Consider the following 55276-nt stretch of genomic DNA (forward strand, 5'->3'; position numbering starts at 1 on the left):
CCGTCGTCCTCGTCCACGGCACCTTCGGCAACTCCGTCGACAACTGGCTCGGCCTCGCGCCGTACCTCGTCAACCGCGGGTACTGCGTCTTCTCGCTCGACTACGGCCAGCTGCCGGGCGTCCCCCTCTTCCACGGGCTCGGCCCCGTCGAGGCCTCCGCCAAGCAGCTCGCCACCTACGTCGACCGGGTCCTCGCCGCCACCGGCGCCCCCGAGGCCGACCTCGTCGGCCACTCGCAGGGCGGCATGATGCCCCGCTGGTACCTGAAGTTCCTCGGCGGGGCCGACAAGGTGAACGCGCTCGTCGGCATCGCCCCGAACAGCCACGGCACCACCCTGCTCGGCCTCACCAGGCTCCTGCCGTACTTCCCCGGGGTCGAGGACCTCATCACCTCCAGCACCCCGGGCCTCGCCGACCAGGTCGCCGGCTCGCCCTTCGTCACCAGGCTCAACCAGGGCGGCGACACCGTGCCGGGGGTCCGCTACCACGTCATCGCGACCCAGTACGACGAGGTCGTCACGCCGTACCGCTCGCAGTTCCTGAGCGGCCCGAACGTCACCAACGTCCTCATCCAGGACAAGTGCGCGCTCGACCTGTCCGAGCACGTGGCGATCGCCACGGTGGACCGGGTCACCTTCCACGAGGTCGCCAACGCCCTCGACCCCGCCCGCGCGACCCCGACCACCTGTCTCTCCGTGGTCGGCTAGTGCGGCGGCCGGGGCCCTCCGGGGCCCCGGCCGTGCTCTTCCTCGCTCCGTCGGCCCAACGGAAACGCCCCCTGATGGCGCAATGCCATGCAATGGGCACTAAATGTCATCAGGTGTGCGTTTCTGGCGCATCGCGAGACAGCCATGGTGGACGCCCGAGGGGCGTCCACGGACGGAGCCCTGTGACACATGACCACCGAACTGCCCCAGCCCCAGACCCAGATCGCGGAAGACGGCACGGAAGCGGAGGCGGAAGCCGAGATACGGCCCCACGCGGGACCCGTGCCGGAGCCGCCGGCGCCGCCGGTGGCCGAGGAGACCGAGGTGGCCGAGGCGCCCGCGGCCGTCCGGGAGACTCCGGAGCAGGACGCGACCGGCGACGGGGCCGATGACGCGACCGGCGCCGGGACCGAGGACGGGACCGGTGACGCGGCCGGTGACGAGACCGGTGACGAGGCGGTCCGCACGCTCCTGACGACGGCGGCGACCGAGCGCCCGGTGGAGGAGGTCGCCGCGCTCGTGGCCCGGCTCCAGGAGACCGGCGAACTCTCCAGCCCCGCGGACGTGGCGCTCCGCGCGGCCGCCGTCACCCGCCCCCTGGAGGAGGTGCGGGAGCTGGTCGCCCTGCTGAACGCCTCCGGGTACGACCTCCACGAGGCCGAGACCACGCTGCGCGCCGCGGCGGTGGGCCGGCCGATCGAGGACGTGGTGCGGCTCGTCGGCATCCTCGGCACCGAGGACACGGCCTCGCCGGCCTCGCCGGCCGCCCGGACCGCCGCTCCGGCCGCCGCCGTCCCGAAGCGCCCCCGGGGCGCCGCCGAGCGGACGAGGTCGCCCCTGGACGGCGCGCTGGCCGTGGGCCCCGGCAGCCACAGCACCTCCCCGGCGCTGCGGTCGGCGCTGCGCTGGCCGGCGGCGCTCGCCCTGGCCGCCTGCGGTCTCGTCCACCTGCCGACGGACCTCACGGGCCTGCGCTCGGGCGGCGACACGGAGACGCTGTCCGCGGTCGTCACCGTGCTCTGCCTGGTGGGCGGCGCATGGCTCGCGGCACGGGACACCCTGGTGACCTGGGCCGCCGCCGCGGGCCTCGGCGTCGCCGTCATCGCGCTCCACGGGGTCGCGAGCGCCCGCACCACCGATCTGCTGAGCGGCAGCCTCGGTGCCACGTCCGCCTGGGCGAAGGCGCTGGCCCTGCTGGCCGCCGTGGCCGTCGTCGCCCTGGCCGCCTCGGTCGTGGTGCGGCACACGAGAACGGCCGGCGCGGCGGACAACGCCTGACGCACCGGCCGTCACGGGCCCCCCGTCCCGGCGGCTTCCGGCTGCCGGGACGGGGGGCCTGCGGTCAGGCCCGGCGGCGCCGGGCGGTCCCGAAGAGCACGGCCGCACCGGCCGCGAGCACGGCGGCGCCGCCGATCGCGAGGTACGGGGTGGTGGAGTCGCCCCCCGTCTCGGCCAGCTCCACACCGGACCCGGACGTACCGGCGGGCGCGGGCGCGTTGGGCGTGGACGGGGCGGCGGGGGCCGAGGAGGACGACGCGGGGGCCGCCGTCTCCGCGGTACCCGTTCCTCCGGTGCCGGTCCCCCCGGTGCCGGTCCCCCCGGTACCCGTGCTCCCGGCGCCCTTGTCCCCGGCGCCGGTCGCCGGGTCGTCGTCCCCGTGCCCGCCGTGCTCGACCGAGGACTGGCCCGCGCCGTCCTCGATCTGCTCGTCGGTGGGCGCGGAGGCGCTCGGCGCCGGAGAGCCGCCGTCCTGCCCGAACACCACGTCGGAGCAGGTGTAGAAGGCCTCGGGGGAGTCGGAGCGCTGCCAGATCGAGTAGATCAGGTGGCGGCCGGACTTCTCGGGCACGGTCCCCTGGAAGACGTAGTCGCCGTTCTGCATCCCCGGGTCGGTCACCGTCAGGAACGGCTTCGCCTCCAGGTCCGACCACTTCAGCGGCTTCGACGGGTCGTAGCCGTCCTTCGTCACGTACAGCTCGAACGACCCCTTGTGCGGCGCGGTCCCCTTGTAGTGGAAGGTGTGCGCCCCCGGGCTCAGCCTGCTCGCCGGCCAGTCGGCCCGGGCCAGGTCGAGCCCGCGGTACTTGTCGTTGCCCGCGCTGCACAGCTTGCCGTCCGGGATCAGCTGCCGGTGCTGCCCGGCGGCGTTCGCGATGTTCACCGCGTTCCAGTCGTAGAACGCCTGCGCCCCGCTCGCCGCCACCGCCGCCTTGCAGGCCGCCGACCGCGGGGACTCCGGCCCCTCCGCGTAACAGGCCGAGACCCGGCTCACCGGGTCCGTCATCGACCCGTGCGCGAACGCGGGCGCGGCGGAGAGCCCGGACAGGGCCAGCACGGTACCGGCGGTGACGACTGCGGCCGAACGGCGAGAGGTCATGGGGGAACAGCTCCTTCACGGGGGCGAGCACGGGGGGTTGACCAGCAAGCTAGCCGCCCGAAACCGCGAAAAAGCCCGTGAGGAGGGGGAGGAGGCCATCCTTAGGGCCCCTTTAAGGAGCCACTAAGCGATGGCTGAGGAACCGTCCCGGACGACCGCCCTCAGCCCAGCCGCCGGTACCGCCGTTCCGGGCGCCCCGTGCCGCCGTAGCGGAGGGTGACCTCCGCGCGGCCCGTCTCCGCGAAGTACTCCAGGTAGCGGCGGGCGCTCACCCGGGACAGGGAGCCCGCCTCGGCGCACTCCGTCGCCGAGAGGCCCTCCGGGTGGGCGCGCAGGACCGAGTCGACCAGGTCGGCGGTGGGGGCGGCGAGGCCCTTGGGGAGGTCGCGGGAGCCGCGCGGGCGGGTGCCGAAGATCTGGTCGACGTCCTCCTGCCGGGCCTCGTCCAGTGCGTCGAGGCGGTGGCGCAGCGAGGCCACGTGGCGGAGCTGCTCGTGCAGCGCGGCCTGGCTGAACGGCTTGATCAGATAGTGCAGCGCCCCGGCCCGCAGCGCCGAGCGGATCGTCCCCGCGTCCCGCGCCGCCGTGATGAAGAGCGCGTCCGTGCCGTGACCCGCCGCACGCAGCTCCCGCAGCACCCGGACGCCGTCCATGTCGGGCAGGAACACGTCGAGCAGCACCAGGTCGGGCCGCAGCCGCCCGGCCGCGCGCAGGGCCTCGGCGCCGCTGTGCGCGACCCCGGCCACCGTGAAGCCCGCCACCGCCGACACATAGCGGCAGTGCAGCTTGGCGACCATGAAGTCGTCGTCGACCACCAGCACCCTCGTCACGCCGACCCACGATAGGGCCTGTCCGACCCTGATCCGCCGGACAGGCCCGGGCCCCGACCACAACGACCACAACGTCCGTTGGTTGCGGAAGGGAGACAGCTTCTTCACGCGCGGGCAGCATGTGGGCCACCTCACACCCCCTTCCCTCCTGCCTGAGAGGCGGCACACGTGCGGCTGCGCACCCCCCTCGCCCTCTTCGGAGCGGCGCTGCTCGTGCTGGTGGGTCCACCGCTGCTCAGTACCGGCAGCGACTCCGACACCGGCACGCGGATCCCCGGCCTGCGCCTCATGGTCCCCAACACCCCCGGCGGCGGCTACGACATCACCGCCCGCACCGTCGCCAAGAACGCCGGGGAAGCCGGACTCACCGGCGACATCGAGGTCTTCAACCTGCCCGGCGCGGGCGGCACCGTCGGCCTCACCCGGCTCGTCGGCGAACGCGGCAACGGCCGCCTCGCGATGTCCATGGGTCTCGGCGTCGTCGGCGCCGTCCACACCAACAAGACCCCGATCACCCTCGCCGACACCACCCCGATCGCCCGGCTCACCGAGGAGCAGGACATCGTCGTGGTCGCCGAGGACTCCCCGTACAAGACGATCCGGGACCTGCTCGCGGCCTGGAGGAAGGACCCCGGCAAGCTGCCCGTCGGCGGCGGCTCCTCGCCCGGCGGACCCGACCACCTCGCCCCCATGCTGATGGCCCGCGCCGCCGGGATCTCCCCGAAGGACGTCAACTACGTCCCCTTCGACGGCGGCGGCGAACTCCTCGCCTCCATCCTCGGGAACAAGGTCGCCTTCGGCGTCTCCGGCGTCGGCGAGTACCTCGACCAGATCGAGGCCGGCGAGCTGCGCCTCCTCGCCGTCACCGGCCCCCGGCGCGTCCCCGGCCTCGACGCCCCCACCCTCCGCGAGGCCGGACTCGACACCGAGTTCACCAACTGGCGCGGCATCGTCGCCCCGCCCGGCCTCTCCGACGCCGAGCGCGACAAGCTCGTCGCCCTCGTCACCGAGCTGCACGGCTCCCCGCAGTGGCGCGAGTCGATGAAGACCCACGGCTGGGACGACGCCTTCCTCCCCGGTGAGCGCTTCGGCGCCTTCCTCACCGAGCAGGACCGGCGCGTCGCCTCCGTCCTGAAGGAGCTGGGACTGTGAGACCGACCGTTCCCGCCCGGCTGCGCGGACGCTCCGAACTCGGCGTCGGAGCCCTCCTCTTCCTCCTCGGCGTCCTCGTCCTCACCGACGCCCTCACCCTCGACGACGCCGTCACCGGCCGCGGCCCGGTCGGCCCCGCCACCGTGCCCCTCGTCGTCGGCTGCGGCCTGCTCGTCGTCTCCGTCCTCCTCACCGTCGACGTCCTGCGCGGCGGCCGCGGCGAGGCCGAGGGCGGCGAGGACGTCGACCTGACCGAACCCGCCGACCGGCGCACCGTCCTGCTCCTGGCCGGCGTCTTCCTCGGCTTCGCCGTCCTCATCGGACCCGTCGGCTTCCCCGTCGCCGGCGCCCTCCTCTTCTGGGGCGCCGCCCACGCCCTCGGCAGCCGCCACCTCCACCGCGACCCGCTGATCGCGGCCGGCCTGTCGCTCCTCACCTACGCCGTCTTCGACAAGCTGCTCGGCGTCCCGCTGCCCGGCGGCCCGCTGATGGGAGTGATCTGACCCGTGGACTCCCTGAACTCCCTCATCGACGGCTTCGGGACCGCCCTCACCCCGATGAACCTGCTCTGGGCCGCCCTCGGCGTGCTCCTCGGCACCGCCATCGGCGTCCTGCCCGGCATCGGCCCCGCCATGGCCGTCGCCCTGCTGCTCCCGGTCACCTACGGACTCGACCCGACCGGCGCCTTCATCATGTTCGCCGGCATCTACTACGGCGCCATGTTCGGCGGCTCCACCACCTCCATCCTCCTCAACACCCCCGGCGAGAGCGCGGCCGTCGTCGCCGCCATCGAGGGCAACCCGATGGCCAAGGCCGGCCGGGGCGCCCAGGCACTCGCCGCGGCGGCCGTCGGCCACTTCGCCGGCGGCATGATCGGCACGATCCTGCTCGTCGTCCTCGCCCCGACCGTCGCCGCGCTCGCCGTCGACATCGGCGCCCCCGACTACCTCGCCCTCATGGTCCTCGCCTTCATCGCGGTGACCTCCGTCCTCGGCTCCTCCCGCGTCCGCGGCCTCGCCTCCCTGCTGATCGGCCTCACCATCGGCCTGGTCGGCCTGGACCCGATGACCGGGCAGCAGCGCCTCACCTTCGGCTCGCTCCAGCTCGCCGACGGCGTGGACGTCGTCATCGTCGCGGTCGGCCTCTTCGCCATCGGCGAGGCCCTGTGGGTCGCCGCGCACCTGCGCCGCACGGCGGGCGAGGCCATCCCGGTCGGCCGCCCCTGGCTGGGCCGGGAGGACGTGAGGCGCACCTGGAAGCCCTGGCTGCGCGGCCCGTTCATCGGCTTCCCCTTCGGCGCCGTCCCGGCCGGCGGCGCCGAGATCCCGACCTTCCTGTCGTACGTCACCGAGAAACGGCTCTCGAAGCACAAGGACCAGTTCGGCAAGGGCGCCGTCGAGGGCGTCGCCGGACCCGAGGCGGCGGCCTCCGCCTCCGCCGCCGGCACGCTCGTCTCCATGCTGACCCTCGGCCTGCCCACGACCGCCGTCGCCGCCGTGATGCTGGCCGCGTTCCAGCAGTACGGCATCCAGCCCGGCCCGCTGCTCTTCGAGCGGGAGCCAGAGCTGGTGTGGGGTCTGATCGCCTCGCTCTTCGTCGGCATGGTGCTGCTGCTCGCGCTCAACCTGCCGCTCGCCCCCGTCTGGGCCAAGCTGCTGCGCATCCCCCGTCCGTACCTCTACGCCGGCATCCTCTTCTTCGCCGCCGTCGGCGCGTACGCGGTGGGCGGCGAGGCGCTCGACCTGGTCGTCCTGCTCGTCATCGGCCTGATCGGCCTCGGGATGCGGCGCTACGGCCTGCCGGTGCTGCCCGCCGTCATCGGCGTCATCCTCGGCCCGGCCGCCGAACAGCAGCTGCGCCGCGCCCTCCAGATCAGCGACGGCTCCCCGACCGGGCTGGTGAACACCCCGTTCTCGATCACCGTGTACGCGGTCGTCGCGGTCCTGCTCACCTGGCCGCTCCTGCGGCGGGCGGTCACCCGGCGCCCGGCCCCCTCCCCACCGAAGGGATGAATCTCGGCCATCTGACGGCCGGATCCGGGTATCCCTGGCGGGCAGTACCATCCCCCACCCCGAAGGGACCCCCCTCATGCGCGTCAGGCTCGTTCTTGCCGCAGCCGCCCTGCTCACCGCCGCCGTCGCCCCCCTCGCCCACGCGGGAGGGGCCGACGGCCACCACACCACCGACCGGCTCACCGGGGCCTCCGCCCGCGACGCCCACTTCACTAACGGCCTCTTCGTCGACGCGTACGGAACCGTCGCCGACGACAGCACCGTCACCCTCTCCGGCACCTACCGGTGCCTCGACGACAGCGCGGGCCCCGTCTTCGTCGGCTCCACCCTCGTCCAGGGCGACCGCTCCGCCGGCATCGGCGGCACCCGGGCCGTCTGCGACGGGCACCTCCACACCTGGATCAACCGCTCCGTGGTGAAGGACCCCGCCTACGTCGCCGGCGCCGCCCGCGTGGAGGCCACCCTCCTGCAGCTCAGCGGGACGGGCCTGCCGCTGCCCCGCTTCCTCGCCACCGAGAAGACGGACGTCGAGCTGCGCTGACCCGCTTCCCCCTAGGGGGTGCCCAGCAGGTCCACCAGACCGTCGCGGCCGAGTGCCTCCAGCTCGTCGAGGGCGGCCACGGCCCGGGCCGCCGCCTCCGGATCGGAGGCGGCGAGGCCGCTCGCCGCGAACTCGTCCTCGTCGAGCCGCAGCACCTCGCTGCCGTCCGCCGACACCCACAGGTCCAGGTCCAGGTCCTCGACCACCACCCCGGGGCCGCCGATCACGGGCGGCCGGGTGACGTCGCAGTACCAGCCCTTGAGGGAGCCGTCGGCGGACCGCACCTCCTTGACCGTGAACCAGCGGTCCTGCCAGTAGTGCTCCACGAAGACGTCGCCCGGCTCGAACCGCACGAAGCCGAAGTCCCGCACCCCCTCGGCCGCCCACGGCGCGCGCACCGAGAGCCGGCCGGCCTCCTCCGCGAGCACCTCGGCCGGATAGCGGATCTTCGTCCGGCCCGCCTTCGTCAGGGTGACCTCAACCGAGCGTCCGGACATGCCGCACCTCCGTCGCCGCGACCTCGTAGCCGAACCACTCGTTGATCGCCAGCATCGGCCCGTTGCCCGCGTCGTTCCCGGTGAACGCCTCCGTACAGCCCGCCTCCCGGGCCCGGTGCAGGGACGCGTTCTTCACCAGCTTGGCGAGCCCCCGGCCCCGGAAGGCCGGGGCCGTGCCCGTCATCCCCGTGTTGTACCGGCCAAGCCCGTCCGTCTGCGCCACGCTGAACGCGGCCGGCACCCCGTCCACCACCGCCACCGTCGTCAGCGTCCGGTCCAGGAGGGGATGGTCCCAGGTGGTCTCCTGCCAGTGCGCGTAGTCGTCCATCTCGACCGACACGTCGCCCGGCTCGTCCGCGGACGTCACCGCGTCCAGCTCGAACAGCGGCCGGGGGTCGGCCGCGAAGTCCTCGGCCGTCAGCAGCTCGACGCCGGGGGGCGGCGCCTGGAGCGGCGGCAGCCCGGCCCCCGCCAGGTCGAGCCGGAGGAAGTGGGCGGAGCGGCGGGGGGAGTACCCCCGCCGCTCCGCCCAGGCACGGTGCTCCGGCGCGTCCAGGACCCAGCTGTAGAGGGTGTGCGCGCCGTGTCCGGCCAGGTGCTCCTCGGCGGCGCGCAGCAGCAGCGTCCCCGCGCCGAGCCCCTGGTGGGCGGGGTCCACGTACACGTTGAGGGAGCCGATGCCCGGCTCCGGCGAGTCGTGGGCGATCCGCAGCTGGACGGTCCCGACGATCCCGCCGTCCTCGGTCACGGCCACGAGCGGGCGCGCGTGGCTGTCGGGGTGGGCGTGCGCCCAGTCGAACGCGAGCTGTTCGGCGGTCGCGAGCATGAAGGGGAGCGCGGCGCGGCGGACCCGGGCGAAGCCCTCGGCGTCCCCGTCCCGTACGTAACGGACGTTCACAGTCATGTGGGCGCACGCTACGGGCAGAGGGCGCACCGCCGCCTCCCCTTTTCCGGCGGGGTGGGGGCAGAATCGGCGGGTGACACTCACCATCGTCGTGGACCACGAATCCACCACCGCTCCCTACGAACAACTGCGTGCCCAGATCTCGGAGCGGGCCCGGTCGGGCGGACTGCCGGTCGGCTACAAGCTGCCGACGGTACGGGGGCTCGCGGAGCAGTTGGGACTCGCAGCGAACACGGTCGCCAAGGCGTACAAGGCGCTGGAGGCGGACGGGGTCATCGAGACGCGCGGGCGCCACGGGACCTTCGTCGCCGCCGCCGGGGACGCGGCCAGCCGCCGGGCCGCCACCGCCGCCGCCCAGTACGCCGAGGAGACCCGCCGCCTCGGCCTCAGCCGCGAGGCCGCCGAGGCGGCGATGAGCGAGGCCCTGCGGGCGGCGTACGACGGCTAGGGGATCTCCGGAAGGTCCCGCACGGCGCCCACGGCGCCCGGCACGCACTCTCGCCCCACCGGGCGAAAGCCCGAGTACGTCCCGTACGAGCGCTTCCGCCCGGCGTGCCGACAGCACGCACCGGACACCGCGGACACCGCACAGGACCTTCCGGACGCCCCCGCCGTGCGGGGCTCGGGAAGGTCCGCCGGGGGCGTGCCGCGACGGAGCGCGAACAGCTCCGCCAGCGTCGCGCCCTCGCGCGGCACGTCCTCCTCCCGCCCGAGCCACGCCACCGACTCGGCCCGGCTCAGCGGCCCCACCTCGATGCGGGCCAGGCAGCGGCCCGGCCGGACCACGGCCGGGTGCAGCCGCTCCAGGTCCTCGTTGGTGGTGACCCCGACCAGGACGTTCCGCCCCTGCCCGAGCAGGCCGTCCGTCAGGTTGAGCAGCCGCGACAGGGCCTGGCCCGCCGTGTGCTTCGCCTCGCCCCGGATCAGCTCGTCGCAGTCCTCCAGGAGCAGCAGCCGCCAGCGGCCCTTCGCCGTGCCCTCGTCCTCCCCGATGGCGATGTCCATCAGATAGCCGACGTCGTTGAAGAGCCGCTCCGGGTCGAGGACGCAGTCCACCTGGCACCAGTCCCGCCAGGACCGCGCCAGGGTCCGCAGCGCGGACGTCTTGCCGGTCCCCGGCGGCCCGTGCAGCAGCAGGAGGCGGCCGGAGATGGAGTCCGGCGTCACCTTCATCAGCCGGTCCATGGAATCGGCCACCGGCGCCGAGTAGTGGGGCCTGACCTCCTCCCACGTCCCGGCGCTGATCTGCCGCGTCGTGCGGTGCGGGCCGCGCCGGGGCGACACGTACCAGAAGCCCATCGTCACGTTCTCGGGCTGCGGCTCCGGCTCGTCCTTCGCCCCCTCCGTGGCCTCGCCGAGGATCCGCGTCGCCAGCTCCGCGTCCGTGGCCGTCACGGTGACGTCCGCGCCCCGGTTCCAGCGGGAGACCAGGAGCGTCCAGCCCTCGCCCTCGGCGAGCAGGGCGCTGCGGTCGTCGTCCTTCGAGGCCCGCAGCACGCGCGCGCCCGCCGGGAGCAGCGTCGCCTCCGGCTTGACCCGGTCCAGGGTGGTGCTGTGGGCGTGCGGCTGCTCGCCGGTCGCGAAGCGGCCGAGGAACAGCGCGTCGACGACGTCCGACGGCGAGTCGCTGTCGTCGAGGTTCAGCCGGATCGGCAGCGACCGCTGCGGTGCGGACGGTACCGGTGGGGTGTCAGCCATGGCGCCCATGATCCGGCAACCGGGTGCGCGGCGCACCGTCTTTTGGGCGGGGCGCGCCTCCGGTCGCCGGAGTGGCGGTACGTCAGATCCAGTGGCCCCGCAGGGCGCCCCGGGCGCGCCGGGCGAGCGCGTACCCCTTCGTCATGGCCCGGTCGGCCGCGAAGTTCCGTGCGATCGCGCGGCCCTCGATCAGCCGGGTGAACTCCTCGATGCCCGTGGACCGGCGCACGGTCATCCGCTCCAGGGCGTACGGCCCCTGGCGGCGGCGGGCGAGCGCGTTGCCGACGGCGAGCGCCTGGGCGAACCCGGCCTCCCGGACCGCCCGGCGGACCCGCCGGCTGGAGTACCCGTACGGGTAGGCGAAGGAGACGGGGGCGGCGGCGAGCTCCTCGCCGACGATCTCCCGGCAGCGCAGCGTCTCGAACCGGAGCCGTTCCGCGTCGAGTCGGTCGAGCTGCGGGTGGCTGTGGCTGTGGCCGCCGATCTCCGTTCCCGCGTCGGCCAGTTCGCGCACCTGCGCCCAGTCGAGCATGGTGTCGAGCGCGCCGCCCCCGTCGTGCGCGCCGCGCAGCCAGCCGGTGGAGACGAAGACGGTGCTCGCGAAGGAGTGCTTCGCCAGGACCGGCAGGGCGTGCCGGTGCACGCCCTCGTAGCCGTCGTCGAAGGTGACGAGCAGCGGCCGCGCGGGCAGCGGCTTCCCGTCCCGCCAGGCGGCGGCGAGCCCGGCCGTGGTCAGCGGGGTGAACCCCCGGTCGGCGACCACCGCCATCTGCGCGGCGAACGCGTCGGGCGTGACGGAGAGGCCGAGGACGGCGGGAGCCGGGTCCCGGTCGACGGCGTGGTACATGAGGACGGGCACGGGCGTGTCCCCGGGGGCACCCGGCGTCGCCCCCGTCACGCGACCGCTCCCTCGGCGGCCCCGTCCCCGGTGCGTGCGGAGGTCGGCCCGCCGGAGCGTTCGATCGGGCCCCAGGAGAAGGTGGTGCCGGAGCGGCGGGCCCGCAACTGCCCGAGGGCGTAGCCGCCGGCCGCGAGGGCCACCCCGGTGACGATGGCCCCGGCGCGGCCCGCGCCGCCGGGGCGGCCGCGCAGGGCGTCGCGCACTCCGCGCAGGACGCCGGCGGGCAGCACCCGGGTGGTGTAGCGCCGCTCGGACTCCAGGCCCTTCTGCGCGCCGACGCTGCGGGCGACGAGCGCCTTGGAGAGCCCCTCGGCGTACACGCGGGTGCGGAAGTAGCCGAAGCGCTCGCGGGCGGCGGGCACCTTGTGGTGGATGACCGCCCGGTCGTCCATGAGCAGGACCGCCTCGGGCAGCGCCTTGGAGAGCCGGATGCACAGCTCGGTCTCCTCGCCGCCCAGGGGCCGCCGGTCGCCGTCCCGGCCGATGCCGGTGGCGAAGCCGCCCGCCGCGTCGAAGGCCGTACGGCGGAAGGAGGCGTTGCCGCCGAGCACGTTCCGCACGGGGACGCGGCCCGGGGCCAGGCCCCGGTACGTACAGCCGACGACCCAGTCGAACTCCTCCGGGAACCAGGCCGGGCGGTGGCCGGACGCCCAGGCGGGCAGGGTCCGGCCGCCGACGGCCATGACGCGCGGGTCGTCGTAGGCGGCGGCGAAGTGGTGGAGCCAGTCCCGCTCGGCGACGGCGTCGTCGTCGAGGAAGGCCACGAACGCGCCGTGGGCGGCGGCGATTCCGGTGTTGCGGCCGGCGGAGAGGCCGCGGGGGCCCGCGTTGGCGAGCACCCGCACCTCCTCCCCGGGCCGGGCGTCCGCGTACTCCTCGGCGAGCCGTGCGCGCAGGGGCTCGTTGTGGTCGACCACGAGGAGCGTCTCCAGCGGCGGCAGCGACTGCTTCCGCACGGAGTCGACGGCGGCGAGGATGTCCTCCCAGCGGTCCTCCGTGTAGACGCAGACGACCACCGAGAAGCCGTGCGGGGACGTGCCGTCGCTCAAGACACCTCTCCCCGGGGGACGTTCACCGAGAAGGGGGCGGGCCGGCGCCGGTCCGCCCGGCCGGGGGACTTCTCCTTGAGGATCACCTTCAGGACCCGGATGCCGTCGCGCACGGCGTTGAGGTTGCTGACGCCGTGTATGCGGTTGTACTCGTGGCTCGGCACCTCCTGCACCTTGAGGCCGGCCTTGACGACCCGGATGTTGATCAGGGTCTCGATCTCGAATCCGGTGCAGTCGAGGGTGATCTTGTCGAGGCAGTGGCGCCAGAAGGCGTTGTACCCGTAGCAGAGGTCGGTGTAGCGGGCGCCGAACTTGCGGTTGACGAGCGTGCAGAGGGCCCAGTTCCCGAGTCTGCGAACGGTCGTCATGTCGTCCGTGCCGCCGCCGTTGGCGAAACGGGATCCCTTGGCGAAGTCCGCGCCGCCGACGAGGGCGGAGACGTAGGAGACGATCTCCTGGCCGTCGGCCGAGCCGTCCGCGTCGACCATGACGATGATGTCACCGGTGCAGGCGGCGAAACCGCTGATCAGTGCGTCGCCCTTGCCCTTTCCGACCTGCTTGACGACCTTGACGTCCGGCCGGATCTCACGGGCTACGTCGACCGTGTTGTCGGTGGAGTTTCCGTCGACGAGGACGACTTCGTGAATCCAGTCCGGCAGCGTCTTGAAGACGTACGGAAGGTTTTCGGCCTCGTTCATCGCGGGAATGACCACGCTCACCGGCGGAGTGATCGCCAGATGCGAGGTGATGGCCCGGTACTGGGCCGCTATTCGACTCGGCTCAGTCAATTCTTGGCCCGTGGCGGCCGGGCGCAGGAACGAGCTCATGGGTCTTTTTCCCTCTCGTCCGGTGGGCCGCCCACCCCTTGGGCGGCCCGATGGCGTGTCCGGTTCGAAAGGGGGGTTCTCGCCATGTCGCGCGGAAACGATCTCCTTGCGGGATCGGCGAGTTGGCATGGCTGGCCGCGCGGTGTCCGCGACTCGGCGCACGTTCGAAGCGCGTTCGAACACCGAGCACGGCACCCCCCTACCGCGCCCCGCACCTGAGCCACCGCGACGCTAGAGCCCTCCCCTGAGCCGCTGTGCATGATGGACCGGTGCGGGTGAGATGTACGACGGTATTGATGAATGGGACTGTATGGCAAGCCCCGGATCCATGGCCTGCTTTTCCGTAGTTTGACGGAACTTCAGCGGTCGGATACGTAACCGTCCCGGTCGGATTCGATCAATCCGGCGATGCGTCGGGGAGTGAGGGGATGGGGGCGCACTCCTGTGGATCGATGTGCGAATGTGTCGCGGTTCCGCGATCTCGCGGGGCGTCAATCGGGAGTGGAGCGTCCGCTTCCTCTCCTGGCCGGATTTCGATGGTCCCTGACGGAGGGTCGGAGAAAGTTCACCCCCAGTTTTGACATGGACACTTCCGATGCGCCGGATCCACTGCTACTACCTGGTAACGCAGAGATCCTGCTACAGGGAGGTTCCATGAGACTGTCCCGATTCACCGCCCTCTCCTCCTCGCTCCTCCTCGGCGCCGTCCTCGCCCTCACCGGGGCGGGCGCCGCCCAGGCCGCGGAGAGCGCCGCCCTCGACTACGTGGCGCTGGGCGACTCGTACTCCTCCGGCGTGGGAGCCGGCAGCTACGACGGCGCCAGCGGCGACTGCAAGCGCTCCACGAAGGCGTACCCCGTCCTCTGGAAGAACGCGAACGCCCCCTCCTCGTTCGCCTTCACCGCTTGCTCGGGCGCCCGAACGGGTGATGTGACCGCGAATCAGCTCGGACCGCTCTCGGCCGCCACCGACCTGGTCTCCCTCACGATCGGGGGAAATGACGCCGGTTTCGCCGACGTCATGACGACCTGTGTGCTCCAGTCCGAGTCCACCTGCGTCAATCGTGTGAATCAGGCCAAGGCCTACGTCGACTCCACCCTGCCGGGCAAGCTCGACTCCGTGTACGGCGCCATCAGGGGCAAGGCGCCCAACGCCCGGGTGGTCGTCCTCGGCTATCCGCGCTTCTACCAGCTGAACGGCGGCTGCGTCGCCGGCCTGAGCGAGGGCGAGCGCAGGGCCATCAACGGGGCCTCCGACTACCTCAACGCCGCCGTGGCCAAGCGCGCCGCCGACCACGGCTACACCTTCGCCAGTGTCGTCTCCGCCTTCACCGGGCACGAGATCTGCTCCGGATCGGCCTGGCTGCACAGCGTCAACTGGCTCAACATCGGCGAGTCGTACCACCCGACCGCCGCCGGACAGTCCGGCGGCTACCTGCCGCCGTTCAGGAACGCGGTGTAGCCGGCGCGCCGTCCGCCCCCGCGGCGCCGGAACCGGCCGGAACGGTGCTCGGGACACCGCCCGGCGCACCCGGACCGGCGCCCGGTCCGTCGTCCCGCACCGCGTGGTAGACCAGCGCCCCCGCGATGAGCAGCGCCCCGACGACCCCGGCCACCAGGACGGGGACCCGGCGGGGCGCCTTCTGTCTCCGGGACGGCGAAGTGCCGTGCGCGGCGTGCGTGTCGTCGCCGTGGGCACCCCGGTACGGGGCGGGCGCGCCGGCCGGCACGGGCCCCGTCCTCGATGCGCCGCCACCCGTCCGCGAGCCGCCGCCCGTCCGCGAGCCGCCCCCGTCCGCCCCCGCGCCGCCCGCGGGCGTCCGTGCGCCGCCGCCCGCCACCCGCCGCAGCTCCCGCTCGGCCCCGTCCGCCGTCACGGCGCCCTCCGGGCCCTCGTCCAGGAGTGCGTCGATCACGGCGCCCAGCGGCCCGGACCGGTCGTCCGCGGCCGCCTCCAGGAGTGCTCCCAGGGAGCGCAGCTCGGCCGCCGGACCCGCGTCGTCCTGCGGCGCGCCGCCGAAGCCGGTGACGACCACCCGGCCGTCGTTCCCCAGGAGTACGTGCTCCGCCCCCACGCCCGGATGGGGGGCGCCGGCCTCCCGGGCGGCCCGCAGCCCGGCCAGGACCTCGGCGCCGACGCGCGCCGCCTCGCGCGACGGCAGGGGCCCGCCCGCCTCCAGGGTCTCGGCGAGGGTGAGGCCCCGGACCAGCTCCGTCACCGTCCAGGGCCGGCCGTCCTCGGTGACCACGCCGAGGACCCGTACGACGGAGGGGTGGGAGATGCGTGCGGCGGCCCGCGCCCCGCGCTCCCGCCGCGCGTGCAGCAGGGGCGCCTCGTCCGGCGGGAGTCCGGGCGGGACCCGGGAGTCCTTCAGGGCCACCTCGTGGCCGTTCGTCTCGTCCAGGGCGCGCCAGACGGTGCCCGTCGCCCCCTCGGCCAGGACGTCCAGAAGCCGGTAACGACCCGCGATCACCGTCATGGATCCACGGTAGCCGAGGAGCGCCCTCCCGGCTCCGGTCCGGCGCCGGACCGCGCTTCCGGCCCCCGCCGTTGGATCTTGGTGGTGGAGATCACAGGGGCCTGCGCACCCCCGGTGGTCACCCCGGAGTGCAGGATGGTTCGTGACGGTTCGACAGGTGTTCGAGCCCTGTCCAACTCGCCCTGGAATCGGATGTATTCGGAGGGTGACCGTCAACCCCCGTACGGGTGCGTTGAATCCCGTCGCCGGGATACACGGGTGTCATGACGGGGCGATAGGGTTAACCTGCCCGGGTCGGGTGCCCTTGTACGGGTGGGGAGTGACATGGAACAGATAGCAATGCGCAGCAGGCCCCGAGTGCCTGCCATCACCTGCGGGAGCGGCGCGACCAGTTCGCGGCTCGACCGTCATCTCGCGGTGCTCGGCGGACCCGCCGTGCCCCAGCGCGAGGCGGCCGAGGCGACCCTGCTGATGCGGGAGCTGACGACGCGTACGCGCGAGACGCCGGTGCACGGCCACCGCAGCCGCAGCGCCCGGGTCTCGCTCTTCGCCCCGCTCCGCCGACTCCGCCGCTCCCTCTTCGGCACCCGCCGCTAGCCCGGTCCCGGCCGCCCGTACGGCCCCGACCACGACTCCGCCGGACGTGTCCCCGCCCGTCCGGCGTTCGTCGTGTCCGCACCACCCGTCCGCCCGTACCGCACCGTTCGCACCGCCCGCCCGTACTGCTCCCTTCTCCCGGCCGCCCCCCGGGCCGCCCGCGCGCTCGACCGCCCGCGCCCGGCCGTCCAACGGGTCCGGGCCCGGGTCCGGGCCCGTCAGGCGACCACGCCCGCGCTCCTGAGCTCCTTCACCTCCGCCTCCCGCAGCCCGAGCCCGGCGAGCACCTCGTCCGTGTCCTGTCCCAGGGCCGGGATCCGGTCCATCCGCGGCTCCGGCGCGTCCGGGAAGACGATCGGCGGGAGCAGCGTCCGCAGCGGTCCCACCGGCGACTCCACCTCCCGCCACCGGTCGCGGGCCGTCAGCTGCGGATGGTCCGCCAGCTCCGCCACCGAGTTGAGCCGGGCGCAGGCGATGCCCGCCGCGTCGAGCCGGGCCAGGGCCCCCTCCGTCGTCAGCGGGGCCAGCGCCTCCGCGACCACCGCGTCCGTCGCCGCGCGCCCCGCCACCCGCGCCGCGTTCGTCGCGAACGCCGGATCGTCGGCGAGGCCGGGCCGGCCGAGCACCTGCCCGGCGAGCCGCCGCCACTCCCGGTCGTTCTGCACGGAGAGCAGCACCAGGCCCCCGTCCGCCGTCGGATAGGCGTCGTACGGGGCGATCACCGCGTGCGCGAGCCCCGTGCGCGCCGGGGCCTCGCCCCCGTGCGCCCCGTGGTGGAGCGGATGCCCCATCCACTCGGCGAGCGAGTCGAGCAGGGAGACCTCCACCGGCCCGCCCCGGCCGGTCGTGCCGCGCCGCACGAGCGCGGCGAGGACGCCGGAGAAGGCGTACATCCCGGCGGCGATGTCGGCCGCCGGGATGCCCGACTTGACGGGCTGCTCCGGGGTCCCGGTCACCGACACCAGACCCGCCTCGCACTGGACGAGCATGTCGTACGCCCGCCGGTGCGCGTACGGTCCCTCCGCCCCGTACCCCGAGAGGTCCACCGCGACCAGCCGGGGGTGCGCGGCGCACAGGGTGGCGGCGTCGAGGCCGAGGCGGGCCGCGGCGCCCTGCGCGAGGTTCTGCACGAAGACGTCGGCGCCGGCCGTCATCCGCCGGACGAGGGCCAGGCCCCGGGGGTCCTTGAGGTCGATCGCCACCGACTCCTTGCCGCGGTTGCACCACACGAAGTGCGAGGCCAGGCCCCGGGCGGCGGTGTCGTACCCGCGGGCGAAGTCGCCGCCGTCGGGGCGCTCGACCTTGACGACGCGGGCGCCGAGGTCGGCGAGCTGGCGGGTGGCGAAGGGCGCGGCGACGGCCTGCTCGACGGCGACGACCGTGATCCCTTCGAGGGGGAGTGGCTGAGTGCTCATGACCGCCCTGCCTACCCTGCCGCACCGGCCCTTGTCACCAGGGGATGCGTCACCCCCGCCCCGGCCGGTCCGCCCGCCGCGGTCACAGGAGCATGAACTGCCCCTCCGGGCCCTCCTCCGGATGGTCCAGTACGGACGCGGGGCGGCGGGCCCGGGCGGGCGGCGGCAGCACTCCGGCGGCGCGCAGGGCCGCCGCGCCCTCCGCCCCGTCCTCCGCCGCCCGTGCCGCGAAGGCGGCCCGCTCCGGCTCCCGCGCTCCGAGCAGCGCGAGCACGGTGATCAGGTCGAGCAGCTCCGAGGTCCACTCCTGCGGCCAGGCGACCGGCCCGATCGCCTCCAGGGAGCCGGGCTCCGCCGGAGCGGTCCGGTGCGCGAACCACTGCTCCAGGACCCGCACCCCACCGACCCGGAACTCCCAGGCCTCCGCCGGTACGGGGGAGATCCGGCCCCCGTCGAGGACCAGCGCCTCGTCCTCGGAGTCGTACGCCATCGTCGTCGGGCGGGCGGGGACCGCCGCCCGCACGTAGGGGCGGCGGCCGCCCGGAAGGCGGGGTTTCGTTCCGCTCAGGGCGCCCCGCAGCCGCACGTCGAGGAGGTCCCGGCCGAGCGCCACGCCCGCCGCCCAGACCTCCGGGCCGACGGGGAGGGGGACGCGGCACCCGGCGGGGGAGGGGCGGGCCGCCGCCACCGTCCACGCCAGCCAGTCACGGGCGTCGGCCCCGCGCCCGTACCGCCGCCCGAGGAAGTCCAGGAGTCTGGGCGCGAGGTTGGGCTCGCGGCCGCCGGGGCGCCGGAACAGCGGCCGGATCCGGCCCGGCCGGCCCGCGGGGGAGCGGCCCTCCGGCAGCGCGGCCGTCACCAGGAGCGCGGGCCCGGCCGCCCCCGGCACGTACCCCTGCTCGACGGCGAACAGCTGCGGCTCCCCGGCGACCCGCCACAGCTCCGGCCGCGCGGTGTCGATCAGCCGGTGGTCGGGGAGCAGCCACTGCTCGTCGAACGGTCCGCGCGCCACCCGCACCGGCGCCGGGCACGGGCCCGCCTCGCGCGCGAACCGCACGGTCCCGGTGCGCTGTCCGGGCAGCGCGGCCACCGCGCTCGCCGGGGTCCGCGCCCGGCTGGGCCGGAACAGCGCCTCCCGCTCGGCCCCCTCGGCGGCCACGAGCCGGTCCCAGCGGGTCCGCAGCGTCCGTGCGTCGGGGGCGACGATCCAGGAACGGCCGAACCGCAGCGGGGCCACGGACCACGGCATCAACTCGTCGAGGAGGGGCGCGTCCTGCGGCCGGGCGTCATCGGTCACGCCCCGCATGCTAACGACCGCCGTCGGTGCGCCTCCAGCGCGTCAGTGCGCCTCGACGGTGACCGTGAAGGAGAAGCGGTCGCCGCGGTAGCGGATGCGGGCCACGTCGACGACCCTGCCGTCCTCGTCGTAGGTCACGCCCGTGTAGTGGAGGATCGGGGAGAGCAGCGGGACCTGGAGCAGGCCCGCCGTCTCCGGGTCGGCGAGGCGGGCCTCGACCGTGTCCGTGATGCGGCTGATCCGCACCCCGACCACGTCCCGCAGCACCTTCGTCATCGGCCAGCGCTCCAGGTCCGCCGGGTCGATCGCGGCGGCGAGCCCGGGGAGCACCGCGTTCTCCGCCCAGTTCGTCGGCTCGCCGCTCTCCCCGTCGCTGCGCAGCCGCCGGTACGCCACGACCTCGGACACGCCGGGGAAGTACTCCGCGAGTTCCCCGGGCACCGGCTCGGCGCCGTGCCCGAGGACCGTCGTCCGCTCGCCCGACTGCTGGGCCACGATCGCGTCGATCGAGCCGAGCAGCCGGCGAGGGGTGGAGCGGCGGGCACCCGGCTCGATGAAGGTGCCGCGCCGCCGGTGCCGGCTGATCAGGCCCTCCTCCTCCAGCTCCTTGAGGGCCTGGCGCATGGTCAGCACGCTCACGCCGTAGTGGGCGGCGAGCTGCTCCTCGGTGGGCAGCCGCAGCGAGGCGTCGGGCGTGCGGCCCAGTATCGAGGCGCGCAGCGACTGCGAGACCTGGTACCAGAGCGGCAGCTTGCGGTTCAGGACCAGCGAATCGGGAGCGAAGGCGGTCACGGGTCCTCCGTACGAAGGCTACGGGTCTACGGCCGGGACGTTACGGCCGGAAATGGCGCTCCAGACCCTGCCACACGTCGTCGTACCCCTTCTGCAGATGGTCGGCGTTCGCGGCCTGCGGGGTCGCGGTCACCGGCCAGCGGGTCTCGAACATGAAGGCGAGGCCGTCGTCGATCTTCTGCGGCTTCAGCTCGGCGGCGCTGGCCTTGTCGAAGGTCTCCCGGTCGGGGCCGTGCGCGGACATCATGTTGTGCAGCGAACCGCCGCCGGGCACGAAACCCCCCTTTCCGGCGGTCTTGGCGTCATACGCGCCCTCGATCAGGCCCATGTACTCGCTCATCACGTTCCGGTGGAAGTACGGCGGCCGGAAGGTGTCCTCGCCGACCAGCCAGCGCGGGGCGAAGGCCACGAAGTCCACGTTCGCGAGCCCCGGGGTGTCGGAGGGCGAGGTGAGGACCGTGAAGATCGACGGGTCGGGGTGGTCGTAGGAGATCGTCCCGATGACGTTGAAGCGGTGCAGGTCGTAGACGTACGGGGTGTGGTTGCCGTGCCAGGCGACGACGTCCAGCGGGGAGTGCCCGTACGTCGCGGACCAGAGGTTGCCGCAGTACTTGTTGACCACCTCGACCGGGCCCTCGACGTCCTCGTAGGCGGCGACCGGGGCCCGGAAGTCCCGGGCGTTGGCCAGGCCGTTGGCGCCGATCGGGCCGAGGTCGGGGAGCTGGAAGGGGGCGCCGTAGTTCTCGCAGACGTAGCCGCGGGCGGTCTCGTCGAGCAGCTCGACGCGGAAGCGGACCCCGCGCGGGACCAGCGCGACCTCGCCGGGGCGGACGGCCAGCAGGCCCAGCTCGGTGCGGAGCAGGAGGCCGCCGTGCTCGGGGACGATCAGCAGCTCGCCGTCCGCGTCGCCGAAGACCCGCTCCATGGAGGCGTTGGCGTGGTAGAGGTGCACGGCCATGCCGGTGCGCTGGGTCGCGTCGCCGTTGCCGCCGAGCGTCCACAGTCCGGCCAGCCAGTCGGTGCCGGGGGCCGGGTCGGGCAGCGGGTTCCAGCGCAGCCGGTTGGGGTCGGGCACGGTCTCGGTGAAGGGGGCGCCGCGCAGCCCGCCGTTGTCGATCCGGACGTACGGCGGGTGCGCGGCCGACGGGCGGATCCGGTAGAGCCAGGAGCGGCGGTTGTGCGACCGCGGCTCGGTGAAGGCACTGCCGCTGAGCTGCTCGGCGTAGAGGCCGAGGGGTGCGCGCTGCGGCGAGTTGCGGCCGTGCGGCAGCGCGCCGGGGATCGCCTCCGAGCCGTGCTCGTTGCCGAAACCGGTGCTGTAGGTGAGCGCCTCGGCCGTCTTCCTGGCCTGCTCCGTGGTCATCGCCCGCTCCTGTCCTGAGCCCGCAAGGGAATCCTATGGGAGACCGTAGGATTCCGCGCGGCTCCCGTCAACGGTGCGCCGGGGGAAGCCGTCGGGAGTCGCTGTGGACCGATGCGTGCGCGAGGGGGTCAAAAAAGATGAACATTGCTCTACTCTCACGCGCATGTCCCGGACCCGAAGGTTCGTCCTCGCGCTCTCGGTCGTGCTCGCGGCGCTCGCCGCGGCCCTGTTCACCGCCCCCGGGGCCCAGGCCCACGAGGAGCGGCCCGTCACCTTCCCCGACGGCTCCGGCAGCGTGCCGAAGCTCCGCACGGGCGAACCCGACCTCCTCGTCTGCAAGGCCGACCGGACCGACTTCGCGCGCCGGATCTCCGGCTTCCCCGCCGTGCTCAGGGCCCGCAACCTCGCCCTCTTCGAGCGCTGCGCGGCCTCCGGGTACCGCCACCTCCAGCAGGCCGTCGACGCCGTCGACCGGCCCGGCCTCACCATCGCGATCCTCCCCGGCCGCTACGAGGAGGAACCCTCGCAGCCCCCGCCCACCGGCGCCTGCGCCCGCCTGAAGGCCCCGGACTCCGCGCTCGGCTACCAGATCCTCAGCTACGAACAGCAGCGGCAGTGCCCGCACAACCAGAACCTGGTCGCGATCCTCGGCAAGAAGGACCTCCAGATCGAGGGCACCGGCGCCTCCCGCCTCGACGTCGTCATCGACGCCAAGTACCAGAAGCTCAACGCGATCCGGGCCGACGGCTCCGACGGCGTCTACTTCCGCAACTTCACCGCCCAGCGCACCACCTTCAACTCGCTGTACGTCCTCGCCGCCGACGGCTTCGTCATCGACGACGTCCTCACCCGCTGGAACGACGAGTACGGCTTCCTCACCTTCGCCTCCGACCACGGCCTCTACAAGAACTGCGAGTCCTACGGCAACGGCGACTCCGGCATCTACCCCGGCTCGGCCTCGAACATCAACGACGGCCGCGGCTACGACGTCCCCCGCTACTCCATCGAGATCACCGGCTGCCGCAGCCACCACAACATGGTCGGCTACTCCGGCACCGCCGGGGACTCGGTCTGGGTCCACGACAACGAGTTCGACCACAACATGGGCGGCGCCTCCATGGACTCCGCCTTCCCCGGCCACCCCGGCCTGCCCCAGAACCACGCCCGCTTCGAACGCAACCTGATCCACGACAACAACCAGAACTACTACCCCTACGTCGCCGACGGCACCTGCGCCAAACCTCCCGTCGAACGCGGCTACGAACAGGGCGTCGTCTGCCCCCAGATCTCCATGCCGCCCGGCACCGGCATCATCACCGCCGGCGGCAACTGGAACCTCTACGAGGACAACTGGGTCTACGGCCACCAGCGCACCGCCTTCTACCTCAACGCCGTCCCCGCCCTCATCCGCGGCGAGTCCGCCTGGAGCAAGCAGACCGACACCTCCCACCACAACCGCTACGCCGGCAACCACCTCGGCGTCGACCGCTCGGGCGCCTCCCGCCCCAACCGCACCGACGTCTGGTGGGACGGCCAGGGCGGCGGCAACTGCTGGCAGGCCGACGCCGGCGCCACCAGCCCCGGCGCCCCGCCCCAGTGCGGCGCCCGGCGCGGCGAGGTCTCCGGCGCCGCCGACCGTCTCGTCGGCGAACCCGTCAAACTCGCCCAACTCCTCGTCTGCGCCGACTACGACGTCCAGGCCCGCCGCCTCCCGGCCGGCTGCGACTGGTACGGCGCCCGGGGCCTCCAGCGCGTCGAGACCCAGCTCGCCCTGGGCACCGCCCTCGTCCTCGCCCTCACCGGCGGCGCCCTGTGGTGGCGACGGCTGCGCGGCGACCGGCTCGCGGGCGCGGCCACGCTCATCGGCCTCGCGGGCCTCGCCCTGGACGTGGCCGGCTCGACCCTCGCCCTCACCCCGACCGCCGTCCCGGCCGTCGCACTGCTGCTCACCGGCGTCTGGTGGACCCTGCTCGGCCTCACCCTGCGCCCCACCCGCCCCGCCTTCGCCTGGACCACCCTGACGCTCGGCGCCCTCACCCTCCTCGACGCCTTCGACAAGGCGGTCCTCATGATCCCCGGCACCCCCGTGAGCCCCGCCTGGCTCCGCCTCCTCCTCGGCGTCGCCTGGGTCCTCTGGGCGGTGGTGGCGGCGGGGGCCCACCCGCCGGGCGGAGGAGAGACGGGCGGGGGACCGGTTGGAGCGTCGGTCGGAGCGGCGAGCGGGGGGCCGGGTGGAGTGCCGGGTGGAGCGGCGAGCGGGGAACCGGGTGGAGTGCCGGGTGGAGCGGTAGGCGGAGGACCGGGTGGAGTGCCGGGTGGAGAGTCGGCCAGGCTGGCGGGAGAGTCGGCCGGGCTGACCGGAGAGCCGGCCGGGTCGGCCGGGCTGGCTGTACCGCCCGGGGAGTCGGCCGGACCGACCGGAGGACGAGCCGGAGAACCAGTCGGAAGGCCGACCGGAGAACCGGGGGGAGAACCGGGCGGAGAACTGGGCGGAAGGCCGACCGGGAAACCGGACGGGAAGTCGACCGGAAAGCCGGGTGAGCCCGGAGGCGCTCCCGTCTCCCCTTCCGCAATCCCGCCGTCCCCTGACGCCCGCCCGCACCACGGGGAGGGAGCCGCGTGACGCGCGCGCACGGGTCACGGCCCCTCGGGCGGCGGTTCGGCGGCCTCTGCCTGGTGCTCGTCCTGGCCGCCGCTCCGGTCCTCGCGGGCTGCGGCGGCCGGGCCACCACCCACCACAAGCCCGGTACCGGCCACCAGGAGGCCACCGCCGGCAGCGGCGCCCTGCTGCCGGCCTGGGACGAGGCCGGGCACCGCCTCCGGGAGCTTCCCGCGGCGGAAGCACCCACCGTCCGGGCCGAGATCCGGCCCGACTCCGAGGGCGGCTGGAACGTCCACCTCACCGTGGAGAGGTTCCTCTTCACCCCGGAGAGCACCGGCGGCGCGGCCGTCCCCGGCCGGGGCCACGCCCGCCTCCTGGTCGACGGCCGTGAGGCGGGCCGCCTCTACGGCCCCTGGGGATATGTACCGACCGGCGCCCGCACCCTGACCGTCCGGCTCCACGCGGACGACCACACCGTCTGGGCCGTCGACGGCACCCCCGTCCAGACCACCGTCCCCCTGTCCGGAGCCTCCGCCCCATCCACCTCATCCGCCCCGCCGAACGCCCGCCCCACCGAACCCGCCGAACCCACCGACCGATCCGAACCCGCTGGTTCCGATCGGACCGTCACCCTCACCATCGCCGGCAGGGCCGTCCAACCCCCTCCCTCCCGCATCGAGTTGAAGAAGGGCGAACGACTCACCCTCCGTGTCACCAGCGACCGCGACGACACCCTCCACGTCCACGGCTACGACCGTGAACTGCCGCTCTCCGCCGGCGCACCCGCCACCCTCACCCTCACCGCGGACCGCACCGGCCTCTTCGAGGTCGAGACGCACGATTCCGGACTCGTGCTGACCCAACTCGTCGTCCGATGACCGCGGCCCTCACCCATTCCCTCACCTCCGTCCAGGCCTTCGCCCATGTCCCCGCCTCCGTCCAGCCCCTCGCCCACGCCCCTGCTCATGCCCACGCCACGCCGCTGCCCCTTCCGCTCGCCCACGGCGTGGGCTCCCAGCACGACCTCCCCCTCTCCCCCTTCTACGCCTACGCCGGAGCCTTCACCGCGCTCCTCGTCTCCTTCCTCGCCCTCGGCCTGCTCTGGTCCTCCTCCCGCTTCCGGGGCGACCTGGCCGGACGCCCGCTTCCCGCCGCTCTCCAACGGGCCGCCGACGCCCCGTCCACCCGCACCGCGCTCCGGCTCCTCGGCGCCGTCGTCGCCCTCGTCTTCCTCCTCCACCTCCTCTTCGGCCCGGACGACCCGGACCGCAACCCCGCCCCCGGCGCCCTCTACGTCCTCCTCTGGGTCGGACTCGTACCCGCCTCCCTCCTCCTCGGCCCCGCCTGGCGCCTGCTCAACCCCCTGCGCGCCCTCCACGCCCTCCACCCGCCGAGGAACCCCCGCCCACTGCCCGCCGCCCTCGGCATCCGGCCCGCCGCCGCGGGTCTCCTCCTCTTCACCTGGCTCGAACTCGTCGCCCCCGACAACACCTCCCGCACCACCCTCCTGATCGCCCTCGCCCTTCACGTCGGCGTCCAGCTCCTGGGCGCCGCCCGCTACGGCGACCGCTGGTTCGCCCACGCCGACCCCTTCGAGGTGTACTCCTCCCTCCTCGCCCGGCTCTCCCCGCTCGGCCGCCGCGCAGACGGCCGACTGGTCCTGCGCTCCCCGTTCGACGGCCTCGACTCCACCCCCCTGCTCCCCGGCCTCGTCGCCACCGTCTGCGTGCTCCTCGGCTCCACCGCCTACGACGGCCTCTCCGACAACCCCCGCTGGATCACCACCCTCCAGACCTCACCCCTCGGCCCCGTCCCCACCGCCACGCTCGGTCTCCTCGCCGCCGTGGTCCTCGCCGCCGCCTGCTACGGCCTCTGCGCCGGCGCCCTGCGTCTGATGGACCGCGAACTCACCACCCCCCTCACCTCCTTCGCCCATTCCCTGCTGCCCATCGCCCTCGGCTATCTCACTGCCCACTACTTCTCACTCCTAGTCACTGAATTTCCACGTACCGTAATCATGGCAGGGGGCACTGACAACGCCCATGCCCCTCCTCCGCCCCTGGATCCCGGCGGCCTCGCGACCCTCCAGGTCGCCGCCGTCGTCACCGGCCACGTCCTCGGTGTCGTCGCCGCCCACGACCGGTCCGTTCGCCTCTTCCCACCGGCCCGGGCCGTCGCCGGCCAACTCCCCCTGTTCCTGCTGATGATCGCGTACACCCTCGGAGGCATCGGTCTGCTCGTCGCCTGAGGCCCCGGCTTCGCCCTTCCCCGTCGGAGCGGCATCATGGACCCCGTGCCCCAGACCCGCCCCCAGACCGCTCCGGCGCTCCGCCGCGCCCCCGTGCAGCAGCGCAGTGCCGAGCGGCTCGCCCGGATCCTCGACGCCTGCGCCGTACTCCTCGACGAGACCGGGTACGAGCGGCTGAGCACCCGGGCCGTCGCCGTCCGCGCCGGTGTCCCCATCGGCTCCGTCTACCGCTTCTTCGGCAACAAGCGGGCGATGGTCGCGGCCCTCGCACTCCGCAACCTCGACCGATATGCCGAGCGGGTCTCCGAGCGCCTCGCCGCGACACCGCTCCTCGACGCGTACGGAGCCATCGACGGCGTCCTCGACGAGTTCATCGCGATGAAGCGGACCGTCCCGGGCTTCGCCCTCGTCGACTTCGGCGTGCCCGCCGCCGCGCCCGGAGAAGCCTCGGGTCGTACCTCCGAGGACGAGGCCGACGCCGCCGACACGGCCGACGAGACCGACACGGCCGACGAGACCGACACGGCCGACGAGACCGACGCCGCCGACGAGACCGACGGCGTCCCCGGCACCTCCGATGCGGGTGACGGCGTGGACCCGAGCGGCGGCGTGGACTCGCGCGGCGGCACGGACCCGCGGGACAGCACGGACCCGCGGGACGAGGCCGAGGATCCCAACCGGCTCGTCGCCGAGCGGCTCTGTGGTCTCCTCGCCGCCCATCTGGGCCGTCCCGCCGACGAGGAACTGCACCGGAAGGTGCTCGTCGGGGTCGAGACCGCCGACGCCCTCGTCCGGCTCGCCTTCCGCACGGATCCCGCCGGTGATCCGGCGCTCGTCGACGAGACCCGGCTCCTCCTCTACGCGTATCTGGCGCCCTCCCTCTCGTAGGGGCCGCGGTCCTCCGGGGTCGGTCCCGGTGTCGGTCGCGTTCGCGCCAGTGGAGGGCGGCTGCGAGAGCGATCGTCGCGTTGGGGACGGGGGACGGGAGGCGAGCGGGGGCGGCGGCAGCCTGTCGGTTTCTGGCGGCCCCGTCGTCCACGCCCCTCCGTGACCGAATCGCAGGTCGCCGTCTTGCTGGCCCGCCCTTTCACCCCGCTGCCCGCTGCCCGCCGCTCGTCCGCCTGGCCCTCTTATCCGCTTGTCAGTCCGCTCGCCTCGCCGTCTGGAGTTGTCGTCCATGCCCGCTTCCCCGGCTCCGCCCGCCGTCGAACACCTCGACGTCCTGGTCATCGGCGCCGGGATCTCCGGCATCGGGGCCGGCCGCTTTCTGAAGGCCGAGCTGCCGTCGAAGACCTTCGCGATCCTGGAGGCCCGGGCCGCCTCTGGCGGGACCTGGGACCTGTTCCGCTACCCGGGGATCCGGTCCGACTCGGACCTGCACACCTTCGGCTACGCGTTCAAGCCGTGGCAGGGCGAGGAGTCCATCGCCACCGGGCCCCGGATCCTGTCGTACCTGCGCGAGACCGCGACCGAGAACGGGCTGGACGACCACATCCGTCACCACCACAAGGTGCTCTACGCGTCCTGGTCGAGCGATCGGGCGCGGTGGACGGTGCACGTCGAACGCGCCGACACCGGCGAGCGGACGACGCTGACGTGCTCCTGGCTGTTCTGCGCGGGCGGCTACTACCGCTACGACCAGGGGTTCACCCCGCACTTCGAGGGCCGGGAGCGCTTCCGCGGCACGATCGTGCACCCGCAGCACTGGCCCGGGGACCTCGACCACGCCGGCAAGCGGGTAGTGGTGATCGGCAGCGGCGCCACCGCGGTCACGTTGCTGCCCGCCATGGCCGAGACCGCCGCGCACGTGACGATGCTCCAGCGGACCCCGTCGTACGTCATGCCGGTGTCGAAGAGGGACGTGATCGCCAGCGCCCTGAAGAAGTACCTCGGGCCGGAGCGGGGCCACGCGCTGACCCGGCGGAAGAACATCGCCCGGCAGCGCTTCTTCTGGGCCTTCTGCCGGCGGTGGCCGAAGACCGCGCGCCGGATCATCCGACGGGCCAACATCCGGCAGCTGCCCGAGGGCTACCCGGTCGACGAGCACTTCAACCCGCCGTACGAGCCCTGGGACCAGCGTCTTTGCGCCGTGCCCGACGGGGACCTGTTCGAGGCCCTCCGCGCCGGGAAGGCCTCGGTCGTCACCGACCGGATCGCCACCTTCACCGAGAACGGGATACGGCTGGAGTCCGGCCGCGAACTGGAGGCCGACGTCGTCGTCACCGCGACCGGTCTGAACGTGCAGGCGTTCGGTGGCGTACGGATCACCGTCGACGGCGAGGAGATCCGCCCCTCCGACACCGTCGCCTACAAGGGCGTGATGCTCTCCGGGGTGCCCAACCTGGCCTTCTCGATCGGCTACACCAACAGTTCCTGGACGCTGAAGGTCGGCCTGCTGTGCGAGTACTTCTGCCGGCTCCTGGCCCACATGGACGCCTCCGGTCATGACACCTGCCGGCCCGTTCCGGCCGATCCGGCGATGCCGACCCGGCCGTTCCTCGACTTCGGCGCGGGCTACATCCGGCGCGCGGTCGACCAACTGCCCCGGCAGGGCGACCGGACGCCGTGGCTGACCTCCATGGACTACCACTCGGACGTCAAACTGCTCCGCACCGACAGCATCCTCGACCCGGAACTGCGCTTCACCCGCGCCGGGGCCGCCCGCGCCGCGACGACGACAGCCACCCGGTGAGCGAGGCGAGCACGACGACGGCGCCCGGGCGCGGCGACTCCGGACGCGCCCGGGCGCGGCGGCCCCGGGCGCCCCCGAGCTCAGCGCCCCGCACCTGCCCAAGCGCCGGTTCGTCGACCTCGCGCACGACCCTCCCCTACGTCCCTACCGGTCGGTATGCTCGGGCTCCCGACGCCCCCAGGGAGACGCCATGTCCACCGCCCTGCGCATCTGCCCCCTCTGCGAAGCGACCTGCGGACTGACCCTCACGCTCGAAGGGGCCCGGGTCACCGGGGCGCGCGGCGACCGCGACGACGTCTTCAGCCAGGGGTTCATCTGCCCCAAGGGCGCCGCGTTCCCCGAGGTCGACGCCGACCCGGACCGGCTCCGCCGCCCCATGGTCCGGAAGGACGGTGAGCTCCGGGAGGTCGGCTGGACCGAGGCGTTCGACACGATCGCCGCCCGAATCCGTCCGATCGTCGAGGAGTACGGGCCGGACGCGGTGGGTATCGTCCTGGGCAACCCCAATGTGCACACGATCGCCGGAGCCCTCTACCCGCCCCTGCTCGTCGGCGCGCTGCGCACCAGGAACCTCTTCACGGCGTCCACGCTCGACCAGATGCCCAAGCACGTGTCCAGCGGCCTGCTCTTCGGGGACCCCCTCGCCGTCCCCGTGCCGGACCTGGACCGCACCGACCACCTGCTGATGCTCGGAGCCAACCCGCTGGACTCCAACGGCAGCCTGTGCACCGCCCCCGACTTCCCAGGCCGGCTCAAGTCGCTCCGCCGGCGCGGCGGCACCCTCACCGTCGTCGACCCCCGGCGCACCCGCACCGCCCGCCTCGCCGACCGGCACGTCGCGATCCGCCCCGGCGCCGACGCGCTGCTCCTCGCCGCCCTCGTCCACACCCTCTTCGCGGAGGACCTCACCGACCTCGGACCGCTCGCCGCCCACGTCGAGGGCGTCGAGGAGGTGCGGTCCGCGGTACGGGAGTTCAGCCCCGAGGCGGTCGCCGCCGCCTGCGACGTGGACCCCGCCACCATCCGCGCCCTCGCCCGGGAACTCGCCGCCGCGCCCACCGCCGCCGTCTACGGGCGGATGGGCAGCTCCACCGTGGCGTACGGCACCCTCGCCAACTGGCTGGTCGACGTCCTCAACATCCTCACCGGCAACCTCGACCGGCCCGGCGGCGCGCTCTTCCCGCTCTCCGCCACCACGCCCGCCCCGCGCCCTGCGGGACCCGGCAGGGGCTTCGCCCTCGGCCGCCGGCACAGCCGGGTCTCGCACCACCCCGAGGCCAAGGGGGAGTTGCCGCTGGTCGCGCTCGCCGAGGAGATCGAGACCCCGGGGGAGGGGCGTATCCGCGCCCTCGTCACCATCGCCGCCAACCCCGTCCTGTCCGCCCCCGACGGAGACCGCCTCGACGCGGCCCTCGGCTCCCTCGACCTCATGGTCGCCGTCGACCCGTACCTCAACGAGACCACCCGCCACGCCGACGTCCTGCTGCCCCCGCCCCCGCCCTCCCGGAGCGCCCACTTCGACTTCGCCTTCAACGGGTTCGCCGTCCGCGACCAGGTCCGCCACACCCCGGCGGCCCTTCCCCTCGAAGCGGACCGGATGGACGAGTGCGAGATCCACGCCCGGCTGATCCTCGCCGTCTCCGGCGCCCACGGCTCACCGCCCTCCGCCGTGGACGACCTCGCCATCCGCACCACCCTCGCCAAGGCCGTGACGCAGGAGCACTCACCGGCGTACGGCGCCGACCCCGAGGAGTTCGCCGCCCGGCTCACCGGGGACACCGGAGCCGAGCGGCGGCTCGACCTGATGCTGCGGCTCGGCCCGTACGGGCTCACCCTCGACGAGCTGAAGGCGCACCCGCACGGCATCGACCTCGGCCCGCTCAAGCCCCGCCTGCCCCAGCTCCTCAAGACCCGCAGCGGACGGGTCGAACTCCTTCCCGCGCCCCTCGCCGCCGACCTGCCCCGGCTGCGTGCCGCGCTCGACGACGTACCCGATCCGGGCACCCTCCGGCTCGTCGGGCGCAGGCACCTGCGCTCGAACAACAGCTGGCTGCACAACACCCCCGCGCTCGGCGGCGGTTCGAACCGCTGCACCCTCCAGGTGCACCCCCGGGACGCGGACCGGCTGCGGCTGACCGACGGCGGGCTCGCCCGGGTCAAGGGGGAGGGCGGCGAGCTGGAGGTGCCGGTCGAGGTCACCGACGGGGTGCGCCCCGGCGTGGTGAGCCTCCCGCACGGCTGGGGCCACGACCGGGCGGGCACCCGGCTCGCCGTGGCGTCCGCCCGCCCCGGCGTCAACGTCAACCAGTTGCTCGACGGGTCGCGGATCGACCCCCTCTCCGGCACCGCCGTGCTCAACGGCTTCCCCGTCGAGGTGTCGCCCCTGCCGTGACTCGGGGTGTCGCCCCTGCCGTGACCCGGGGTGCCGCCCTGCCGTGCCCCGAGCCGCACCCCCGTATTGACCTGGGGTTTTGCTCGTATTGCTCACGCGTCAACACCTTGTTAACGGTGGAAGGGGGCACCTACCGTCATCCGGACCGCCGCTCGGCGGCAGTTCAACGGTGAACGTGAGGTGCCCTCCATGCTGACCGTCCTCGGCTTCGCCATGATCGCGACCTTCCTGGTCCTGATCATGACGAAGAAGATGTCGCCGATCGCGGCGCTCGTGCTGATCCCCGCACTCTTCTGCGTCGCGGTCGGGCAGGGCGCCCGGCTCGGTGACTACGTCATCGACGGCGTCGGCAACCTGGCGCCGACGGCCGCGATGCTGATGTTCGCGATCGTCTATTTCGGGGTCATGATCGACGTCGGTCTCTTCGACCCGATCGTCCGCGCCATCCTGCGCTTCTGCAAGGCCGACCCCGTGCGGATCGTGGTGGGCACGGCACTGCTCGCCGCGATCGTCTCCCTCGACGGCGACGGCTCCACCACCTTCATGATCACCGTCTCGGCGATGTATCCGCTCTACAAGCGGCTCGGGATGAGCCTGGTCGTCATGACGGGCGTCGCCGCCACGGCCAACGGCGTCATGAACACCCTGCCCTGGGGCGGCCCCACCGCCCGCGCCGCGACCGCCCTGAAACTGGACGCCACCGACATCTTCGTGCCGATGATCCCCGCGCTCGGCACGGGCCTGCTCTTCGTCTTCGTCCTCGCGTACGTCCTCGGCCGCCGCGAGCGCAAGCGCATCGGCTACCTCACGCTCGACGAGGCCCTGGTGCCGGAGACCGACACGGTGCTGGTCACGGCCGGCAGCGGCGCCGGTGACCACGGCGGCAAGGGCGCGGCCGGAGGCACGGGTGCGTCCGGTATCGGTGCGGGGGAGGGGAGCGAGGACGGGTTCCAGGGGCTCGACCCGAACCGCGCCACGCTCCGTCCCCGGCTGTACTGGTTCAACGCCGGCCTGACGGTCGCGCTGCTCACCGCGATGATCCTCGAACTGCTGCCGATCCCGGTGCTGTTCCTCCTCGGCGCCGCCCTCGCGCTCACCGTCAACTACCCGAACATGGCCGAGCAGAAGGCCCGTATCGCCGCCCACGCCGACAACGTCCTCAACGTCTCCGGCATGGTCTTCGCCGCCGCCGTCTTCACCGGTGTCCTCACCGGCACGGGCATGGTCAAGCACATGGCGGACTGGCTCGTCGGCGCGATCCCCGAGGGCATGGGGCCGCACATGGGCCTGGTCACCGGCGTGCTGAGCCTCCCGCTCACCTACTTCATGTCGAACGACGGCTTCTACTTCGGCGTGCTGCCGGTCCTCGCGGAGGCGGGCGCGGCCCACGGCGTGTCGTCCCTGGAGATCGCCCGGGCGTCCATCGTCGGCCAGGCCCTGCACATGTCGAGCCCGCTGGTGCCCGCGGTGTACGTGCTCGTGGGCATGGCGAAGGTGGAGTTCGGCGACCACACCAAGTTCACGGTGAAGTGGGCCGCGCTGACGTCGCTGGTCGTGCTGGCGGCGGCGATCCTCTTCGGGATCGTCTGAACCGCCGGGGCCCGGCGGTCCGGTGGCCTCTGAGCCGGACGGGCGACTCGGAGATCGACACACGCATGTCGCCACCCTCCGCAGTCATGTGATGACGGATAGTCGGATTATCGGTTGAAACACCCGACATGTCCTTTCCTGGAGGAACCCGCATGCCTGCTCGTGCTCTCCGCCCCCTCGCCGCCACCCTCGCGGCCACGGCCGCCTTCGGCGGTCTCGCCCTCGCCGGAGCCCCGGCCGCGTTCGCCGCACCCGGCGACAACGGGGACATCAAGGTCCACAAGGTCGGCACCCCCTACGGCGACCTGAACGACGAGGCGAGGGTCTGCAGGTTCTACCTGGCGGCCTTCAACTTCGACATCCTCCAGGAGGTCAGCTGGGAGATCACCCCCCAGCCGCCCCGCCCCGAGGTCCCGACCCTCAGCGGCCGTGTCGCGCTGGCCACCGGTATGGGCCACACCAACCCGCTGACGCTGCCCGAGGGGCAGTACCGGGTCACCTGGACCTTCCCGGGCGCGACCCCCGCCGGCAAGCAGAAGGTCTTCACGGTCGACTGCCACGGCAACGGGCAGGGCGGCCGGCCGGGCAACGGGCAGAACAACGGCAACAACGGCAACAACGGCTCCGGCAACAACTGGTCCGGCAACGACAACAACTGGTCCGGCAACGGCCAGGGCCGTCCCCCGCAGGGCCCGGTGGGCGCGGGCGGCGGCGGCAGCGTCGAACTCGCCGCCTCCGAGGGATCCTCCGCCTTCGGCATCGGCGCGACCGTCGCCGCCGGTCTCGCCGGCACGGCCGGACTGGTCATGATCCGCCGCTCGCGCCGCCGCAACGATGGCGCCGCGTAGGTCCCGCATCACGCGCAGGCGACGGCGCCTGTTCCGGCTCGCCAGGACCATGACGGTGGTCGTGGTCCTGGTGGTCGGAGGCTTCTGGTGGGCGGGCGACGAGGAACCCGCCGCCCCGCCCCTCGCCTCCGCCCCGGCCGCTTCCACCGGAGCCGGAGCCGGAGCCGCGGCCGGAACCGGAACCGGGGCGGAGTCGGAGGCGGCGGGGGCGGCCGGAGCGCCGGCCGCCCTGGACCACAAGGCGAAACCCGAGGTCCCGCCGCAGAGCGCGCCCCGGCCGGAGAGCGCACCCTCCCCGAAGGCCGCACCCTCCCCGAAGGCGACACCCCCGCCGAAGGCCGCACCTTCCCCGAAGACCGTGCCCCGGCCGAAGGACGCGTCCGGGGCGCCCGCGCCGCTTCCCCGCTCGCGCCCCACCGCCGTCGCCGTCCCGGCCATCACCATCGAGGCCCCCGTGATCGACCTGGGCCTCGACGCCAAGGGGCAGCTCGCCGCCCCGCCGGCCGACGACCCCAGGGTCGTCGGCTGGTACGCCAAGGGCACCACGCCGGGCGAGCGCGGGACCGCCGTCGTCGTCGGCCACCGCGACACCCGCACCGGGCCCGCGGTCTTCCTCAACCTCGGCGTGCTCAACCCCGGCAACACCGTCCGGGTCGCCCGCGCCGACGGCAAGGTGGCCGTCTTCACGGTCGACCGCATCAAGACGTACGCCAAGGACGACTTCCCCGACAAGGAGGTGTACGGCGCCACCGGGCGGCCCGAGCTGCGGCTGCTCACCTGCGGCGGAGCCTTCGACCGCAAGACGGGTTACGAGGCGAACATCGTCGTCTTCGCCCACCTCACCGACATCGCCCAGAAGATCTGACGTCCCGGAGCGCCGAGACCCCGTGTCGAAGCGCCGGAACGTCCGGCCGACGGATCCCAGCCGCTCCGTCGGCCCCCTCCCGCCGCGTCCGGCGGGCCGCGCCACCCGGCGTGCGCCCCGCCGGACGCGGCGGTGTGTCCGGACGAGAAGCACCCGGACGAGGCAGACCCGGCGGCGCACATCCGGCCGCAAGGCGGAACGGCCCGGTTCCGGTGCCCCGTTCCTGTCCGGTAACCGCCGTGGACGGCACCCGGTCCGAGGCGGCACGATCGACTCCGGAACGGGACCGCAGGACCAAGGGACCGGCCCCGGCCGGTCCCCGGGACTGAGACCCGGGGCACGCCCCGCCACCCTGGCGCCGGAAAACTAACGGCGCTAGTTTGGGTGGGCGACGAACCCGTCGGTAACGTGAGGAGACAGCGGATGAAGGCGCACGACGCGATGTACATCGGCGGGGAGTGGCGCCCCGCCTCCTCCACGGACACCATCCCCGTACTCAACCCGGCGGACGAGCAGGTCATCGGCCACGTCCCGGCCGGCACCGCCGAGGACGTCGACGCCGCCGTACGCGCCGCCCGCGCCGCGCTGCCCGGCTGGGCCGCCACCCCGCCCGCCGAGCGCGCCGCCCGCATCGCCGCCCTGCGCGACGCGCTCGCCGCCCGCGCGGAGGAGATCGCCGCCACCGTCACCGCCGAGCTGGGCGCCCCGCCGCAGTTCGCCGCCGCCGTCCACGCCGGTCTGCCGATCGCCGTCGCCGGCACGTACGCCGAACTCGCCGCCACCCACCCCTTCGAGGAGAAGGTCGGCAACTCCACCGTCTACGCCGAGCCGGTCGGCGTCGTCGCCGCGATCACCCCCTGGAACTACCCGCTCCACCAGATCGTCGCCAAGGTCGCCCCGGCCCTCGCCGCCGGCTGCACCACCGTCCTCAAGCCCGCCGAGGACACCCCGCTCACCGCGCAGCTCTTCGCCGAGGCCGTCCACGAGGCGGGTCTGCCCGCCGGCGTCTTCAACCTGGTCACCGGCCTCGGCCCGGTCGCCGGCCAGGCGCTCGCCGAGCACCCGGACGTCGACCTCGTCTCCTTCACCGGCTCCACCGCCGTCGGACGCCGCATCGGCGCCCTCGCGGGCGGCGCGGTCAAGCGGGTCGCCCTCGAACTCGGCGGCAAGTCCGCCAACGTGATCCTGCCGAGCGCCGACCTCCCCAAGGCCGTCGCCGTCGGCATCGCCAACGTCATGTCCAACTCCGGCCAGACGTGCAGCGCCTGGACCCGCATGCTGATCCCCGCGGACCGGTACGAGGAGGCCGTGGCGCTCGCCGCCGAGGCCGTCGCCAAGTACGTCCCCGGCGAGCGCGTCGGCCCGCTGGTCAACGCCAAGCAGCGGGAGCGCGTCCGCGGCTACATCGAGAAGGGCGTCGAGGAGGGCGCCCGGCTCGTCGCCGGCGGCCCCGAGGCCCCGCGCGAGACCGGCTACTACGTCTCCCCGACCGTCTTCGCCGACGTCACCCCGGACATGACCATCGCCCAGGAGGAGATCTTCGGGCCGGTCGTCTCGCTCCTGAAGTACGAGGACGAGGCGGAGGCCCTCGCCCTCGCCAACGGCACCGTCTACGGCCTCGCCGGGGCCGTCTGGGGCGACCCGGAGGAGGCCGTCGCCTTCGCCCGCCGGATGGACACCGGCCAGGTCGACATCAACGGCGGCCGCTTCAACCCGCTGGCCCCCTTCGGCGGTTACAAGCAGTCCGGCGTCGGCCGGGAGCTGGGCGCGCACGGCCTCGCCGAGTACCTCCAGACCAAGTCCCTGCAGTTCTGAGCCCGTTCCGTTCCACGACGCAGTCCGAGCCCCGAGGAGCACCGCACGTGAGCCTGATCCGCGCCGCCGTCCTGCCCGCCGTCGGCGCTCCGCTGGAGATGACCGACATCGAGCTCCCGGAGCCCGGACCCGGCCAGGTCCGGGTCCGCCTCGCCGCCGCCGGGGTCTGCCACTCCGACCTCTCCCTCTCCAACGGCACCATGCGCGTGCCGGTCCCGGCCGTCCTCGGCCACGAGGGCGCCGGCACCGTCGTCTCCGTCGGCGAGGGCGTCGCGGACGTCGTCCCCGGCGACGAGGTCGTCCTCAACTGGGCGCCTTCCTGCGGAAGTTGTCACCCCTGCTCGCTGGGGGAGGTCTGGCTCTGCGCCGACGCCCTGACCGGCGCGGGCAACGTCCACGCCCGCACCCAGGACGGCACCGAGCTCCACCCCGGGCTCAACGTCGCCGCCTTCGCCGAGGAGACGGTCGTCGCGGCCCGCTGCGTCCTGCCCGCGCCCGCCGGCGTCCCGCTCGCCGACGCCGCCCTGCTCGGCTGCGCCGTCCTCACCGGCTGGGGCGCGGTCCACCACTCCGCCCGGGTCCGGGAGGGCGAGACCGTCGCGGTGTACGGCGTCGGCGGCGTGGGCCTCGCCGCGCTCCAGGCTGCCCGGATCGCGGGCGCGTCGACGATCGTCGCCGTGGACGTCTCCCCGGAGAAGGAGGCGCTCGCGCGGGCGGCGGGGGCCACCGAGTACGTCGTCGCCTCCGGCACCACGGCGAAGGACGTCCGGAAGCTGACCGGGGGACAGGGCGTCGACGTGGCCGTGGAGTGCGTGGGCCGCGCCGTCACCATCCGCACCGCCTGGGAGTCCACCCGGCGCGGCGGCCGGACCACGGTCGTCGGCATCGGCGGCAAGGACCAGCAGGTCACCTTCAACGCCCTGGAGATCTTCCACTGGGGCCGCACCCTGACCGGCTGCGTCTACGGCAACTCGAATCCGGTCGTGGACCTGCCGGTCCTCGCCGAGCACATCCGGGCCGGGCGGTTCGACCTGGGCTCCCTCGTCACCGAGCGGATCACCCTGGACGGCATCCCCGGCGCCTTCGACAACATGCTCGCGGGCAAGGGCGGCCGGGCCCTGGTCGTTTTCCCTTGAGCGCTTGAGCGCTTGAGTACTTGAGATCCTGTGCCCCCCCCGCGGCCTCTGCGTCCCCCCCCGCGACTTCCGGGGCGGGGGGACGCGGAGGCCCGGGGGAGGCGCCGGCCCGGGGTCAGGCGAGCTGGATGGTCAGAGAGCCGGCGATCAGCAGGACGAGGCCCAGGGCGCGTGGCCCGGTCAGGGAGCGCCGCGGGAGCTTGAACAGGCCCTTGTGGTCGATGAGGGCGGAGGTCAGCTGCTGGCCCGTCACGGTGAGGGCGATGGTCACCGCCGCGCCGATGGACGGGATGAGCAGGAAGGTTCCGGTGACGTAGGCGGCGGCGCAGGCGCCGCCGAGCCAGCCCCACCAGGGCATCCTCTTCAGCGGGGCGATCCTGGGCTTCGGGGTGCGACGGGTCGCGTGGAGCACGAGCAGGACGACGGCGATGGTGAAGGTCGCCACGGCGAAGCTGATCACCGCGACGGTGAGGGGCTCCTGGAGCTGCGCGCGCAGCCGGGCGTTGACCGCGCCCTGGACCGGCAGCACGCCGCCGGCCACGACGCCGAGGGCGAGCAGGCCGGCACGGCCCGCGCCCGACGCCCTGGGGGCGCCCGCGGGGGCCGCGGCCTTCATGCCCCGGATGATCACGACGATGCCCGCGAGGACCGCCGCGGCGCCCAGGACGATGCCGGTGCCGAACTCCTTCCGCTCCAGGCCGAGCAGGCCGAAGAGGTCGAGCGCGAGCGAGGCGAACATCTGGCCGGTGACGAAGAGCCCGACGGCGGCGAGGGCGCCGAGCCGGGGGAAGAGCAGGATGCCGCTGGTGATGTAGAGCGGGCTGGCGAGCCCGCCGAGCAGCTGCCAGGGCTCGACGTCGGGCAGCTTGCCGAGCGCGCCGAGCGCACCGGCCGCCACCGCGAGGACGACGAGCAGGCCGGTCGCGACGCCGAGCTGGATGGTCGAGGCGCCGTAGGGGGTGCCGACGGCCGAGTTGAGCTGGAGGTTCACCGAGGCCTGGACGGCCAGGAGGCAGCCGACCAGCAGGGCCGCGGCGAGGAGCGCGGTGTGCATGGGATCTCCCTGGGGCGGAACGACGGACAGCAAGTGGACAGTGCGTCCGTTTAGCATGCCACTCGACAAGGCAAGCGGACAAGGTGTCCACTTGTCTCGGGGGGAAGTGCGCACCTCGGGGAGAAGTCGAGGGAAGTAGGGTCGGGCCCATGAGCGACGACGAGCGGCAGGGCGGTGGATTCGGCTCCGCACACCGGGTCGACGGCCTCCTCGGTGACCTCCAGGTCGCGGACGAGCGGCCGGTCGCCCCGCGCAGGCGCGCGGACGCCGAGCGGAACCGTGCCCAGATCCTGGCCGCGGCCGAGCGGCTCTTCGCCGAACAGGACCCCCGGACGGTCACCATGGACCGGATCGCCAAGGCCGCCGGGGTGGGCCGCGCCACGCTGTACCGGAGTTTCCCCGACCCGTCCTCGGTCGCGGTGGCCCTGCTCGACGAGCACGAGCGCCGGCTCCAGGGGCAGCTCCTCCACGGCCCTCCGCCGCTCGGGCCCGGTGCGCCGGCGGGGGAGCGGCTGGCGGCGTTCTACCTGGCGATGCTCGATCTCCTCGAACGGCACCTGCCGCTGGCCCTGGGGGCGGAGACGGGCGCGGCGCGTTTCGGGACGGGCGCGTACGGCTTCTGGCGCGTCCACGTCCGGACGCTGCTCGTCGACCACGGGGTCGAGGACCCGGACCCGTTGGTCGACATCGCGCTCAGCCCGCTGTCGCCGGAACTCTTCCGCTTCCAGCGGCACGAACTCGGCCTGTCCGTCGAACGCCTCGGCCGTTCACTGGCGGCCTTCGCCCGCCAGCTGCTGCGGTCGGGGGGCGTGCCCTGACGGCACGCTCCCCGGCGCCCGCTGAGCGACTGGGGCCGCGACCGCGATCGGTGGCATGACCGTCAGGTCGATTCGGTCGCTCCGGCGGCGGAACTCCTCGGCCGGGAGCGGGACACGGCCACGCCCGCGAGGCACAGCGCGCCCCCGGCGAGGGTGAGCGGTCCGGGCAGCTCGCCCAGGAACGCCCACGCGAGCAGCACCACCAGGGCGGGCACGGCGTACGTCGTCGCGCCCATCCGCCCGGCGGTCGTACGGGCCAGGGCGTAGGCCCAGGTCGTGAACGCGAGCGCGGTCGGGAACACCCCGAGGTAGACCATGTTGAGGGTCGCCGACAGCGGCGCCCGCCCCACCTCCCCGGCCAGCTGCCCGGCGAACGGCAGACACGCCACCGCCCCCACCAGGCACCCGAACGTCGTCACCTGGAGCGCGCTGCCGTGCGCGAGCGCCGGCTTCTGGGCGACGACCCCGCCCGCGTACGCCACCGCCGCGAGCAGGCAGAGCGCGACCCCCAGCACCGAGGCGTGGCCGCCGGCGGAGTCCCGGGACATCGAGAGGCCGACGGTCACCGCGCCCGCGAACGACACCGCCATGCCCGCGAGCAGCCGGGGCGGCAGGGACTCCCCGAGGAACCGCGCGCCGAGCAGGGCGATCAGGATCGGTCCGACGTTCACCACCATCGCGGCCGTACCCGCGTCGACCTCCTGCTCGCCCCAGTTGAGCACCACCATGTACACCCCGAACCAGAGCAGCCCCGAGACCGCGATCCCCGGCCAGGCCGCCCGCGGCGGAAGCCCCTCCCGCCGCACCAGGAGGACGGCGCCGAGGACCAGGACCCCGGAGAGGAGCCGTCCGAGCGCGAGCGCGCCGGGGGAGTAGGCCGCCCCCGCGCTGCGGATGGAGACGAAGGCGGAGGCCCACAGGACGACGGTGACACCGGCCGCGGCGAGCGCGAGCCGGGAGGATTGCTTCTGCATGCCCCGACGGTAGGCGGAGGAGCGTTCGGCGTTCACCGCAATATCCGGGGGAACCGTTCCTGCCCGTGGCCGGAGGCCCGGCCCGGTTCGTCTGCGGCGAGGTGTCCGGGCACGCGCCCGGTCCCGAGGGCCCCGGCCCGGTTCGTCTGCGGCGACGTGTCCGGGCACGCGCCCGGTACCGAGACCCCAACCCGGTTCGTGTCCGGGCACGCGCCCGGCACCGAGACCCCAACCCCTCACCGCAGCGCCCCCGGCGCGATCCCCAGCTGGTCTCGCAGCGCGCGCCCGCCCGCCGGGGTCACCTTCACGGCCCGCCCGGACCCGATCCGTACGCACCACCCGGCGTCGAGCGCGTGGCGGCAGAGCGCGGCGCCCGCGACCCCCGCGAGGTGCGGCCGGCGCTCGGTCCAGTCGAGGCAGCCGCGCGCGACGGGCCGCCGCCCCTTCCGTACGAGGGCGATGCCCTGCTCGCCGAACCACGCCAGGCCCCGGTCCGTGAGCGCGAACCCGGTGTCCTGGCGCAGGAGCCCCCGCGCCGTCAGGGCCTCGGTGACCGCGGTGCCGAGCCGCCCCGCGAGGTGGTCGTAACAGGTCCGGCCGCGGGCCATCGCCTCCCCCGCGCCCGCCTCCCGCCGCGAACGCGGCGAGGTCACTGGCTGCCATGCCCCCAGGCTGCCGCACTCATCCTTCCGCGGCGGCCGAACCGTCGCGGACGCGGCCCTGCCGGTCCGCCCGGGACGCGTACTGCGCGGCGAGGCCGTCGAGGAGCGCCCGCAGGCCCGTCTCGAAGGCGCCCTCGTCCACCTGCCGGCGGCGCTCCGCGAGGAGGTGGGCCTGTCCGAGGTGGGGGTACGCGGCGGGGTCGTACGCCGTCTCGTCGTCGACGAAGCCGCGGGCGAAGGAGCCGAGGGCGGAGCCGGTGATGAAGTACCGCATCAGGGCGCCGATGTACGTCGCCTGGGCCGGGGGCCAGCCCGCGCGGACCATCGCGCCGAAGACGGCGTCGGCGACCCGCAGCCCTGCCGGGCGGCGGCCGGGGCCCTGGGCGAGGACCGGGACGATGTGCGGGTGGTCGGCGAGGGCGGCCCGGTAGGAGACGGCCCAGTCGTGCAGTGCCGTCCGCCAGTCGCGGGGGTCGTCCGCCGCGAACATCGACAGGTCGATCTTCGCGCTCACCGCGTCCGCGACGGCGTCGAGGATCTCGTCCTTGGTGCGGAAGTGGTTGTAGAGCGAGGGCCCGCTCACCCCGAGTTCGGCCGCGAGCCGACGGGTGGAGAGGGCGCCGAGGCCCTCCGCGTCGATCAGCGCGCCCGCCGTCTCGACGATGCGGTCTCGGCTGAGCAGGGGCTTGCGCGGTCGGGCCATGGCGCACATAGTAGGCCTGCGCTTCGAAAACTAGCAGTGGTAATTAAAGTGACCGCGGTCGGACGGGTGAGGTGGCACGGTGGATCTGGCGCTGAGCGAGGAGCAGGAGGCCGTACGACGGCTCGCCGAGGACTTCGTCGCACGTGAGGTGAGCCCGCACGCCACCGCGTGGGACCGCGCGGAGGAGGTGGACCGGGGCATCGTGAAGAAGCTCGGCGCCGTCGGCTTCCTCGGCCTCACGATCCCGGAGGAGTACGGCGGTTCGGGCGGCGACCACCTCGCGTACTGCCTGGTGACCGAGGAGCTGGGCCGCGGCGACTCCTCCGTGCGCGGCATCGTCTCCGTCTCCCTCGGCCTGGTCGCCAAGACGGTCGCCGCGTGGGGCGACGAGGAGCAGAAGCGGGCGTGGCTGCCCCGGCTCGCGTCCGGCGAGGCGCTCGGCTGCTTCGGCCTCACCGAGCCCGGCACCGGCTCCGACGCCGGGAACCTGGCCACCCGGGCCGTCCGGGACGGCGACGACTACGTCGTCGACGGCACCAAGATGTTCATCACCAACGGCACCTGGGCCGACGTCGTGCTGCTCTTCGCCCGGACGAACGACGCCCCCGGCCACAAGGGCGTCTCCGCCTTCCTCGTCCCCGCCGACAGCCCCGGCCTCACCCGCCGCCCCGTCCACGGCAAGCTCGGCCTGCGCGGCCAGGCCACCGCCGAACTGGTCCTGGAGGGCGTCCGCGTCCCGGCCGCCGCGATGCTCGGCCCCGAGGGCAAGGGCTTCGCCGTCGCCATGTCCGCCCTCGCCAAGGGCCGCATGTCGGTCGCCGCCGGCTGCGTCGGCATCGCCCGGGCCGCCCTCGACGCGGCCCTGCGGTACGCCGGGGAGCGCGAGCAGTTCGGAAAGCCGATCGCCTCGTACCAGCTGGTGCAGGAGCTGATCAGCGACATCTCCGTCGACGTGGAGGCCGCCCGGCTGCTCACCTGGCGGGTCGCCGACCTGATCGACCGCGGCCGGGACTTCGCCACCGCCGCCTCCCAGGCGAAGCTGTACGCCTCCGAGGCCGCCGTCCGCGCGGCCAACAACGCCCTCCAGGTCTTCGGCGGCTACGGCTACATCGACGAGTACCCGGTCGGCAAACTGGTCCGCGACGCGCGCGTCATGACCCTGTACGAGGGCACCAGCCAGATCCAGAAGCTCATCATCGGCCGGGCACTCACGGGGATCTCGGCCTTCTGAGTACGTCTCCGGACGGCGCTGAGTACGCGGACGGATGTGGCGGGGACCACATCCGTCCGATGCTGTCCGGCATGAGCGACACACCGGTCAAGCAGCAGAACACCGCCGCCTACTACACGCAGGCCGTCCTCTCCTTCGGGATCGCGATCGCGGCCGTGGCCATCGGCGTCTACCAGCTCGACGCCAGCGCCTGGGTGCGCGCCTTCCTCGCCGTCTCGGTCCTCTACCTCACGACCTCGGCCTTCACCCTCGCCAAGGTCGTCCGCGACCGCCAGGAGGCCGGCCAGATCGTCAGCCGCGTCGACCAGGCCCGCCTGGAGAAGCTCCTCGCCGAACACGACCCCTTCCAGAAGCTCTGAACCCGGCCCCGGACCCGTCCGCCGCCTCCGGTGGATCTAAGCGCTTGCTCACCCTCGTTGTATGGTGTCCGTGCTGACGGGGACCGAGGAGGAGTGTGGGATGAGCGCGGCGGAGGAGACGCCCGGGGGCGAGGACGTGCCCTGGGGCGAGGTCACGCCCGAGGCGGCGCGGCGGCTGCTGGTGGCCGCCGTCGAGGCGTTCGCCGAGCGCGGCTACCACGCCACCACCACCCGGGACATCGCCGGCCGCGCCGGGATGAGCCCGGCCGCGCTCTACATCCACTACAAGACCAAGGAAGAGCTGCTCCACCGGATCAGCCGGATCGGTCACGACAGGGCCCTGGAGATCCTCCGGGCCGCCGCCGACGGCGGGGGCACGGCGGCCGAGCGGCTCGCCGACGCCGTCCGCTCCTTCGTCCGCTGGCACGCCGAGCGCCACACGACCGCCCGCGTCGTCCAGTACGAGCTCGACGCCCTCGGCCCCGAGCACCGCGCCGAGATCGTGGAGCTGCGCCGCGAGTCCGACGCGGCCGTGCGCCGGATCATCGACGAGGGCGTGGCGGCGGGGGAGTTCGACGTCCCCGACGTGCCCGGCACCACGGTCGCCGTGCTGTCCCTCTGCATCGACGTCTCGCGCTGGTTCACCACCCAGGGCCGCCGGACGCCCGACGAGGTCGGCGCGCTCTACGCCGGCCTCGTCCTCAGGATGGTCGGCGCTCAGAAGTAGTAGCGGGAGACCGACTCGGCCACGCAGACCGGCTTCTCGGAGCCCTCGCGCTCCACGGTCACCGCCGCCGTCACCTGCACCCCGCCGGCGACCTCCTCGGCCTTCGCCAGGACGGCCGTGGCGCGCAGCCGCGAGCCGACCGGCACGGGGGCCGGGAAGCGCACCTTCTCCGTGCCGTAGTTGATGCCCATCCTCACGCCCTCGACCGCCAGGACCTGCGGGACGAACACCGGCAGCAGCGACAGCGTCAGATAGCCGTGCGCGATGGTCGTGCCGAACGGCCCGGCGGCGGCGCGCTCCGGGTCGACGTGGATCCACTGGTGGTCGCCGGTGGCCTCCGCGAAGAGGTCGATCCGCTTCTGGTCGACCTCCAGCCAGTCGCTGTGCCCCAGCTGCTCGCCGACCCCCGCGCGCAGCTCCTCGGCGGAGGTGAAGATCCTCGGCTCGGCCATGTCCCTGCTCCCTCTCGTCACGCCCTTCCCGGGCGCCCCCGCGCGCTCCGGTCGCGCTGTCCAAGCGCTTGCTCAGCTTTGTGGTGCGGACGGTCCGCTGTCAACGCCTCGCCGGACGGCGGGACGGTTCCCGTAGGGTCGCGGAGTGCCGCAGATTCCAGAGAAGATCCACGAGCTCACCGTCGGCCAGCTCTCCGCCCGCAGCGGGGCCGCCGTCTCCGCCCTGCACTTCTACGAGTCCAAGGGACTCATCAACAGCCGCCGCACCAGCGGGAACCAGCGCCGCTACGGCCGCGACACCCTCCGCCGGGTCGCCTTCGTCCGTGCCGCGCAGCGGGTCGGGATCCCCCTGGCCACCATCCGCGAGGCGCTCGCCCGGCTCCCCGAGGAGCGCACGCCCACCAACGAGGACTGGGCCCGCCTCTCGGCGGCCTGGCGCACCGAACTCGATGCGCGCATCACCCAGCTCGGCCGCCTCCGCGACCACCTGACGGACTGCATCGGCTGCGGCTGCCTCTCCCTGGAGACCTGCGTCCTGTCCAACCCGGACGACGTCTTCGGCGAGCGGATGGCGGGCTCCCGCCTCCTCCCGGTGCGCCGCCCGGCACCGGAGGAGGGCGAGGCGTAGGGGCCGTACGGGAGGGCGGGCCCGCCCGGACGCCGTGTCGCGGACCGCCGCGCCGGGCCCGGAACCGCCGGCTCGCGGACCCGTGCCCGGGCCCGCGCCGACCGGTTCCCGAACGACGCGCGTACGGGGCGCTTCGGGGCCTTCCGGCCCCCGCGCCCCGAGGGGTCACGCCGCCGACGCCAGCCGTCGGCCCCGGTCGGCGCGGGCCCGGGCCAGGGTGCCCGAGGTGAGCACCGTCCGCGGGACGCCCACGCCGCAGTCGCCGCACACCGGGCCGTGCCACGGCTCGTACCGGTCGCCGGGGCCCGCCCATTCGATCCTGGGCCCCGCGCACACCGGGCACGCCTCGCCCGGGCCGCGCTCCAGGGCCGTGATCAGCCGCCGCAGCACCTCGGGCAGCGGATCCGACGGATGCACCTCGGGATCGCCGCACCTGACCACGCCGTTGCCGCCCCAGACCCGCCGGTGCCAGTCGTCGAGCGCGCCGGGCCGGCGCAGCCCCTCGTGCTTCTCGCGCCGCCGCCGGGCGGCGAACTCCTTCTCGTACGCGAGCCACACGGCCCGCGCCTCCTCCAGTTCGTCGAGCGCCGCCACGAGCCGCCCCGGGTCGAGCTCCCGGTCCTCGGGTCCGAACCTGTGCCTGCGGCACAGATGGTCCCAGGTCGCGCGGTGCCCGTACGGGGCGAACCGCTCCAGGCACTTGCGCAGGGAGTACCTGCGCAGCGCCGTGTCGCACCCCGGATCGCGCACCTGTCTCGCGAGACTCCGGAAACCGGCCATCTCCCGCCACCTCCGTCGCTGGTCCTTCCGCGGTATCAGAGGGACGAACGGGAAGCCCGCTGTGTTCCATCGAAATGCGGATGGCAGCCATCAGTGGGGCGGGAGGGACCCCCGGGGTGGAGCGGAACCGTCGCGTCCGGCGGCTCCCGGACCCACGGCGGGACCGTCAGCGCAGCCGCGCCGCCGAGATCCGGGGGAAGTGGACCAGGAGGTCGTAAGAGGCGGAGAGCCGGCCGGGGACGGTGTCGCCCGGCCAGGGGTACGCGGTCCCGACGTTCCGGTCCGGTCGGGGCGTCCCCAGCCAGGCGCGCGCCGCCGGGGTCGTCCGCCGCAGATCCAGGTAGAACGGCTCGGAGGCGACCCGGTCCAGGGTGTGGGCGCCACTGTCCGGTCCGAGCGGGCCGACGGTGAAGACCCGCAGCGGCTCGCCCGGGGCCCCGGTGTCGTGCGCGTTGAAGGACCCCCGCCCGAAGGAGGCGCCCACGCTCACGTAGTCCCGGCCGAGCGCGTCCCGCAGGAAGGCGCCCTGGAGGCGCGGGTACTGCTCCGGGTCGAGCGTCACGTACCCCACGTGCCCGTTGTGCGCGGAGAGCAGGATGCGGTGTCCGGTCCGCCGCTGCCACCACACGGTGTTCTCCGCCATGACCCGGTCCCGGTACAGCATCGCCGCCGCGACCCCCTCGGGCGTCGCGAAGTCGTGGGCGTACTCGGTGCCGACCTGGGCGATCGCGCGCGCGTGCCGCACCGCCCAGGCGTGCGCCTCCCGCGCCCCGGCGCCCCCGCCGGGCCGCTGCCGCTCCAGGAGGGCGAGGGCCCGGCTCGCGTCCTCGGCCATCCGCCGCCGCTCGGCGAGCGGCCGGCCCAGGTACCCCTTCATCCACTCCTCGACCCCGCCGGCGGGCCGCGAGTCCCGGTACAGCTCCCGGAAGTGGGGCAGGAGCGCCGGGCGGATGCGGGAGACGTACGAGGTGACGGCGTCGAACAGGTTCGGGCCCGCGTACCCGAGGTCGTTCCCCATGAAGCGGACCTGGCGGTCGGGGTGGAGCCGGTTGTGCTCCCGCATCCAGCGGAAGAGGTCGAGGTACTCCTCGGTGTTCCAGAGGCGGTACGACTCCTGGAACTCGTCCCGCATGATCGCCTCGATGTCGCCCCGGCCGGTGCGCACCCACGCGTCGATCAGGAGCCCCGTGGACCAGTTGGCCTCCAGGGCGAAGGTCGTGAACCCCTTCTCCTCCACCAGGTGTTCGAAGATCCGGTGCTTGGCGGTGAAGAACTCCGCCGAGCTGTGGGTGGCCTCGCCGACGCCGACGACCCTGGCGGAGCCGATCATCCGGTCGAGCGGCCGCAGATCGGTCAGGGGGTGCGCGGAGCGGGCGAGTTCGCGCGCCGGGTCGGTGGCGGCCGGGGCGGAGGGGACGGGGGCGGCCGCGCCCGCCGGGGCCGGGGCGAGGCCGCCGAGGCAGACGGCGAGCAGCAGCCCGGCGACGGAGAGGCGGCGCCGTGAGGAGGACTTCGGGAGGATGACGGTGCGCATGGGACCAGCGTGGTCGGCGGGACGCCGCCGGGACATCCCGCCCGCACCCTTCCCCGGCCTCCCGCCCGCCCCCTCGGGACACGGGGGCCAACCCCCTTTCCCGGGGCGGCCCTCAGCGGTACAGCAGGTACTCCTTCCGTACCGCCCGGAAGGCCTTCAGGTCCGCCTGCCACGCCCCGACGACCTCGTCGGTGTCCGCGCCCGCGTCGATCAGGGTCCGCACCCGGGTCGAGCCGGTCAGCCTGTCGATCCAGTGGTCCGGCCGCCAGGCGAAGCCGGACCACGAGCGGCGGGCGGTGACCAGGAGCCCGATCCCGGCCCGTACCGGGTCGAAGGCCTCCCGGTCGTGGACGTGCAGCTGCACCCCGCCCACCGTCCTGCCCTGGAACTTGGAGAAGGTCGGCGCGAAGTAGGCCTCGCGGAAGCGGACCCCGGGCAGGCCGAGCGCGTTCGCCGCCTCCGCCCACCGGCGGTCGATCCCCTCGGCGCCGAGGAGTTCGAAGGGGCGGGTGGTGCCCCGGCCCTCGGAGAGGTTCGTGCCCTCGAAGAGACAGGTGCCGGAGTAGACGAGCGCGGTCTCCGGCGTCGGCATGTTCGGGCTCGGCGGCACCCAGGGCAGTCCCGTGGAGTCGAAGAAGTCCGTCCGCCGCCACCCCGTCATCCGCACGGTCTCCAGGGCGACGGGCGCGGCCAGGAACTCGCCGTTGAAGAGCAGCGCCAGCTCGGCCACCGTCATGCCGTGCGCCTGCGCGATCGGCTCGCGCCCGACGAAGGTGGCGAACGCCCGGTCCAGGACGGGCCCGAGCGCCGCGCGCCCGGTCACCGGGTTCGGCCGGTCCAGGACCACGAACCGCTTCCCGGCGAGGGCGGCGGCCTCCATGCAGTCGTACAGCGTCCAGATGTAGGTGTAGAAGCGCGCGCCGGCGTCCTGGACGTCGAAGACGACCGTGTCCACCCCGGAGGCGGTGAAGACGTCCGCGAGCGGCCGCCCGCTCTTCAGGTACGTGTCGTAGACGGGCAGTCCGGTCGCCGGGTCGTCGTACCGGCCCTCCGAGCCGCCCGCCTGGGCGGTGCCCCGGAAGCCGTGCTCGGGGCCGAAGACGGCGATCAGGTCCACCCGTTCGTCGGCGTGCATGACGTCCACGAGGTGGCGGGCGTCCGGGGTCACGCCGGTCGGGTTGGTGACGACGCCGACCCGCTGCCCGTCGAGCGGCGCGTACCCGTCCGCCGCGAGCCGCTCGAAGCCGGTCCGCACCCGGCGCCGCCCGGTCTCCCGGCCCGGAGCCCCCGTCTCCCGGTCCGGCGTCCCGGCGGTGGCGGGGGGCGCGGTCGCCGCCACCGCCCCCAGGGCGCCTCCGGCGGCCAGCAGACTCCGTCGCGACAGACCCATGCGCGAACCTCCTCGATCGCGGCCCCGGCCGGGGCGCATGACAGGGGCACGCACGCTAGCGCCCCCGGTCGCCCGGGGGAACGAGGCGTGCGGGAGGGTCCCTCCGCCGCCGACCCTTCCCACCCGGCATACCGACCGGTTAGTCTGCCGGGGTCGCGGCCCCGGAAGGGCCGGGGAGGCCGGAACGGCCGGAGAGTCGCGGAGAGTCGCGGAGAGGTGGGTCCAGACATGGACGCGGACACGGGCACGGACACGGGTGCCGGTACGAGTACGGGTGCGCGCGCCGGTGCCGGGGCGGACCTCCGGGACGCCGGAGTCGTCGTCACCGGCGCGGGCGGCGGCATCGGCGCCGCCCTCGCCCGCCGCTTCGCCGCCGAAGGCGCCCGCGTCGTCGTCAACGACCTCGACGCGGACCGCGCCGAGGCCGTCGCCGCAGAGATCGGCGCCGTCGCCGTCCCCGGGGACGCCTCCGCCGTCGTCGACGAGGCCCGCGCGGCCCTCGGCGGCGCCGTCGACGTCTGGTGCGCCAACGCCGGACTCTCCTCGCCCGGCGACGCCTTCGCCGACGAGGACGTCTGGGCCGCCGCCTGGGACGTCAACGTCATGGCCCACGTCCGCGCGGCCCGCGCCCTGCTCCCGGAGTGGCTGGAGCGCGGCGGCGGCCGCTTCGTCTCCACCGTCTCCGCCGCCGGCCTCCTCACCATGATCGGCGCGGCGCCGTACAGCGTCTCCAAGCACGGCGCGTACGCCTTCGCCGAGTGGCTCTCCCTCACCTACCGGCACCGCGGCCTCTCCGTCCACGCCATCTGCCCGCAGGGCGTCCGCACGGACATGCTCACCGCCGCCGGGAGCGCGGGCGAGCTGGTCCTCGCCCCCACCGCCATCGAGCCCGAGGACGTCGCGGACGCCCTGATCGACGCCGTCGCGGCCGACCGCTTCCTCGTGCTGCCCCACCCCGAGGTCGCCGGCTACTACCGCAACCGGGCCACCGACCCCGAGCGCTGGCTCGGCACCATGAACCACGTCCAGCGGACCTGGGAGACGGGCGCCGGTCGGCCGTAGCCCCCGGCGGATGGGAAGATCTGTCCGACGGGAACTCGTTCCCCTGACCGAAAACGATCACCGAAGAAGTACGAGGGAAGGCGGCGGAGCATGGCCAGGACGACGGACGGGAGCGGCACCCCCGTCCCCCAGAGGCTCCTCGCCGCCGCCACCCGGCTCTTCGCGGAGCAGGGCTACGACCGCACCTCCGTCCAGGAGATCGTCGAGGCCGCCGGGGTCACCAAGGGCGCGCTCTACCACTACTTCGGCTCCAAGGAGGACCTCCTCCAGGAGGTCTACTCCCGGGTCCTGCGCCTCCAGCAGGAGCGGCTCGACGCCTTCGCCGACGCCGACGCGCCCGTGGAGGAGCGGCTGCGCGACGCCGCCGCCGACGTCGTCGTCACCACCATCGAGAACCTCGACGACGCCTCGATCTTCTTCCGCTCCATGCACCACCTGAGCCCGGAGAAGAACAAGCGGGTGCGGGCCGAGCGGCGCCGCTACCACGAGCGGTTCCGGGCCCTGATCGAGGAGGGCCAGAAGGCCGGGGTGTTCTCCTCCGCGACCCCCGCCGACCTGGTGGTCGACTACCACTTCGGGTCCGTGCACCACCTGTCCACCTGGTACCGCCCGGACGGCCCCCTCAGCCCCCAGCAGGTCGCCGGCCACCTCGCCGACCTGCTGCTCCGGGCCCTGCGCCCCTGACCGCACCCCCGTCGGGGGGTGCGGTCGACCGGACGGCCCTACAGGTACTTCTTCAGCTCCCGGTGCGCCAGCGACCGCTGGTGCACCTCGTCCGGCCCGTCCGCCAGCCTCAGCGTCCGCGCCGCCGCCCACAGCTCGGCCAGCGGGAAGTCCTGCGACACCCCGCCCGCGCCGTGCAGCTGCACGGCCCTGTCGATGATGTCGACGACCGCGCGCGGGGTCGCGATCTTGATCGCCTGGATCTCGGTGTGCGCGCCCCGGTTGCCGACGGTGTCCATGAGCCACGCCGTCTTGAGGACCAGCAGCCGCAGCTGCTCGATCGTCACCCGGGCGTCCGCGATCCAGTTCTGCACGACGCCCTGCTGCGCGAGCGCCTTCCCGAAGGCGGTGCGGGAGACCGCGCGCCGGCACATCAGCTCCACGGCCCGCTCCGCCATGCCGATCAGCCGCATGCAGTGGTGGATGCGGCCGGGGCCGAGCCGGGCCTGCGCGATGGCGAAGCCGCCGCCCTCCTCGCCGACGAGGTTCGCGGCCGGGACGCGCACGCCGTCGAAGACCACCTCGGCGTGGCCGCCGTGGTAGTGGTCCTCGTACCCGTACACCCGCATCGCGCGCCGGACCTCGACGCCCGGGGTGTCGCGCGGCACGAGGACCATCGACTGCTGGCGGCGGATGTCGGTGCCGTCGGGGTCGGTCTTGCCCATGACGATGAAGACCTTGCAGTCGGGGTTCATCGCCCCCGAGATGTACCACTTGCGCCCGTCGACCACGTACGAGTCGCCGTCCCGCCGGATCCGGGTCTCGATGTTGGTGGCGTCGGAGGAGGCGACCTCGGGCTCGGTCATCGCGAACGCCGAGCGGATCTCGCCCGCGAGGAGCGGCTCCAGCCACTGCTTCTTCTGCGCCTCGTCGCCGAACTGGGCGAGCAGCTCCATGTTCCCGGTGTCCGGGGCGGCGCAGTTGAGGGCGGTCGGGGCCAGCTGCGGGCTGCGGCCGGTGATCTCGGCGAGCGGCGCGTACTGGAGGTTGGTCAGCCCCGCCCCGTACTCGGCGTCCGGGAGGCTGTGCCGGTCTACGAAGAAAAGGTTCCACAGGCCCTGCCGCCTGGCCTCGGCCTTCAGCTCCTCGACCACCGCCGGGGTGTCCCACGGGGAGGCGAGCAGGGCCCGCTGCTCCTCGGCGACGGCCTCGGCCGGGTACACGTGCTCGTCCATGAAGGCGAGCAGCTTCGCGCGGAGCTCCTCGGTGCGCGCGTCGTAGGCGAAGTCCATGGGGTTCAGCCCTCCTGAAGGGTGGTCAGGCCGTGTGCGATGAAGACGGGGACGAGCTCGCCGATGCGGTCGAAGCCGGCGCCGACCGTCTGGCCGAGGGTGTAGCGGTAGTGGATGCCCTCCAGGATCACGGCGAGCTTGAACCAGGCGAAGGCCGTGTACCAGGAGAGGGCGGAGGTGTCGCAGCCCGAGCGGGCCGCGTAGCGCTGGACCAGCTCGGCGGCGCTCGGGTGCCCGGCGGCCGCGGCGGTCGTGGAGATGGGGGAGCCCGGCAGGTCCAGCGGGGTGCTGTACATGACGAGCAGGCCGAGGTCGGTGAGCGGGTCGCCGAGCGTCGACATCTCCCAGTCCAGGACGGCCCGGATGCGGTCGTCGGGGCCGACGAGGACGTTGTCGAGCCGGTAGTCGCCGTGGACCACGGTGGGCGGGGGAGAGGACGGCAGCGCCCGGCCGAGGGCGGCGTGCAGCTCGTCGATCCCGGCCAGCTCCCGGCCGCGCGAGGCGTCGAGCTGCTTGCCCCAGCGCCGCAGCTGCCGGTCGAGGAAGCCGTCGGGCCGCCCGAAGTCGCCGAGTCCGACCGCGTCGGGGTCCACGGCGTGCAGGTCGACCAGGGTGTCGACCAGGCCGAGGACGGCGGCGCGGGTGCGCTCGGGGCCCAGCGGGGCGAGCTCGCGGGCCGAGCGGTACGGCGTCCCCTCGACGAACTCCATGACGTAGAACGGCGCGCCGAGGACCGACTCGTCCTCGCAGAGCAGGACCGTCCCGGGCACGGGCACGTCCGTCGCGTGCAGGGCGCTGATCACGCGGTGCTCGCGCCGCATGTCGTGGGCGGTGGCCAGGACGTGGCCGAGCGGGGGCCTGCGGACGACCCAGCGGCCGGCGGCGGTGCCGTCGGTCACCGCGTACGTCAGGTTCGAGCGCCCGCCCTCGATCAGCCGGGCTTCGAGGGGGCCGGCGGCCAGGCCGGGCCGCTCGCGGTCGAGGAAACGGCGCAGCCGCTCGGGGTCGAGACCCGGTGGGGGTACCTCCCGCGTCGTCGACTGCGGGTCAGGGGCGGAGCTCATCGGGCGTACCTCCGGATCGGCTTCGGTCGGCCCTCATGATGACCGACCAGTCGGTATGTCGTCCAGAGGGGTGTCCGCCACACTCCGGGGGCGCCCCCGCCGCAGGCGCGGAGAGCGCGCGCCGAGGGGGTGGTCCTCCCTCCGGCACGCGCTCCCCGGCGGCTCAGGCGTGGCAGGCCACCGGCACCCCGCCGTTCATCGCCGCCATGTCGCCGAAGACCGCCACCGGGTCGAGCGGGTGCCCCTCCGGCAGGCCCGCCAGCTCCGCGTGGGCCCGGTGCAGGTTCGCCACCAGGCGCTCGCTCTCCCGCCACGCGGCGAACTCGCCGAGCTCCGCCCGCCGCGCCGTCTCCAGCGGCGCGTCCCCCCTCGCGTACCCCTCGGCGGCCAGCTCCCGCACCCACAGCAGGTACCGCTCCGTCGCGTCGTACGCCGAGGGGTCGGTCACCCGCCCGTGTCCGGGCACCACCGTCGGCGCGTCGAGCGAGCGCAGCAGGGCGAGCGCGCGCAGCGAACCGGCGAGCGACCCCATCGGCAGGAACGGCGTCCCGCCGTGGAAGACCAGGTCGCCCGTGAAGACCACCCCCTGCTCGGGGAGGTGCACGATCGAGTCGCCCGTGGTGTGCGCGGCGCCCGGGTGGAGCACCCGCACCTCGATCCCGCCGACGTGCAGCGTCAGCCGGTCGGTGTACGTGACGGACGGCGGCAGGATGTCCACCCGGCCGAAGTCGGTCCGCGGCCAGATCAGATGGAGCTGGTGTCCGGCCGCGAGCTGCTCGGCCCGGCAGTTCTCGTGCCCCACGATCCGCGCCTCGGGGGCGAACACCCCGTTCCCGTAGGTGTGGTCCCCGTGGTGGTGGGTGGAGACGACCGTGCGCGGCAGCGGGAACCCGGCGGCGAGGACGGCCTCGCGCAGCAGCAGGGCCCGCCGTTCGGTGGCGGCGGTGTCGACGAGCAGCGACTCGCCCGCGTCGCCGAGGAAGCCCGCGTTGTTCAGGCACCAGCCCCCGTCGGGCTGGACGAAGGCGTGGACGTGCGGGGCGAGGGTGACCACGTAGGGGTCGGTGGAAGACAAGGGATTCCCCCGGGTGAGAGCCGGACCTGACAGGGGGGAGAGTGCCAGTCGGCCCCGGGCCGGGGGAAGTCGGAAGCGGTCCGTCCGGGAGCGCGGCGCGGTGGGGGGCGCCGGGCCGGTCACCGGGTCAGTGGTCGTCCCAGTGCCCGTCGTGCGCCGCGTGCCGGTGTCCGTCGTGCACGTAGTCGACGTGGTCGCCGTGCGTCACCGACTCGTGGCCGCAGTCGGGCCCGTGCTCGTGCGCGTGCGCCTCGTGGGAGACGTGACCGGCCGGCTCGCACTCGTCCCAGTGACCCGAGTGCTCGCGGTGGAGGTGCCCGTCGTGCGCGTAGTCGACGTGGTCCCCGTGGCCCACCGCCCGGTGGCCGCAGTCCGGACCGTGGGCGTGGGCGTGCGTGGGGTGTTCGTGGTGGAGAACGGTCATCACAAGGCCTCCGTGAGGGGACGGCTGACCTTTCCAGGCTAGTCCGATACGCCCCTCTCGTCCTGGTTCGGAAGGTTCGCCGCGTCCGTGTTCTCCCCCACCCCGTCCCTTACGGGGGCGCCGCCGGGCTCACCAGATCAGCGCCGCCCCGAAGACGGCGAGACCGATCGTGCACGCGGCGGCGAGCAGCGCGTCCCGGTGGGTGAGCGGACGCGGCCGGGCCGTGTCCAGGGAGCGGATCCGGCGGTGGGCCACCACCAGGAACAGGACCCACGCGAGGGCGGAGAGGGCGAGCCCGGCCAGCCCCCGGGGCGTGGTCTCGTCCTGGACGGCCAGCTTGACGGCGAGCACCGCCACGACCGTGCAGGAGAGCGTGGTGCGCCGCCAGGCGAGCCGGGTCCGCTCCGGCTGGAGCCCGGGGTCCCGGGTCACCACCGCCCCGGCGTCGCCCGCGTCCGGCGGCCCCTCCACTACCCGGCCCAGCCGAAGAGCACGACCACCACCATCGCGAGCGCCACCACGGCCACCGCGAGGCTGAGCACCGCCGGGAACCGGGACACCGGAAGGTCCTCGCCGCGCCGCATCGCCCGCTCGCAGCGCACCCAGTGGTTCACCGCGCGCAGGGCGCACAGCACCCCGGCGGCGAGCAGCGCGAGCGCGAGCCCGACCCGCACCCCCCACCGCAGGTCGGGGAGGAACTGGTCGACGGCGAAGCCGCCGCCGACCAGGGCGAGCGCGGTCCGGATCCAGGCGAGGAA

The 55276-nt window shown here is 74.0% G+C and carries 53 protein-coding genes and 1 pseudogene (2 of these 54 running past the window's edge); 27 read left to right on the plus strand and 27 right to left on the minus strand.

Annotated elements, in window-relative coordinates:
- A protein-coding gene (locus tag ADL08_RS01420) for an esterase/lipase family protein (RefSeq protein ID WP_053640159.1) crosses the window boundary here: on the plus strand, positions 1 to 707 show its 3' portion. The gene continues 175 nt to the left of window position 1, outside the view; only the last 707 of its 882 coding nucleotides appear in the window; the start codon falls outside the window, past its left edge; it ends in the stop codon at positions 705 to 707.
- A gap of 189 nt (positions 708 to 896) precedes the next feature.
- Positions 897 to 1985: a hypothetical protein gene (locus ADL08_RS01425; RefSeq protein WP_234351956.1), complete on the plus strand. Its 1089-nt coding sequence runs from the start codon at positions 897 to 899 to the stop codon at positions 1983 to 1985.
- Between the two features lie 64 nt (positions 1986 to 2049).
- On the opposite strand, the gene ADL08_RS01430 is transcribed toward ADL08_RS01425, so the two are convergent.
- Positions 2050 to 3084 carry a lytic polysaccharide monooxygenase auxiliary activity family 9 protein gene (locus ADL08_RS01430; protein ID WP_053640160.1) on the minus strand — a complete coding sequence of 345 codons (1035 nt, stop codon included), beginning with the start codon at positions 3082 to 3084 and terminating at the stop codon, positions 2050 to 2052.
- A 161-nt stretch (positions 3085 to 3245) separates the two neighbouring features.
- On the minus strand, positions 3246 to 3914 hold the full coding sequence (locus ADL08_RS01435; protein ID WP_078967912.1) for a response regulator: 669 nt from the start codon (positions 3912 to 3914) through the stop codon (positions 3246 to 3248).
- 168 nt (positions 3915 to 4082) lie between these two features.
- Here ADL08_RS01435 and ADL08_RS01440 point away from each other — a divergent pair, with 168 nt between their 5' ends.
- The 4 genes from ADL08_RS01440 to ADL08_RS01455 all read left to right on the plus strand — a co-directional run bounded on the left by ADL08_RS01440 (position 4083) and on the right by ADL08_RS01455 (position 7619).
- Positions 4083 to 5066 carry a Bug family tripartite tricarboxylate transporter substrate binding protein gene (locus ADL08_RS01440; protein ID WP_053640161.1) on the plus strand — a complete coding sequence of 328 codons (984 nt, stop codon included), beginning with the start codon at positions 4083 to 4085 and terminating at the stop codon, positions 5064 to 5066.
- A complete protein-coding gene (locus ADL08_RS01445; protein ID WP_053640162.1) occupies positions 5063 to 5569 on the plus strand; it encodes a tripartite tricarboxylate transporter TctB family protein in 507 nt (168 codons plus the stop codon). Before ADL08_RS01440 ends, ADL08_RS01445 begins: the two co-directional genes overlap by 4 nt.
- Positions 5570 to 5572: 3 nt before the next feature.
- Complete coding sequence (locus tag ADL08_RS01450; protein WP_053640163.1) at positions 5573 to 7078, plus strand: tripartite tricarboxylate transporter permease; 1506 nt, start codon at positions 5573 to 5575, stop codon at positions 7076 to 7078.
- 76 nt (positions 7079 to 7154) lie between these two features.
- Positions 7155 to 7619, plus strand: a complete 465-nt coding sequence (locus tag ADL08_RS01455) for a DUF6299 family protein (RefSeq protein ID WP_053640164.1) — start codon at positions 7155 to 7157, stop codon at positions 7617 to 7619.
- 11 nt (positions 7620 to 7630) lie between these two features.
- Here ADL08_RS01455 and ADL08_RS01460 read toward each other — a convergent pair whose 3' ends face one another.
- Together ADL08_RS01460 and ADL08_RS01465 are read right to left on the minus strand one after the other, a co-directional pair.
- Positions 7631 to 8116 carry a DUF402 domain-containing protein gene (locus ADL08_RS01460; RefSeq protein WP_053640165.1) on the minus strand — a complete coding sequence of 162 codons (486 nt, stop codon included), beginning with the start codon at positions 8114 to 8116 and terminating at the stop codon, positions 7631 to 7633.
- Positions 8097 to 9020, minus strand: a complete 924-nt coding sequence (locus tag ADL08_RS01465; RefSeq protein ID WP_053640166.1) for a GNAT family N-acetyltransferase — start codon at positions 9018 to 9020, stop codon at positions 8097 to 8099. Before ADL08_RS01465 ends, ADL08_RS01460 begins: the two co-directional genes overlap by 20 nt.
- Positions 9021 to 9093: 73 nt before the next feature.
- On the opposite strand from ADL08_RS01465, the gene ADL08_RS01470 reads away from it, so the two are divergent.
- On the plus strand, positions 9094 to 9468 hold the full coding sequence (locus tag ADL08_RS01470; RefSeq protein ID WP_053640167.1) for a GntR family transcriptional regulator: 375 nt from the start codon (positions 9094 to 9096) through the stop codon (positions 9466 to 9468).
- Here the strand turns inward: ADL08_RS01470 and ADL08_RS01475 are convergent.
- From ADL08_RS01475 to ADL08_RS01490, 4 genes are all read right to left on the minus strand, one after another.
- Positions 9465 to 10727 carry a DUF5925 domain-containing protein gene (locus ADL08_RS01475; RefSeq protein ID WP_234351957.1) on the minus strand — a complete coding sequence of 421 codons (1263 nt, stop codon included), beginning with the start codon at positions 10725 to 10727 and terminating at the stop codon, positions 9465 to 9467. The two genes, ADL08_RS01470 and ADL08_RS01475, sit on opposite strands and share 4 nt — an antisense overlap.
- Positions 10728 to 10800: 73 nt before the next feature.
- Positions 10801 to 11565 (minus strand): polysaccharide deacetylase family protein, encoded by a 765-nt coding sequence (locus tag ADL08_RS01480; RefSeq protein ID WP_199836930.1) that lies wholly within the window; start codon positions 11563 to 11565, stop codon positions 10801 to 10803.
- Between the two features lie 47 nt (positions 11566 to 11612).
- The gene (locus ADL08_RS01485; protein ID WP_053640168.1) at positions 11613 to 12668 is read right to left on the minus strand and encodes a glycosyltransferase family 2 protein; all 1056 of its coding nucleotides are present in this window, start codon (positions 12666 to 12668) and stop codon (positions 11613 to 11615) included.
- On the minus strand, positions 12665 to 13495 hold the full coding sequence (locus tag ADL08_RS01490) for a glycosyltransferase family 2 protein (RefSeq protein ID WP_053640169.1): 831 nt from the start codon (positions 13493 to 13495) through the stop codon (positions 12665 to 12667). The genes ADL08_RS01485 and ADL08_RS01490 overlap by 4 nt, the downstream gene beginning before the upstream one ends.
- A gap of 654 nt (positions 13496 to 14149) precedes the next feature.
- Here ADL08_RS01490 and ADL08_RS01495 point away from each other — a divergent pair.
- Entirely contained in the window at positions 14150 to 14956 is an 807-nt protein-coding gene (locus tag ADL08_RS01495) for an SGNH/GDSL hydrolase family protein (RefSeq protein WP_053640170.1), read from the plus strand.
- Here the strand turns inward: ADL08_RS01495 and ADL08_RS01500 are convergent.
- On the minus strand, positions 14940 to 15974 hold the full coding sequence (locus tag ADL08_RS01500; RefSeq protein WP_053640171.1) for a protein kinase domain-containing protein: 1035 nt from the start codon (positions 15972 to 15974) through the stop codon (positions 14940 to 14942). The two genes, ADL08_RS01495 and ADL08_RS01500, sit on opposite strands and share 17 nt — an antisense overlap.
- A 324-nt stretch (positions 15975 to 16298) precedes the next feature.
- Here ADL08_RS01500 and ADL08_RS01505 point away from each other — a divergent pair, with 324 nt between their 5' ends.
- Positions 16299 to 16571: a hypothetical protein gene (locus ADL08_RS01505; RefSeq protein WP_053640172.1), complete on the plus strand. Its 273-nt coding sequence runs from the start codon at positions 16299 to 16301 to the stop codon at positions 16569 to 16571.
- A gap of 218 nt (positions 16572 to 16789) precedes the next feature.
- Here the strand turns inward: ADL08_RS01505 and ADL08_RS01510 are convergent, their stop codons facing one another.
- The 4 genes from ADL08_RS01510 to hmgA all read right to left on the minus strand — a co-directional run bounded on the left by ADL08_RS01510 (position 16790) and on the right by hmgA (position 21438).
- Entirely contained in the window at positions 16790 to 17986 is a 1197-nt protein-coding gene (locus ADL08_RS01510; RefSeq protein ID WP_053640173.1) for a CaiB/BaiF CoA transferase family protein, read from the minus strand.
- Between the two features lie 82 nt (positions 17987 to 18068).
- Positions 18069 to 19292 carry a type ISP restriction/modification enzyme gene (locus ADL08_RS01515; protein WP_053640174.1) on the minus strand — a complete coding sequence of 408 codons (1224 nt, stop codon included), beginning with the start codon at positions 19290 to 19292 and terminating at the stop codon, positions 18069 to 18071.
- A gap of 33 nt (positions 19293 to 19325) precedes the next feature.
- Positions 19326 to 20075 (minus strand): GntR family transcriptional regulator, encoded by a 750-nt coding sequence (locus ADL08_RS01520; protein ID WP_053640175.1) that lies wholly within the window; start codon positions 20073 to 20075, stop codon positions 19326 to 19328.
- Positions 20076 to 20115: 40 nt separating this feature from the next.
- Positions 20116 to 21438 carry a homogentisate 1,2-dioxygenase gene (hmgA, locus tag ADL08_RS01525; protein WP_053640176.1) on the minus strand — a complete coding sequence of 441 codons (1323 nt, stop codon included), beginning with the start codon at positions 21436 to 21438 and terminating at the stop codon, positions 20116 to 20118.
- Positions 21439 to 21601: 163 nt separating this feature from the next.
- Between hmgA and ADL08_RS01530 the strand changes: the two genes are divergently transcribed.
- The 11 genes from ADL08_RS01530 (at position 21602) to ADL08_RS01580 (ending at position 37626) form a co-directional block, all read left to right on the plus strand.
- Entirely contained in the window at positions 21602 to 24061 is a 2460-nt protein-coding gene (locus ADL08_RS01530) for a right-handed parallel beta-helix repeat-containing protein (RefSeq protein ID WP_234351958.1), read from the plus strand.
- Positions 24058 to 24918 carry a hypothetical protein gene (locus tag ADL08_RS01535; RefSeq protein ID WP_053640177.1) on the plus strand — a complete coding sequence of 287 codons (861 nt, stop codon included), beginning with the start codon at positions 24058 to 24060 and terminating at the stop codon, positions 24916 to 24918. Before ADL08_RS01530 ends, ADL08_RS01535 begins: the two co-directional genes overlap by 4 nt.
- Positions 24915 to 26288, plus strand: coding sequence for a hypothetical protein (locus tag ADL08_RS01540; RefSeq protein ID WP_234351959.1), 1374 nt, complete (start codon positions 24915 to 24917; stop codon positions 26286 to 26288). The genes ADL08_RS01535 and ADL08_RS01540 overlap by 4 nt, the downstream gene beginning before the upstream one ends.
- Positions 26289 to 26333: 45 nt before the next feature.
- A complete protein-coding gene (locus tag ADL08_RS01545; protein WP_420709545.1) occupies positions 26334 to 27176 on the plus strand; it encodes a TetR family transcriptional regulator in 843 nt (280 codons plus the stop codon).
- A 289-nt stretch (positions 27177 to 27465) separates the two neighbouring features.
- Positions 27466 to 28980, plus strand: coding sequence for a flavin-containing monooxygenase (locus ADL08_RS01550; RefSeq protein WP_053640179.1), 1515 nt, complete (start codon positions 27466 to 27468; stop codon positions 28978 to 28980).
- A 190-nt stretch (positions 28981 to 29170) separates the two neighbouring features.
- On the plus strand, positions 29171 to 31372 hold the full coding sequence (locus tag ADL08_RS01555; RefSeq protein ID WP_053640180.1) for a molybdopterin-dependent oxidoreductase: 2202 nt from the start codon (positions 29171 to 29173) through the stop codon (positions 31370 to 31372).
- Between the two features lie 189 nt (positions 31373 to 31561).
- Positions 31562 to 32962 carry a CitMHS family transporter gene (locus ADL08_RS01560; RefSeq protein ID WP_053640181.1) on the plus strand — a complete coding sequence of 467 codons (1401 nt, stop codon included), beginning with the start codon at positions 31562 to 31564 and terminating at the stop codon, positions 32960 to 32962.
- A 152-nt stretch (positions 32963 to 33114) separates the two neighbouring features.
- On the plus strand, positions 33115 to 33810 hold the full coding sequence (locus tag ADL08_RS01565) for a hypothetical protein (protein ID WP_053640182.1): 696 nt from the start codon (positions 33115 to 33117) through the stop codon (positions 33808 to 33810).
- A 49-nt stretch (positions 33811 to 33859) separates the two neighbouring features.
- On the plus strand, positions 33860 to 34675 hold the full coding sequence (locus tag ADL08_RS01570) for a class F sortase (protein ID WP_053640183.1): 816 nt from the start codon (positions 33860 to 33862) through the stop codon (positions 34673 to 34675).
- A gap of 423 nt (positions 34676 to 35098) precedes the next feature.
- Positions 35099 to 36490 carry an aldehyde dehydrogenase family protein gene (locus ADL08_RS01575; protein WP_053640184.1) on the plus strand — a complete coding sequence of 464 codons (1392 nt, stop codon included), beginning with the start codon at positions 35099 to 35101 and terminating at the stop codon, positions 36488 to 36490.
- Between the two features lie 53 nt (positions 36491 to 36543).
- Positions 36544 to 37626 (plus strand): Zn-dependent alcohol dehydrogenase, encoded by a 1083-nt coding sequence (locus ADL08_RS01580; RefSeq protein WP_053640261.1) that lies wholly within the window; start codon positions 36544 to 36546, stop codon positions 37624 to 37626.
- Between the two features lie 115 nt (positions 37627 to 37741).
- On the opposite strand, the gene ADL08_RS01585 is transcribed toward ADL08_RS01580, so the two are convergent.
- The gene (locus ADL08_RS01585) at positions 37742 to 38680 is read right to left on the minus strand and encodes a DMT family transporter (RefSeq protein ID WP_053640185.1); all 939 of its coding nucleotides are present in this window, start codon (positions 38678 to 38680) and stop codon (positions 37742 to 37744) included.
- A gap of 149 nt (positions 38681 to 38829) precedes the next feature.
- On the opposite strand from ADL08_RS01585, the gene ADL08_RS01590 reads away from it, so the two are divergent.
- Positions 38830 to 39498 (plus strand): TetR/AcrR family transcriptional regulator, encoded by a 669-nt coding sequence (locus ADL08_RS01590; protein WP_053640186.1) that lies wholly within the window; start codon positions 38830 to 38832, stop codon positions 39496 to 39498.
- A gap of 62 nt (positions 39499 to 39560) precedes the next feature.
- On the opposite strand, the gene ADL08_RS01595 is transcribed toward ADL08_RS01590, so the two are convergent.
- From ADL08_RS01595 to ADL08_RS01605, 3 genes and pseudogenes are all read right to left on the minus strand, one after another.
- A complete protein-coding gene (locus ADL08_RS01595; protein ID WP_053640262.1) occupies positions 39561 to 40472 on the minus strand; it encodes a DMT family transporter in 912 nt (303 codons plus the stop codon).
- A 236-nt stretch (positions 40473 to 40708) separates the two neighbouring features.
- A pseudogene (locus ADL08_RS01600) lies at positions 40709 to 41116 on the minus strand (transcriptional regulator); the annotation flags it as partial.
- Between the two features lie 37 nt (positions 41117 to 41153).
- The gene (locus ADL08_RS01605) at positions 41154 to 41837 is read right to left on the minus strand and encodes a TetR/AcrR family transcriptional regulator (RefSeq protein WP_053640263.1); all 684 of its coding nucleotides are present in this window, start codon (positions 41835 to 41837) and stop codon (positions 41154 to 41156) included.
- Positions 41838 to 41916: 79 nt separating this feature from the next.
- Between ADL08_RS01605 and ADL08_RS01610 the strand changes: the two genes are divergently transcribed.
- The 3 genes from ADL08_RS01610 (at position 41917) to ADL08_RS01620 (ending at position 44154) form a co-directional block, all read left to right on the plus strand.
- Positions 41917 to 43068, plus strand: a complete 1152-nt coding sequence (locus tag ADL08_RS01610; protein WP_053640187.1) for an acyl-CoA dehydrogenase family protein — start codon at positions 41917 to 41919, stop codon at positions 43066 to 43068.
- Between the two features lie 71 nt (positions 43069 to 43139).
- Positions 43140 to 43427 carry a YiaA/YiaB family inner membrane protein gene (locus ADL08_RS01615; RefSeq protein ID WP_053640264.1) on the plus strand — a complete coding sequence of 96 codons (288 nt, stop codon included), beginning with the start codon at positions 43140 to 43142 and terminating at the stop codon, positions 43425 to 43427.
- Positions 43428 to 43527: 100 nt separating this feature from the next.
- Positions 43528 to 44154 (plus strand): TetR/AcrR family transcriptional regulator, encoded by a 627-nt coding sequence (locus ADL08_RS01620; protein ID WP_053640188.1) that lies wholly within the window; start codon positions 43528 to 43530, stop codon positions 44152 to 44154.
- Here ADL08_RS01620 and ADL08_RS01625 read toward each other — a convergent pair.
- Positions 44145 to 44606 (minus strand): MaoC family dehydratase, encoded by a 462-nt coding sequence (locus tag ADL08_RS01625; RefSeq protein ID WP_053640189.1) that lies wholly within the window; start codon positions 44604 to 44606, stop codon positions 44145 to 44147. The two genes, ADL08_RS01620 and ADL08_RS01625, sit on opposite strands and share 10 nt — an antisense overlap.
- A 145-nt stretch (positions 44607 to 44751) precedes the next feature.
- Between ADL08_RS01625 and soxR the strand changes: the two genes are divergently transcribed.
- Complete coding sequence (gene soxR, locus ADL08_RS01630) at positions 44752 to 45234, plus strand: redox-sensitive transcriptional activator SoxR (RefSeq protein ID WP_053640190.1); 483 nt, start codon at positions 44752 to 44754, stop codon at positions 45232 to 45234.
- A 165-nt stretch (positions 45235 to 45399) separates the two neighbouring features.
- Here soxR and ADL08_RS01635 read toward each other — a convergent pair whose 3' ends face one another.
- From ADL08_RS01635 to ADL08_RS01645, 3 genes are all read right to left on the minus strand, one after another.
- Positions 45400 to 46014 (minus strand): hypothetical protein, encoded by a 615-nt coding sequence (locus tag ADL08_RS01635; RefSeq protein ID WP_053640191.1) that lies wholly within the window; start codon positions 46012 to 46014, stop codon positions 45400 to 45402.
- A 166-nt stretch (positions 46015 to 46180) separates the two neighbouring features.
- Positions 46181 to 47548 (minus strand): erythromycin esterase family protein, encoded by a 1368-nt coding sequence (locus tag ADL08_RS01640; protein WP_053640192.1) that lies wholly within the window; start codon positions 47546 to 47548, stop codon positions 46181 to 46183.
- Between the two features lie 112 nt (positions 47549 to 47660).
- Positions 47661 to 48938 carry an exo-beta-N-acetylmuramidase NamZ domain-containing protein gene (locus tag ADL08_RS01645; protein ID WP_053640193.1) on the minus strand — a complete coding sequence of 426 codons (1278 nt, stop codon included), beginning with the start codon at positions 48936 to 48938 and terminating at the stop codon, positions 47661 to 47663.
- Between the two features lie 228 nt (positions 48939 to 49166).
- On the opposite strand from ADL08_RS01645, the gene ADL08_RS01650 reads away from it, so the two are divergent.
- Both ADL08_RS01650 and ADL08_RS01655 read left to right on the plus strand, forming a co-directional pair.
- On the plus strand, positions 49167 to 50000 hold the full coding sequence (locus ADL08_RS01650) for an SDR family oxidoreductase (protein ID WP_234351960.1): 834 nt from the start codon (positions 49167 to 49169) through the stop codon (positions 49998 to 50000).
- Between the two features lie 90 nt (positions 50001 to 50090).
- Positions 50091 to 50684 (plus strand): TetR/AcrR family transcriptional regulator, encoded by a 594-nt coding sequence (locus tag ADL08_RS01655; RefSeq protein WP_053640194.1) that lies wholly within the window; start codon positions 50091 to 50093, stop codon positions 50682 to 50684.
- A 38-nt stretch (positions 50685 to 50722) separates the two neighbouring features.
- On the opposite strand, the gene ADL08_RS01660 is transcribed toward ADL08_RS01655, so the two are convergent.
- The 6 genes from ADL08_RS01660 to ADL08_RS01685 form a co-directional block, all read right to left on the minus strand.
- Positions 50723 to 51955 (minus strand): acyl-CoA dehydrogenase family protein, encoded by a 1233-nt coding sequence (locus ADL08_RS01660; protein WP_053640195.1) that lies wholly within the window; start codon positions 51953 to 51955, stop codon positions 50723 to 50725.
- Between the two features lie 5 nt (positions 51956 to 51960).
- On the minus strand, positions 51961 to 53019 hold the full coding sequence (locus tag ADL08_RS01665) for a phosphotransferase family protein (RefSeq protein WP_053640196.1): 1059 nt from the start codon (positions 53017 to 53019) through the stop codon (positions 51961 to 51963).
- A 163-nt stretch (positions 53020 to 53182) separates the two neighbouring features.
- A complete protein-coding gene (locus tag ADL08_RS01670; protein WP_053640197.1) occupies positions 53183 to 54094 on the minus strand; it encodes an MBL fold metallo-hydrolase in 912 nt (303 codons plus the stop codon).
- 127 nt (positions 54095 to 54221) lie between these two features.
- Positions 54222 to 54518: a hypothetical protein gene (locus ADL08_RS01675; RefSeq protein WP_053640198.1), complete on the minus strand. Its 297-nt coding sequence runs from the start codon at positions 54516 to 54518 to the stop codon at positions 54222 to 54224.
- Between the two features lie 129 nt (positions 54519 to 54647).
- The gene (locus tag ADL08_RS01680; protein ID WP_234351961.1) at positions 54648 to 54989 is read right to left on the minus strand and encodes a DUF202 domain-containing protein; all 342 of its coding nucleotides are present in this window, start codon (positions 54987 to 54989) and stop codon (positions 54648 to 54650) included.
- Positions 54989 to 55276, minus strand: the 3' portion of a protein-coding gene (locus ADL08_RS01685) for a YidH family protein (protein WP_053640199.1). The gene runs 105 nt beyond the window's last position; only the last 288 of its 393 coding nucleotides appear in the window; the start codon falls outside the window, past its right edge — the gene reads right to left on this strand; its stop codon occupies positions 54989 to 54991. Before ADL08_RS01685 ends, ADL08_RS01680 begins: the two co-directional genes overlap by 1 nt.

Source organism: Streptomyces sp. NRRL F-6492, from assembly GCF_001280125.1.
GTDB lineage: Bacteria > Actinomycetota > Actinomycetes > Streptomycetales > Streptomycetaceae > Streptomyces.

Excerpts from the sequence above, each read along its gene's own strand:
- ADL08_RS01555 (WP_053640180.1), top strand. The coding sequence starts at position 29,171 with ATGTCCACCGCCCTGCGCATCTGCCCCCTCTGCGAAGCGACCTGCGGA.
- ADL08_RS01475 (WP_234351957.1), bottom strand. The coding sequence starts at position 10,727 with ATGGGCGCCATGGCTGACACCCCACCGGTACCGTCCGCACCGCAGCGG.
- ADL08_RS01510 (WP_053640173.1), bottom strand. The coding sequence starts at position 17,986 with ATGAGCACTCAGCCACTCCCCCTCGAAGGGATCACGGTCGTCGCCGTC.
- ADL08_RS01500 (WP_053640171.1), bottom strand. The coding sequence starts at position 15,974 with ATGACGGTGATCGCGGGTCGTTACCGGCTTCTGGACGTCCTGGCCGAG.
- ADL08_RS01455 (WP_053640164.1), top strand. The coding sequence starts at position 7,155 with ATGCGCGTCAGGCTCGTTCTTGCCGCAGCCGCCCTGCTCACCGCCGCC.
- ADL08_RS01660 (WP_053640195.1), bottom strand. The coding sequence starts at position 51,955 with ATGGACTTCGCCTACGACGCGCGCACCGAGGAGCTCCGCGCGAAGCTG.
- hmgA (WP_053640176.1), bottom strand. The coding sequence starts at position 21,438 with ATGACCACGGAGCAGGCCAGGAAGACGGCCGAGGCGCTCACCTACAGC.
- ADL08_RS01480 (WP_199836930.1), bottom strand. The coding sequence starts at position 11,565 with ATGTACCACGCCGTCGACCGGGACCCGGCTCCCGCCGTCCTCGGCCTC.
- ADL08_RS01655 (WP_053640194.1), top strand. The coding sequence starts at position 50,091 with ATGGCCAGGACGACGGACGGGAGCGGCACCCCCGTCCCCCAGAGGCTC.
- ADL08_RS01570 (WP_053640183.1), top strand. The coding sequence starts at position 33,860 with ATGACGGTGGTCGTGGTCCTGGTGGTCGGAGGCTTCTGGTGGGCGGGC.
- ADL08_RS01505 (WP_053640172.1), top strand. The coding sequence starts at position 16,299 with ATGGAACAGATAGCAATGCGCAGCAGGCCCCGAGTGCCTGCCATCACC.
- ADL08_RS01550 (WP_053640179.1), top strand. The coding sequence starts at position 27,466 with ATGCCCGCTTCCCCGGCTCCGCCCGCCGTCGAACACCTCGACGTCCTG.
- ADL08_RS01665 (WP_053640196.1), bottom strand. The coding sequence starts at position 53,019 with ATGAGCTCCGCCCCTGACCCGCAGTCGACGACGCGGGAGGTACCCCCA.
- ADL08_RS01425 (WP_234351956.1), top strand. The coding sequence starts at position 897 with ATGACCACCGAACTGCCCCAGCCCCAGACCCAGATCGCGGAAGACGGC.
- ADL08_RS01595 (WP_053640262.1), bottom strand. The coding sequence starts at position 40,472 with ATGCAGAAGCAATCCTCCCGGCTCGCGCTCGCCGCGGCCGGTGTCACC.
- ADL08_RS01540 (WP_234351959.1), top strand. The coding sequence starts at position 24,915 with ATGACCGCGGCCCTCACCCATTCCCTCACCTCCGTCCAGGCCTTCGCC.
- ADL08_RS01585 (WP_053640185.1), bottom strand. The coding sequence starts at position 38,680 with ATGCACACCGCGCTCCTCGCCGCGGCCCTGCTGGTCGGCTGCCTCCTG.
- ADL08_RS01460 (WP_053640165.1), bottom strand. The coding sequence starts at position 8,116 with ATGTCCGGACGCTCGGTTGAGGTCACCCTGACGAAGGCGGGCCGGACG.
- ADL08_RS01490 (WP_053640169.1), bottom strand. The coding sequence starts at position 13,495 with ATGAGCTCGTTCCTGCGCCCGGCCGCCACGGGCCAAGAATTGACTGAG.
- ADL08_RS01615 (WP_053640264.1), top strand. The coding sequence starts at position 43,140 with ATGAGCGACACACCGGTCAAGCAGCAGAACACCGCCGCCTACTACACG.
- ADL08_RS01635 (WP_053640191.1), bottom strand. The coding sequence starts at position 46,014 with ATGGCCGGTTTCCGGAGTCTCGCGAGACAGGTGCGCGATCCGGGGTGC.
- ADL08_RS01560 (WP_053640181.1), top strand. The coding sequence starts at position 31,562 with ATGCTGACCGTCCTCGGCTTCGCCATGATCGCGACCTTCCTGGTCCTG.
- ADL08_RS01650 (WP_234351960.1), top strand. The coding sequence starts at position 49,167 with ATGGACGCGGACACGGGCACGGACACGGGTGCCGGTACGAGTACGGGT.
- ADL08_RS01675 (WP_053640198.1), bottom strand. The coding sequence starts at position 54,518 with ATGACCGTTCTCCACCACGAACACCCCACGCACGCCCACGCCCACGGT.
- ADL08_RS01575 (WP_053640184.1), top strand. The coding sequence starts at position 35,099 with ATGAAGGCGCACGACGCGATGTACATCGGCGGGGAGTGGCGCCCCGCC.
- ADL08_RS01530 (WP_234351958.1), top strand. The coding sequence starts at position 21,602 with ATGTCCCGGACCCGAAGGTTCGTCCTCGCGCTCTCGGTCGTGCTCGCG.
- ADL08_RS01640 (WP_053640192.1), bottom strand. The coding sequence starts at position 47,548 with ATGCGCACCGTCATCCTCCCGAAGTCCTCCTCACGGCGCCGCCTCTCC.
- ADL08_RS01565 (WP_053640182.1), top strand. The coding sequence starts at position 33,115 with ATGCCTGCTCGTGCTCTCCGCCCCCTCGCCGCCACCCTCGCGGCCACG.
- ADL08_RS01515 (WP_053640174.1), bottom strand. The coding sequence starts at position 19,292 with ATGCGGGGCGTGACCGATGACGCCCGGCCGCAGGACGCGCCCCTCCTC.
- ADL08_RS01620 (WP_053640188.1), top strand. The coding sequence starts at position 43,528 with ATGAGCGCGGCGGAGGAGACGCCCGGGGGCGAGGACGTGCCCTGGGGC.
- ADL08_RS01645 (WP_053640193.1), bottom strand. The coding sequence starts at position 48,938 with ATGGGTCTGTCGCGACGGAGTCTGCTGGCCGCCGGAGGCGCCCTGGGG.
- ADL08_RS01430 (WP_053640160.1), bottom strand. The coding sequence starts at position 3,084 with ATGACCTCTCGCCGTTCGGCCGCAGTCGTCACCGCCGGTACCGTGCTG.
- ADL08_RS01605 (WP_053640263.1), bottom strand. The coding sequence starts at position 41,837 with ATGGCCCGACCGCGCAAGCCCCTGCTCAGCCGAGACCGCATCGTCGAG.
- ADL08_RS01590 (WP_053640186.1), top strand. The coding sequence starts at position 38,830 with ATGAGCGACGACGAGCGGCAGGGCGGTGGATTCGGCTCCGCACACCGG.
- ADL08_RS01495 (WP_053640170.1), top strand. The coding sequence starts at position 14,150 with ATGAGACTGTCCCGATTCACCGCCCTCTCCTCCTCGCTCCTCCTCGGC.
- ADL08_RS01625 (WP_053640189.1), bottom strand. The coding sequence starts at position 44,606 with ATGGCCGAGCCGAGGATCTTCACCTCCGCCGAGGAGCTGCGCGCGGGG.
- ADL08_RS01465 (WP_053640166.1), bottom strand. The coding sequence starts at position 9,020 with ATGACTGTGAACGTCCGTTACGTACGGGACGGGGACGCCGAGGGCTTC.